The following is a 57,671-nucleotide window of genomic DNA, read 5'->3' on the forward strand; positions in this document are numbered from 1 at the left end:
CGGGCGACATCGGAACTGCTGGACCTACAGGCGCTACCGGCGACATCGGACCTGCTGGACCTACAGGCGCGACAGGCGACGTCGGACCTGCTGGACCTACGGGCGCGACGGGCGACATCGGACCTGCTGGACCTACGGGCGCGACGGGCGACATCGGACCTGCTGGACCTTCGGGCGCAACGGGCGACATCGGACCTGCTGGACCTACGGGCGCGACGGGCGACATCGGACCTGCTGGACCTACGGGCGCAACGGGCGACATCGGACCTGCTGGACCTACGGGTGCGACGGGCGACATCGGACCTGCTGGACCTACAGGTGCAACGGGCGACATCGGACCTGCTGGACCTACAGGCGCGACGGGCGACATCGGACCTGCTGGACCTACGGGCGCGACAGGCGACATCGGACCTGCTGGACCTACGGGCGCGACGGGCGACATCGGACCTGCTGGACCTTCGGGTGCGACAGGCGACATCGGACCTGCTGGAGCTACAGGCGCGACTGGAGCAACGGGTGTAGCCGGATCTGGTGCTATCATTCCATTTGCATCGGGCATTCCTTCTGTACTCACTTCTATACTTGGCGGTTTAGTTGGTACGACAAGTCTTGTAGGGTTTGGAAGTTCAGCAAGCACCGTTACCACTCTTGGAGGAAATATCGATCTTACAGGTGCTGGGGGCACTCTACTGAACTTTGCCTTTTCAGTTCCACGTGCCGGGACCATTACATCAATCGCAGCCTACTTCAGCACTACACTGGCACTATCACTTATAGGATCATCTGTAACGATTAATGCTCAATTATATAGATCATCCACTCCAAATAACATTTTTAGTCCAATTCCTGGAGCTACTGTAACATTAGCACCATCTCTCACAGGTTTAGTTTCAGTTGGGTCGATTAGCAATGGTCTTACTACTGGATTATCCATTCCAGTTGCACCTCAAGATCGTTTATTACTAGTGTTCTCTATCACAGCAACTGGTTTGTCATTAGCAAACACTGTAATAGGTTACGCAAGCGCAGGTGTTGCAATTAGTTAATTCAACTTTAGATAAAAAGCATCACGCTAATTATAAGGAAGATTTACCTCAGTCTGGTAATCTTCCTTTTTTTATTATCTAAATGTAGCACCTAATTTTCTGCATTGAATACAATGTTATAGAGTTGGGTGTAAATCACGTCTTGGTTCTTAAATGACTACTAAATTTTGTTAGTACTTTATGAAGAGTTTAAACTTCTAAAAAATTAATTGGAAGGGACATGATAGTTTAACCTAGCTACTCCCGTACGATAAAAAATGAAAGTGGTGAGTTTTATGTCTATGCCTAACATCCCCAATATTACTCCTTTAATTTCTCTAAATCGTTGTGACACAATTAATCTTCTTCTATCTTCAATAGCCTTGGAGGAGATTAGCTTGTCACACATTCTAAATGCAGAAGGTGAAAAGCTTCAACTATTCCTAAAATCCAATCATAGATGTTTAGAGGATTTTTTGGACATCAATGAAAGCATAAATAAGACACTTCGCACAGTAGTAAAATCTCAAATTTTGCTTGAACTTAAATTAGAAGATGTTGTTGAGTTGGATAGAAAAACACATTGTAAAGATAAATGCTGCAATAATTGCCGTAAGAGTCGTTGTAAAGATGAATGTTGCACTATTTGCCGTAAGAGTCGCTGTAAGGATGAATGTTGCACTAATTGCTGTAAGAATCGTTGTCAGCATCACAGCAAGAATCCTTGTAAGGATTGTCTGGATAAAAAGCTTGGATGAAATGTTTAAGGTTAGATATACGCATATATAGAAATGCCTAGTTGCATAGGGGAAGGAGGACGCGTAAAAATGAAAATGGATTATATCACCGCTTATAAAAAAGTAGAACCAGAGTATATAATTTTCTTTCGTTCTTTTTTACTTTTTCTTACGAAAATATTCGACTCCCTTTCAACTCATGAATCCTTACCTATAGAAACATCCAATAAAATAGAACGGAATTTTATGACTTCCCTTTCTTTACTATGGACTATGCATGTATCCATTTTTTCAAAGAAAGTATTGTGCCCCAAAATCTTCCACAATAGTTTTTCTCAACAAACTTGTGACGATTATCAATCAAGAGGGATTTTGCCTCTTTTACAACAACTAATGAGAGAAGTCGAACAATATCCCTTCCTTAATGAAGACTACAAAGCACATTGCGTAAATACTTTGGAACAAATTTCACGATATTATTATTCTTCAACTCCTATCATTGTTGAATCAAATCTTCATGTTCCTCCTCCATGGTTATCAAGTATATAATTTTGAACGCCTAGTATGGTCATCCCAATTTAGGAAGTGAGTATATGAACGCTATTCCCACGATTACTCTATGTATGATTGTGAAAGATGAAGCTAATTTCATTAATGCTTGTTTAGAAAGTGTGAAGGGACTAGTCAGTGAGATTATCATCGTAGATACAGGTTCTTCTGATCAAACAATTGAAATATGTAAGAACCATGGTGCGAAAGTATATTCTTATCAGTGGAAAAATGATTTTGCAGATGCACGGAATTATGGACTATCATTTTCAACAGGAGACTGGATTTTATGGTTAGATGCAGATGAAGAATTAGACGGCATTAATAAATCTATAATTCCAGAGATTCTCGAAAATACGAATGCCCAAATACTCTCTTTACCCGTCCATAATTACTATGGGAAAACAACCACAGTTGATAAAAACAATGTTTATTTATTATACCAACTGCGTATATTTCGAAATCATAAAAACATTATATTTCAAAACCGTATTCACGAGATACCACTTCTACCAGCAGAAATAACGGAAAAAGACATTGAAAGTCTTCCAGTGGCTATTCATCATTATGGTTATTTACAGGATGTAACGGAAACGAAACAAAAGAGCACACGAAATATTAAAATTCTACAACAAGAGTTGTCTGATCCCGCACATAGTCCTTGGATAGAATACCATTTGGCTAGTGAATTTTATAGACTAGAAAAATATCAATTGGCATTTCAGTTAGCAAATCAATCCATTTTACTTTTCTTGCAAAAAAGTCAGAAACCGCCTTCCCTACTTTACAAATTAAAATATGCGATTTTAATAGAAACAGATAGTCTAGAAGGTGCTTTGCCGGGTATTGAGAAAGCAATTCTTCTTTATCCAGATTATGTAGATTTACATTTTTATATGGGCTTCATTCTATATAGATTGGAAAACTATAAGGAGGCTTTACAAGCATTTGAAAAATGCCTTGAATTAGGGGATCATCACACTGAACATCTTGTTCTAAAGGGAATGGGGAGCTTTAAAGCGTGGCGATACAAAGGATTGTGTCTTGAACAATTAGGCAAGATGGATGAGGCGCAAGCTGCATTTCGATACGAAAAGAAAACACAGATGGATTAGGGTTGTAAATCATCGCCAGTATTTATAACTATAACTTAGACAATGAAAAGATGACTCTGGTATCGTTCCAGAGTCATCTTTTCATTGTACAAAATAATCATTTTTTACTGGGTTCAAATCATATGTGACTTGGTCTGTTTAGCAATGGATCTCCAACATCTAATCAAGGGCGACGGGTCCTCCCTCACTTCTGGTGGTAAGGGTGTTCTCGTCTATTCTTTTAATAATTAGTTTTTTCTCTGCCTTATTAACAACACTAGAGACATTTAGCTTATCCCCTTTTTCCTTACCTGCATAGATTATATAGGACAACTCTTATTTGTCATTTGTGACATAAAGTGTTGTTAAAAAAAATTAGAAAGGAGTGATCAAATGTCACAACCAAATATCCCCAATATTTCGCCTGACATTTCGATAACCAGAGATGATGCGATTAACCTACTCTTAGCCTCCATTGCGATGGAAGAGTTAGGACTAGCACATATCATTAATGCAGAGGGGGAAAAGATTCAATATGCACTCGGCACGTTACCCGGCTTGACTCCGTCAGCTTCGTTAGAGGATATCTTACAAGTAAATACAAGCGTTCAAGATACGCTCGAGTTAGCGATGAAAAAGGAGTTGTTATTGGATAGCAAATTGAAACAAGTTACTCAAATCACTACGGGAAGTGGGGTTACGGGCGCTACTGGAGCTACAGGTGCTACTGGTTCTACCGGGGATCCTGGACCTACTGGTGCAACTGGAGCTACTGGAGACACTGGCGCGACAGGCGACATCGGAACTGCTGGACCTACGGGCCCAACGGGCGACATCGGACCTGCTGGACCTACAGGCGCAACGGGCGACATCGGACCTGCCGGACCTACGGGCGCGACGGGCGACATCGGACCTGCTGGACCTACGGGCCCAACGGGCGACATCGGACCTGCTGGACCTACAGGCGCAACGGGCGACATCGGACCTGCTGGACCTACCGGCGCGACGGGCGACATCGGAACTGCTGGACCTACAGGCGCAACGGGCGACATCGGACCTGTTGGACCTACAGGCACAACGGGCGACATCGGACCTGCCGGACCTACGGGCGCGACGGGCGACATCGGAACTGCTGGACCTACAGGCGCTACCGGCGACATCGGACCTGCTGGACCTACAGGCGCGACAGGCGACGTCGGACCTGCTGGACCTACGGGCGCGACGGGCGATATCGGACCTGCTGGACCTACGGGCGCGACGGGCGACATCGGACCTGCTGGACCTACGGGCGCGACAGGCGACATCGGACCTGCTGGACCTACAGGCGCAACGGGCGACATCGGACCTGCTGGACCTACGGGCGCGACGGGCGACATCGGACCTGCTGGACCTACGGGCGCAACAGGCGACATCGGAACTGCTGGACCTACAGGCGCAACGGGCGACATCGGACCTGCTGGACCTACGGGCGCGACGGGCGACATCGGACCTGCTGGACCTACAGGCGCAACGGGCGACATCGGACCTGCTGGACCTACGGGCGCAACCGGCGCTAATGGAACAAATGGAGCAACAGGACCTACTGGCGCAACCGGCACTAATGGAACAAATGGTGCAACAGGACCTACTGGCGCAACCGGCACTAATGGAACAAATGGTGCAACAGGACCTACTGGAGCAACCGGCACTAATGGAACAAATGGAGCAACAGGGCCTACTGGCGCAACCGGCGCTACTGGTTCAGCTGGAACGGGGTCAGCATTTGTCGAAACCCTAAAAATCGGTGACTTAAATCTACAGATTCCCTTTAACGTAAACGGAGGGAACAACCAAGCCATTGGGGCTCTCGCATTTTCAGGATCAACAACAACCCTTAATAGACTTTCAACCTATGTTACACAAGTAGGATCGAGTGGCAACTTCCAAATGGCGGTTTTATCACCGTTAACTGCAACGACATCCCAAGTCATTGCTGTTACTCCTGTAGTAACTTCATTGACTGCAGGCTTGTTCACCTTACCACTAACTACTCCCGTAGTACTTTCAAGTAATACTGTTTATCATTTAGCAGTATACAACCAAGTTAACGGAGCGAATTTAGGTGGTAGAAGTACCGGCGTATCCGGAATTGCACCTGCACCGATCAACTTTAGGGTACAAAACCTAGCTGGATTCACAGTTGGCCAGATTATCAACACGAGTGATGTACAACTTATTTCACCATGGATTGCAGGTTTATCGTAACATCTTAAATAAATCGCTGAACTGCATTTGACTTTAGACTTCTAATTATTCAAGAATTGTAAAGGTATCGCGGAATAGGCATGTCACTTTTAAACACAAACTAACACAAGAGTAAGTCAAGAGTAAGTCAACCTAGGTAACCCGGTTGACTTACTCTTATTTTGATATGCTTCATGCTGAAGAATCTCCACTATATTTTTTAAACTATTCTATACAATAACAGTAAAATTCTAATCTAGGATGATCTGAAAAGATCGTAAATCGGACTCTAATTCTGTCTAAAAGTTCCTAAAGCAAAAAAACAATCCGCTAGTCTACCGCAAGCTGAAATGTTATCCTCTATTCCTCCTTTTTCTGTTTGTTTCTTCTTCATTTTTAACAATCATGCATAAACTGATTGTGACCATCTGCCCCCCCACATTGTCAACCTATATGTATGTTTAATTAACTTGTCCAATGATTTAATCATTGGACATTTATAAACATCCTGCGTTTCTATAAAACGCAGGATGTTTCATGGAGAGCAAATTGATTTAGGCCACTTCCCAACATCTTAGTCAGTGCAAATTATTCATTTTTATTTTCTTTATATTTTTCAAAAAAATCCTCATTATATTTTACTTTAGGGTCATTCGGTCGATATTTTTTAGCTTTATTATTATGTTCTTCAGAAAGTTTGGCGTCCCCTATCTCCCAATAACACAAGCATAACTGAAGATGTGGATACCAGGTTGAGTAAGCTTCTTGCTTAAATCCTTGATGGTCATCTTCCACTATTTCAAGGGCTAATCGATACCATATGATAGCCTTTTTATAATTCCTTTTACTTTTATAAAGATCTCCTAGTCGACAAGAAACCTCTGGCCGTGGAACATCATAACAAATAGACATTACTAGTGATTCATTTTCTTTTTCTACATTGCCAAGATTTCTATAACACTCTGCCATGTATATACAAGCTCGGATTTCATCCTCAACCCACCCTTTTTTTGTCGCTAAAAACATTTGATAAAACATGGTCGATTTTTGAAACTGAGCATGATCTTTTAATTCATTTGCATAATAATATAAATCCCTTGGTGAAAATTCTTCTCCTTTTTCCAAGCGTTCTTCATAAATTTTAAGGTTTCGATCACTTTGACTAGATTTCTTTGTTTTATCATTTTTGCGATGAGTAATAGCTATATCAGCATTAAAAACATTCCCACCAACTTCTAAATATTCATGGACAGGACCAATCCACTTAAAGTTATTCTCTCTCTTTACCAAACGGTTTCTCCTATAACTAAAGGTTGGATTGCCATATTCGTCAAAAGCAATATGATAAATCATTGAAACTGCATCAATTGATACATCTAGACTGTTTTTCAGGGTTTTAAATTTATTTAATTCCTCTATTGGCAAGTTATCATCCGCATCTAACCATAAGATATAATCCATTGTTGCATGACTAAATGCAAAGTTTCTTGCAGCTGAGAAATCATTAATCCATGTAAAGTCGAAAACCTTTTCAGTGAACTCCTTTGCTATTTCTTTTGTCTTATCTTTCGAACCTGTATCCACAATAATTATTTCATCACAAATCTCCCTTACACTATTTAAACATTGATGTAATACCTCTTCTTCATCTTTCACGATCACACAAAGAGTTATTGTACACATAATCTATCACCACCAAATTAGAAAATTATAATATCATATGGTGTTATTAGATATTTGGGAACCATGTTGATATGAATGTGGGCTTAATATGTATTGTTCGCTTTGTAAAATGTTATATCCAAGGTAGATCTAAGAGGAACGCAAATGTACAAACCCTTTCTTCGTACCTTGAATAGACTACAGATAGAACAACCCTTACACTTCCTATAGCACTTGTTAGCTATTAGAAATACTGGGTTATTCAATAAAAAGAAGAAAGGAAGATGTCGTATGTCGCAAGCAAATATTCCTAATATCACGCCAATAATTTCAATTACAAGGAGTGAAGTGATTAACCTCCTCTTGGCTTCCATTGCTTTGGAAGAATTAGGACTTGCTCACATCATTAATGCTGAAGCGGAAAAAATTCAATATGTTCTAGGTACATTACCTGGATTGTCTCCAGCAGCTACATTAGCGGAAATATTAGCGGTAAATGAAAGCGTTCAAGATGTGCTTGATTTGGTAATAAAGAAAGAATTGCTGTTAGAAAGTAAATTAAAACAAGTAATCAGAACAATACCTAATACGTGAACAGAAGACTCCAGTATCGTTCTCTGGAGTCTTTATTTATGTTCCTCAAAACATAATAATCTTCTTGTAAAATCCATTATTCAGGGCATCATCCATAACCGATTCATCGTCTACTTTTTATACATAAGGGACGCATGGCTTATCCACTTTCATCTCACCTGAATAGATTAGAAATAGAACAAGCCTTATTCTATCTTTTACGATAAAGGACTGTTCAAAAAAGAAAAGGAGAGATTATATGTCTCAACCAAACATCCCTAATATCACCCCTGATATTTCGCTTACGAGGGATGATGTCATCAACCTACTCTTAGCCTCCATTGCAATGGAAGAGTTGGGACTAGCACATATCATTAATGCAGAAGGGGAAAAGATTCAATATGCACTCGGCACGATACCTGGCTTGACTCCGTCGGCTTCGTTAGAGGATATCTTACAAGTAAATACAAGCGTCCAAGATATGCTCGAGTTAGCGATGAAAAAGGAGTTGTTATTGGATAGCAAATTGAAACAAGTTACTCAAATCACTACAGGAAGTGGGATTACAGGCGCTACTGGACCTACGGGCGCGACAGGCGATATTGGACCTGCTGGACCTACGGGCGCGACGGGCGACATTGGACCTGCTGGACCTACCGGCGCTACAGGCGACATTGGACCTGCTGGACCTACCGGCGCGACAGGCGATATTGGACCTGCTGGACCTACCGGCGCTACAGGCGATATTGGACCTGCTGGACCTACGGGCGCGACGGGCGACATTGGACCTGCTGGACCTACCGGCGCTACAGGCGACATTGGACCTGCTGGACCTACCGGCGCTACAGGCGATATTGGACCTGCTGGACCTACCGGCGCTACCGGCGATATTGGACCTGCTGGTCCTACGGGCGCGACGGGCGACATTGGACCTGCTGGACCTACCGGCGCTACAGGCGACATTGGACCTGCTGGACCTACCGGCGCTACAGGCGACATTGGACCTGCTGGACCTACCGGCGCTACAGGCGACATTGGACCTGCTGGACCTACCGGCGCTACAGGCGATATTGGACCTGCTGGACCTACGGGCGCTATCGGCGATATTGGACCTGCTGGTCCTACGGGCGCGATGGGCGACATTGGACCTGCTGGACCTACGGGCGCTACCGGCGACATTGGACCTGCTGGACCTACCGGCGCTACCGGCGATATTGGACCTGCTGGACCTACCGGCGCGACGGGCGACATTGGACCTGCTGGACCTACCGGCGCTACCGGCGACATTGGACCTGCTGGACCTACGGGCGCGACGGGCAACATCGGACCTGCTGGACCTACGGGAGCTACCGGGAATACTGGCGCTACCGGAACTACCGGTGCTACTGGTGCAAGTGCTCTAATACAAAACGGATTATTTAGTGTTAATGTAACATCTGTAGCAAATGGCACAGCCATTTCGTATTCAACCACGTTTATTAATGGCACTGACATTTCTCACCCTTCAAACACAACCTTTGCTCTAGCAGCTGGGCACATTTATTTGGTTTCGTATACTTTCAGAGCAACTAGTTCTATAAATGGAAATATTACTGTTACACCAAGATTTAATGCGGTATTTCAGAGTCGTTTTTCAGGTAAATCAGTTACCGGGATTGTAGATCCAAATGTTAGCGTGTCAGGAACGTTCTTAGCCAATTCTACTGCAGGTGCCATTACATTAGATTTTATTTATAATGGATCTGCAACTACCACTTTGTCTGATGGTTCTGTTTCGATTATTGAAGTTCAGTAAAATACAAGGGGTTGGCACCTGCCTTGCCTTCCCCAATAATTAGGACTGGTGTGATTAACCTCCTCTTCGCTTCCATTGCTTCGAAGGAATTAGGACTCGCTCACGTCATCAATGCGTAGGTTAAAAAAATTCAACATGTTCTATGTACATTACCTCGATTGTCTCCAGCAGCGTCATTAGCGGAAATATTAGCGGTAAATGAAAACAAGTAATCAGAACAATACCTAATTCGCGAACAGAAGACTCCAGTATCGTTCACTGGAGTCTTTATTTATGTTCATTTAAATATAATAATCCTCTTGTAAAATGTCCTTTATTCAGGACGCCATCCATAAGAATTTCGTTTTTCAGCAATAGGTTATCCATTTCGTTGTCAGAAAACCATCGCGGCCCATAGTGAATCCATATCCCTAAACGATTCATCGTATATTTTTTTATACATAAGGGGCGCATGGCTTATCCACTTTCTTCTCACCTGAATAGAATATAAATAGAGCACCCTCATTGTGAAGGAATGTTCAAAAAAAAAGAAAAAGAAAAAGGAGAGATTATATGTCTCAACCAAATATCCCTGATATTACCCCAAATATTTCACTTACGAGGGATGATGCCATTAACCTACTTTTAGCCTCCATCGCGATGGAAGAGTTAGGACTAGCACATATCATTAATGCAGAAGGGGAAAAGATTCAATATGCACTTGGCACGTTACCCGGCTTGACTCCGTCAGCTTCGTTAGAGGATATCTTACGAGTAAATACAAGCGTCCAAGATACGCTCGAGTTAGCGATGAAAAAGGAGTTGTTATTGGATAGCAAATTGAAACAAGTTACTCAAATCACTACAGGAGGTGGGACTACGGGACCCACTGGACCTGCCGGACCGGCTGGAGCCACTGGCGCGACTGGCAACATCGGACCGGCTGGACCTACAGGCGCGACGGGCGACGCCGGACCTGCCGGAGCTACAGGCGCGACTGGAGACATCGGACCGGCTGGAGCTACGGGCGCTACGGGTGACATAGGACCGGCTGGAGCTACGGGCGCTACCGGAGACATAGGACCGGCTGGACCTACGGGCGCTACGGGTGACATCGGACCGGCTGGAGCTACGGGCGCTACCGGAGACATAGGACCGGCTGGGCCTACGGGCGCTACTGGTGACATCGGACCCGCTGGACCTACGGGCAATACCGGCGCTACGGGTGACATAGGACCTGCTGGACCTACGGGCAATACCGGCGCTACAGGCGACATCGGATCCGCTGGACCTACAGGAGCTACGGGTGACATAGGACCCGCTGGACCTACAGGAGCTACGGGTGACATCGGACCCGCTGGACCTGCAGGCGCGACAGGCGACATCGGACCCGCTGGACCTGCAGGCGCGACAGGCGACATCGGATCCGCTGGACCTACAGGAGCTACGGGTGACATAGGACCCACTGGACCTGCAGGCGCTACAGGCGACATCGGATCCGCTGGACCTACAGGACCTACGGGTGACATAGGACCCGCTGGACTTGCAGGCGCGACAGGCGACATCGGATCCGCTGGACCTACAGGACCTACGGGTGACATAGGACCCGCTGGACCTGCAGGCGCGACAGGCGACATCGGATCCGCTGGACCTACAGGACCTACGGGTGACATAGGACCCGCTGGACCTGCAGGCGCGACAGGCGACATCGGATCCGCTGGGCCTACAGGAGCTACGGGTGACATAGGACCCGTTGGACCTGCAGGCGCGACAGGCGACATCGGATCTGCTGGACCTACAGGACCTACGGGTGACATAGGACCCGCTGGACCTGCAGGCGCGACAGGCGACATCGGATCTGCTGGACCTACAGGAGCTACGGGTGACATAGGACCCGCTGGACCTGCAGGCGCGACAGGCGACATCGGATCTGCTGGACCTACAGGAGCTACGGGTGACATAGGACCCGCTGGACCTGCAGGCGCGACAGGCGACATCGGACCCGCTGGACCTGCAGGAGCTACGGGTGACATCGGACCCGCAGGACCTGCAGGCGCGACAGGCGACATCGGATCCGCTGGACCTACAGGACCTACGGGTGACATAGGACCCGCTGGACCTGCAGGCGCGACAGGCGACATCGGACCCGCTGGACCTGCAGGCGCTACGGGGGCTACCGGTACAGGGTTATCCGAATTCGCTTACATTTATAACTTACTTGCTCAAAGTATTGCGATAGAAGCGGATGTTCCCTTTGATACTAATGGTGTTCTTACAGCTGGAATTACACATGCTCCCGGAACCCCTTCGATTTTATTTTCCATACCGGGTATTTACGAAGTTACTTTCTCCGTGTCTGGTACAGAACCGAATCAATTTGCGCTATTTTTAAATGGCACAGTAGTTCCGGGAACTGTCTACGGTGCAGGTGCTGGAACGCAGCAGAACAACGGGCAAGCAATATTCACTATAGCAGCTGGTGATACTCTCACTCTCCGTAATCATTCTTCCGCCGCAGCGGTTGGACTTGCGAGTGTAATCGGAGGAACACAAGCTAACGTAAACGCTTCTGTTGTTATTAAGAAATTGAATTAGTTTAAATGGGTATAGAACTTACAAATTCACTGTTTAGCTGCAATACAGCTTTCAAAAATTCACAACCAGTATAAACAATGTCTTGTATTTTTCACCATACCCGTCAGGTTCTAACAAAAAAAGGGAACAGGTCCTTTGAACTGCTCCCTATCAAGTAAACTGTAGAAATGATAAAAACACGTTAAGCGGCTTGAGCCCTGTATTCTAGGGGGGGATTAAGCCGTTTAGTCGTTTTTGGTAGCGACTAGTGTTGTAGAAATGAATATACAATGCAATGGATTTTTCCAATTCGTGAGGAATTTGCTCAAATAACATATTTCACATTTCAAAGAGCCCCAAAACTCTTCGATTGGTGTATTGATAGCCACGATCGGCTATGAATGAGCGGATGACACCAGTGTCAGGTACGCTGGTAATAAAAATTTGAATCATGTGCAGGTACCTTTAACGAAACGATTTATCATCTTTACTTTTCTTTATAAAATTCGTCTTCTAATTCCTTCTCAATTTCTTCATCACTAACCGGACCAACTTCCTCTTCTATGCCATACTTCGTTTTTATTAATTGACCCACAACTGACTTATCAATGCCATCCTTGACTGCCGCAAAGATTACTACGTACAAAATGAATAAACCAGCTATCGATAGTAAAATAGATCCCCATCCCATTTATTTATCCCCCCATTCAGAGCTCACTCTTCTGACAAATTCAAACGCAACCATTTTCTATAAGCAATCACTTCAAGAATCACTAACATACTGACTACACCCGCATGGAGTGATAAATACTCAAAAGTGAAACTAAAAATCTTATTAAAAAAGAATGCACATATAAATATAAAGAAGTTAATTAGGATTGCATCCATAATTATTTTTCTTGAACTTAATGTTAAATACTTTTTCAACATTAACCCACCTTCCTGTTATCAGATACTTAGTTTTTTCTATATTTCGGCAGAAATCACCCGTTTATATGATTCTTATTCGTTTTATGAAAACCACTTCTAATTTCTTGATTTGTTTTTAAAGTAGGAATGAAGAATGCGCAAGCTATGAATACACCAAAAAAGTTAAACGACAATGTACCGATATATATAAAACCCTCCAATATATAAAGGATAGATATACCAATTACAAAAGTGATATTGTCTCTAAAACTAATTTTCTTTCGGCGCTTATTATCCTTATAGTACAGACCAAGTTTTCTTTCTGTTAAATAAAAATAAATTATCAGAAGCAGATATGCTGCCAGAAATATAATCCATCTTTTTTGTTCCCCCCAAAAACCAAACGCGAAGATGCCTCCACCTACTAACAAAGCGAGTAGGACATATGAATAACCCATATAAACGACTGCATGAAAACTTTCATTGATTTCATCCTTTTCAGCAGGCGTTTTATTTTTCAACATCGTTTTGTCATGTACATAGTCTTCAATCAAATCATCTATTTCCTCATTGGTTAGCACATCATCATCTTCATTTTGACTAAGTTGTAGTCGTTTATGCATTGTCCATTCGATATAAATATTTAATACCATAAAAATGATTCCTAATACGATTAGATACGCAAACGGAATACGGATGAATTCACTGAGTGCGAGATAATTAATGATTAAAATGATACATCTTACTATAAAATCTACCATCCCCATTAGTTTTTCTCTTCGACTTTCAATCATCGATGTCGTAAACAATATTAAAATAAATGGCGTGAAAAACCATATCGCTGCAATCCCCTTTAACCCAAAGGTGTTTGTTAGAAGGATCAAGATAAAATTATTTATATGAAATAGTACGTTACCTAACATTAAGGTTTTTAGCTTCTGGTCCATTTTATTCTGTCTCTCCTATATTAACTTCATCGTTCTTCTGTTAATGGTATTCTACTTGACCTTAATTTAACTGTCTAACTTAGTGTAGCCCGTCTACCCTACCTTCTACGTCCCTATGGGTAGTATTCGCCAACGGTACATTTTCCACCTTTAAGAGTTTTAAAAGGTACCTGTGCAAGGTGCAATTATGACAATTCGCAAACCCGGATAATAACTCAAGAGGACACCGACAAAGTGTTATACAGTCGGTGTCCTCTTTTCACTTTATGCAATTGTAGTGTATTGTCTGAATCTTGTCTTGCACAGGTACCTCAAAAGGGTACCTTAAAGATGGTGCCTCGAAAATGCCTCAAAAACGCGGTTGTTAGATGGTTAATGAAAAATTAAACTTAAAAACGGTAGCTGACTTTCATCTCCGGTGGATATTTTTTCCGGTATTAACTTAATTGGTGAAAACTATTTACAGTTATCAGAATTAATGTTATTGTCTGTATGTAAGCGAAATCAATGTGCGGAGGAGATAGCGAAAATGACGTTAAGTAAATATAAAGGAATCATTCCTGCATTCTATGCTTGTTATGATGAAGCTGGAGAAATATCAGAAGAAAGAATAAAAGATTTTTCTACTTATCTTTATGAAAAAGGTGTCAAGGGGCTTTATGTTGGTGGCAGTTCAGGAGAATGTGTCTATCAAAACCTGGAAGAAAGAAAGGCAACGTTAAAATATGTTGCAGAAAATGTTGGCGGTAAACTTACCCTCATTGCACATGTTGGTGCACCTTCAACGAAGGAAAGTATTGAGCTCGCACAGTATGCGGAAGAATTAGGTTATGATGCATTGTCTGCAATCCCGCCGATTTATTTTCTACTACCAGAAACGGCGATTGAAAAGTATTGGACAGAGATTATGGATTCAACGGATCTTCCTTTTATTATTTATAACATCCCGCAAACGACAGGGTATAATCTTTCAACGAATTTACTAGAAAAGCTACTAGAAAATGAGAAACTGATCGGGGTCAAAAATTCATCCATGCCAGTGATGGATATTGAAAGATTCAAGGCCGCAGCACATGAAGACTTCATTGTATTCAACGGTCCAGACGAACAGTACGTCGCAGGTAGGTTGATCGGGGCGGATAGCGGTATTGGCGGTACATACGGCGTAATGCCAGAGCTTTTCTTGAAAGCCGAAGAGTTTGTGGCTGAAGGCAAGTTTGCAGAAGCGAGAAGCATTCAAAAAGTGATTAACGATATCATTATTGAATTATGTTCCTTGAATGGTTCCATGTACTCGGTGATTAAAGAAGTTTATAAATTACGAGGATTAAACATCGGTTCTGTTAGAGGACCATTAGAGCCGGTACACGGAGAAGATCTTCATAAAATTGAAGTCATCAAGAACAGAATTGATGAAGCAATAGAAAGTTACCTGTAATTTTCGGAATAGCAGCAAGTCTAATAGGAAGAGGAAATCTTTCTTAGGGAGGGTACATAGTGGTGGTTTTGAAGGATAACGCTAATAAACAGCAAAGGAAACAGAAAAAGTGGTTGGAAATAAAGAAAATGAGATCGTTCTATCTAATGCTATTGATTCCTATGCTCATGTTGTTTTTATTTAGTTATGGTCCTATGTATGGAATTCTTATTGCATTTAAAGACTTTTCGCCAGGTTTAGGTATATGGCAGAGTCCCTGGAATAACTTTGAACATTTCAAAAGATTATTCGACGATTACTTATTTATCAGAGCACTGAAAAATACGATCATTATTAGTTTGTTAAAGATCATTATTTCATTTCCTGCTCCAATCATATTTGCTTTATTACTGAATGAGATTACCCATGATAAATTTAAACGAATCACACAATCTATCTCCTATTTACCACATTTTATGTCATGGGTAATACTCTCAACAATGATTGTTGAAGTACTTTCTCCTGAAAGGGGAATCATTAACTTTTTCATCGGTTTGTTTGGCGGAGATCCTGTTCATTTCCTTGCCAGTAAAACTGCATTTATTCCGATGTTAATCATTACAGATATATGGAAGGAAATTGGGTATGCATCAATCATTTATCTTGCATCCATGGCATCCATAGACACCGCCTTGTATGAAGCAGCCGAAATTGATGGTGCGAATAGATTCCACAAAATGATATACGTTACGATTCCATCCATTATGCCAATGATTATCATATTATTCATCTTAAGATTAGGTAGTATCTTGAATGCTGGATTTGACCAAATCTTAAACTTATATAACCCATTGGTATATGAAGTCGCAGATATTATCGATACGTATGTTTATCGAGCCGGATTAGAGCAATTTCAATTTGACTATGCGACCGCAGTCGGGTTATTTAAAAACGTTGTAGGGATCACACTCATATTGGTCGCAAATACCATTATTAGAAGAAGAAGCGAACACGGAATTTGGTAGAAAGGAGACGTGACTCATGAAATCAAATGGTCAGAAAAAAATATCGTGGTTTAACATAGTAAATATGACATTCATCGTCCTGTTTTCAATAGCTGTCCTTTATCCTTTCTGGCAGACATTGGTCTTGTCTTTTACCGATGCGAACCAAGCATCAAGCCTTGGATTAAATATTTGGCCAGAAAGATGGATAACTGATGCCTATAAGTTTATTTTTTCTTATGAACAGATTGGTATAGCTTATATTAATACAATACTTCGAACTGTTACGGGTACGCTTTTAATTGTTGGCCTAACCATTTTGGCTGCATATCCATTGTCTAAGAGAAATCTACCTTATAGGAATACAATTACTATTTTATTTTTAATAGCTATGTTTTTTTCAGGTGGAATGATTCCCGATTACTTATTAATCAAGAACCTTGGTTTACTAGATAATCGTTTGGCATTAATCTTACCATCCGCGCTGAACGTGTTCTATGTCATCATTATGCGGAACTATTTCATGACAATTGATAAAGGGATTGAAGAATCAGCGGTCATGGACGGTGCGAATCACTTTACCATCCTATGGAAAATCATTATGCCCTTGTCTAAGCCTGTTATTGTTACAATCGCGCTTTGGGCAGCAATTGGTCACTGGAATGAATGGTTCCATGCATTAATTTATATTCAAGACGACGCGAAAACAGTATTACAAATGGTCGTTCGAGAGATGTTGGTTGATGTCAACTTGTCAGACGCAACACAGGTATCTGGTGCAGGTGGTGCAAGTTCAGAGTTACTGTTAAGTAACGTAAGGGCCGCAACTGTTATGGTGTCAATCGGACCGATTATTCTACTTTATCCATTTGCGCAAAAGTATTTTATACGCGGAATAATGATTGGATCCCTAAAAGGATAAATATGTAATGCAAATTAAAGGAGGATATCAAACAATGAGAAGGTATAAAAAATTACTAGGCTTACATTTTATTATCGGTTTGCTCATTATCGGCATTGTGGGTTGTAGCCCGAGCGAGTCTAAAGAAGAGGTAAACATGGAAGATTTACCTGAAATGGGTGACTTCTCGAAAGAGCTTACATTACATTTATCAGGTTCCTTTACTCAAGGTAAAATAGAGGATGATAACTGGGTACAAAAAAAGCTTGAGGAAATGTTTAATATCAAAATTGTAAATACAAAAAGCAATACATGGAATACAGATGAAGTTTCATTGATGGTCGCATCGGGAGACGTTCCAGATACTTTCTCTTTCACTGCGGGTAATCAGACGTCTAAACAATTATATGACGGCGGGGTAACAAGAACGATCCCAAGAGAGATGATTGAAAAATATGCACCGCTGTATTCAGAATTGATTGATGAAAATGTTCCAGGATGGGAAATGAACTTAGCGCCTGATACAGAAGATCAGTATCTCAACTTAACAGGATATCAAGGCCATACGGCGGGTATATTATGGGCCCCTACCTTCCGATTAGACTGGTTAGAGAACCTTGGCATCGATCCTCCAGGAGAGATTACACCTGTTGGAACAGAGGGCGGATTAGAAAGAATGTACTTTACAGATGGCGCGTATACGTTGGAAGAAGTGGAAAAAATTCTCCACGCATTTACTTATGATGATCCAGATGGTAACGGGAAAGATGATACTTATGGGATGTTACCTTACAATAATCAACTCCACTGGATGAATACGTTGATGGGTGCGCATGGCGTTGCAGCTGGATATAATCTAATGGAAAACGATAAATTGATAAGTGCTGAGATATCTGAGAAATATAAAGACGGACTTAAATTACTTGCTAAGTGGCAAGACATGGGCGTTGTTGACCCAGAGTGGACGACGATTGATGTAGAGACTAGCTGGGAAAAATATAAACAAGGAAAAACAGGTTACTTCACTGCACAGCGATCTTATATCGCTATGGAGGAATGGACAAAAACGAGAGCACCTCAGAATCTAATCGCATCAAATCCAGACGCGAAAATATTAGTGACTGCACCGGAGATTGGCCCGAATGGTCAGCAAGGTCAAGGGGCTTGGATGCCTGTTACCCTTTTAGGCGATGCTTTCCATATTTCTAGCAAGGTTACAGATGAAGAATTAGCTAGAATACTACAAGTTTTTGACTACATTAATCATGATGAAGATTCAAGATGGACGATATACGGAGAAGTTGGAACACATTCAGAATGGCAAGGTACACCTGAAGAGTCATCACTAATCGTGAAGGATGAGTTCCCATTTGAAGAAGGAAACATGGGGTTCAATGCTTATAACTTCAGAACTTATCCAGGTGAAAGACTGAAATGGTTAACTTCAGAAAAAACATTGGAGTTAATGGATAAATTCTTCGCTAAACCTGAGGTCGTAGAAAAAATGGCTATACGTCCATATAGATATGACTTGTTTAATGAAACAAAAGGAGAAGAACTCACAAAAAGATATAGTGGACAGTTAAATACCATTGTTGAGGAGTTCCGAATGAGAGCGATTGTTGGAGAAATAGATGTTGATAAAGAATGGGATGCTTACGTTGAAAAGTGGTTGAAAAATGGTGGAGAGCAAGTACTCGAAGAATTAGAGAAGGCACCTAAAGTATCTGATCTACTAGGCGAGTAATCCAATATTTTATCACACAGGAAAGATTTTAGTCGCTAACGTACTGTTACTATGCAGTACGTTAGCCATTACATTATAGAGAAATAGTAAATTTTCGACTTTTAGAACGAATTTCTACATAATTGATAATGTGAGGAGTTTTATGAATGAGTAATGTTAAAAAGCAAGCTGTTTTTTATCCAGACTATGCAGGTTCAAAAGCCTATCGAATACCTTCTATGATTACAACGCGAAAAGGAACTGTTATCGCGGGAATTGATGCAAGAATAGTGGATCAGCGAGATAATCCTAACCAAATCGAGATTGCGATTCGGCGCAGTGAGGATAATGGGGCGACATGGAACCCGATTCAAAAGTTAGTCGCATTTGCTGGAGAAGGATTGGACGGCGCAGCCGCGATTGACTCGGCACTTCTTGAAGATGAAATCACTGGAACACTTTTCATGCTTTATATGCATACGCCAGGTGGAATTGGGTTATGGGCAAGTGAAGCTGGAATTGGGTTTAATGCGGATGGGCAGCGTAAGCTCTTTGACAATGAAGGAAATACATATTTGTTATCTGAAGATGGACAAGTACAAGATAGCAAAGGAAATATTGTAAATTATACGGTAGACGCTGAAGGTTATGTGTTTGAATCTGGTGAACCGAGAGGGAATATTTATTATAAAAAAGGCGTGGATGCAAATGAGCGTTTACTAGAAGCTAGAACGTCATTCTTACAAGTGATTCAAAGTGAAGACGATGGGCTGACATGGTCAGAGCCAAAAGAATTGAATTTAATGGTTAAGGAAGAATGGATGCGTTTTATCGGATCGGGGCCTGGAACAGGTATTCAACTGAAGCACGGTGAAAAAGCTGGAAGACTACTGTTCCCAATTTACTATTCCAATCTATCGGGTCATATGTCATGCGCATTGATCTATAGTGATGATGCTGGAGTCACGTGGAAACGCGGCGAATCACCGAATGATGGCAGAGTAATCGATGGAGAAACGCTAGCTGCAGAAACAATTTCGGAAGAGAAGCATATGCTGACGGAATCACAAGTCATTGAATTATCGACTGGCGAACTATGCTATTACTTGAGAAATCACTTCGGACTTCAAAGAACCGCGATTGCGAAGAGTTCTGATGGTGGAGAGACTTGGGGAGAAGTAACGTTCGATGAGACTTTACTTGATCCAATCTGTCAGTCTAGTGTTGTCCTCTACCCTGATCAAGGCGATGGTAAAGATAGAGTCCTATTTTCGAATCCAGCTGATGAAAAAGTAAGGATAAAAGGAACGGTTCGTTTAAGTGAAGATGGTGGAAAAACGTGGCCGTACAGCAAGGTAATTGAAGAGGAACACTTTGGTTATTCTTGTTTAACTGTGCTTGAAAATGGTGACATAGGTGTTCTATATGAGCGTGTTTATGACTATTCAGATTGGAATAACATGGATATCCAATTCGGTACATTTACACTGGATTGGCTTAAGTCATAAAATCCTGAGTTCATATAAAGATTATGATCTAAAACATGAGACTCGTTGATAAGATTCGTGAGAGAGTGTACTTTCTCTCTCCTTCTTACGCCCAATTTTGTTTTTTTGCAGGAATTTAATGGCTATGCTTTATGTAATATAAATGAATAAAACGAGGTGTAGCAATTGTTTAAACCCGGAAGTAAGTTTATGAGATTCGGAGAATGGCTTGCGAAGCTTTTGCATGTTCAAGTTATTTGGATCTTATTTTGTTTAATTGGTCTGTTTATTGGCGGGATTTTCCCGGCAACTTTTACGATGTTCAGTATTATTAGGAAATGGATTATGAAACAAGATGATTTCCCCGTTTTTAAAACCTTTTTAAAGACTTATAAAGAGAGCTTTTTTAAGACGAACCTATTAGGTTACGGAATGATACTACTGGGCTCTAGTATTTATTATTATATTAAACTTTTTAGTTCAATTTCAATTGTATTGGTCGTCGTATCGTTACTATTTGGTCTGGTATTTTTAATGACAAGCCTATTTATAATTCCGGTTTACGTTCATTTTGATATCAGTCTTCCTGAAGTTATTAAACATGCGGGTGTTATCGCGGTATCTCATCCATTACACATACTGTTAATGGTAGTATCCCTAATAGGCTTTTGGTATTTTCTGTTTTTAGTACCAGCCATCGTACCCTTTGTCGGTTTTAGTTTCATATCTTATATATTAATGTTTATCGCAAACTCAGCCTTTACGAGTATAGAGCGAAAAGTAGCAGCGTAAAGATTTAATTTCAATGAAAATATTGGTCTATGAAGAAGAGTATAAAACACGGAGATGTATTCATATGAAAAAGACAGAAGTGATTTTCGCATCTATTAAAGGAAAGCTTATTGTCTCTTGCCAAGCTTTACCCGAAGAGCCTCTGCATAGTCCCTTTATTATGGGGAAGATGGCTTTTTCTGCAATGATGGGCGGCGCAGCAGGGATTAGAGCCAATAGCGTCGAAGATATAAGAGAGATTAAAAAGACTGTAGACTTGCCGATTATCGGCATTATAAAAGAAGTATATGAAGGTTCGGATGTCTTCATCACGCCGACCATGACAGAAATCGATCTTTTATGTGAGGAAGGCGTAGATATTATTGCGCTAGATGCGACAAAAAGGGTCAGGCCGGATGGTAAAACGATTCGTGAAGTTTTTCCTATCATTAGAGAAAAGTATCCAGATCAGCTATTTATGGCGGATTGCTCTACTTATGAGGAAGCAAAAGAAGCCTATGAACTAGGATTTGACTGCTTAGGGACGACGCTTAGCGGTTATACAGATTACACGGAAGGTACGAAGTTGCCAGATACCGCTATGTTAGCCAGGTTAGTCAAAGACTTTCCTATCCCGATTATTGCAGAGGGCGGTATTTGGACGCCAGAGGACCTCAAAACTGTCTTTGAACTAGGGGTTGATTCCGCAGTGGTTGGAACAGCCATTACAAGACCTATGGAGATTACAAAGCGATTTATCGCGGCAGTTCAGTGAAACTGTATGTAGATGGATATAAAAGTTCTAGGTGTGAAATCTCTTCAATTGCCTAGGAAAAGACTAGGAGGAGCACCCATGACAAAAGTAGATATCCTGGCATTAATACATTCGAAATATAATAACTTTACAAATACAGAAAAAAAAGTTGCGGATTACATCCTGCAAAACACAAGCAATGTAATTTATATGTCAATTACAGACCTAGCTGAAGCTTGCGGCGTTGGCGAATCCAGTGTATTCCGGTTTTGTAAGACACTAAAACTTAGAGGGTACCAAGAGTTCAAAATTGCTTTAGCTCATAATACAACTCTTGGAAATGAAATGCCGCAACTTTCTAGTCAAGTGACAATGGACGACACAGTTGACGAGTTGTCTTCTAAAATATTAGCTACCAATATAAATTCACTTACCGAAACACATAATTTAATCAACATTAAAGACGTCGAAAAAGCAGTTGACTTCATCATTAAAGCGGAACGAGTTCACTTTTTCGGTGTCGGTTCTTCTTTGATGACAGCGTTAGAAGCAAAGAATAAATTTATGCGAATTACCAACAAAACAGAATGTTCGATTGACTCCCACCTGCAAATCATGTCCGCTTCTTTAATGACAGAAGCCGAAGTCGCTGTATTAATTTCTTATTCGGGTTCCACTAAAGATACGATTGAAGTGGCGAAAATTGCTAAGGAAAGAGGCGCGAAAATCATTGCCATCACGAGGTTTTCCAAATCACCACTAACGAGCTTTGCGGATATTACGCTGCTTTGTGGAGCCAACGAGGGCCCCTTACAAGGCGGTAGCTTAACAGCAAAAATATCACAATTATACTTACTGGATCTTCTTTACACAGAGTACTTCAAACGAACAAGCGAAGTATCCAGCATTAACAAAGAACACACAGCCAACGCCGTAATTGAAAAAATGATGTGAAGTGCCTTTTTAGAAGGTACCTGTGCAAGGTGCAATTATGACAATTCACAGCGTTGGATAACAATACAAGGGGATGCCGACAAAGCTTTATGCAGTCGGTATCCCCTTTTCGTTTTATGCAATTGTAGTGAATTTACTGAGTAGTGTCTTGCACAGGTACCTAAAAAACGAAAAGCGGTACCAAAAAACTATATGGCTTTTCCGTTGAAGTCTTCAATGGTTTCGATAAACTTTTCGATGGTTGAGGTTAGGTAGGCGTTGGATCTTCTGATGAAGATTGTGTTGATTTTGCTGTATTTTTGAGGGAGGGTGTGGCATTGGATGAGTCCTTTTTCCTCCAAATGGGTAACTGCTGATCTAGGAACAAAGGTGACGCCTAGGCCAACTGTGACGCTGCTCAAAATAGTTTCTAAGGTGCCGAATTCCATTACTTTTTGTGGTTTGACGTTTTGATCTTTGTACCATCTCTCTAACCTCGCCCGGTAGCCACACCCTTCGCTAAAGCAGAGGAATGGCTCGTTTTTTAGTTGTTCCAGCGAGGTTTCTTTCGTATCGGATATTAAGACAAGCTCTTCTTTAAAAACGTCGTGTGCAACGAGGTCTGGATGCAGTTCTGTTGCCGTTACGAAAGCGCCGTCCAATTTATGATTCAAAACATCTGCTTGCAACTTTTCAGTAACTCCCGAGAACAGCGATAGATCTACGTCTTGATACTTTTTATTGTAGGCGGATAGAATATACGGCAATTGAATGACGGTTTCTACGGTGCCGATTTCTAATTTACCCGCCGGTTCTTCCCTGCTTTGAATGACTTTCTTCATTTCATTGGTCAAAGATAAGATCTTTTCGCTATAGACCAATAGCTTTTTACCTTCGGGTGTGAGTGTCATCCCCCGGTTATGTCGGTTAAACAAAGGGGTATTCAGCTCGACTTCAAGTTTTTGGATTCTGGCGGTGACGTTTGATTGGACATAGCTTAACTCCCTTGCGGCACCTGAAATCGTCCCTTTTTCCGCAACCATTTGAAAAATCTCCAAGTCTTTAAATTCCATCTCTTTCGACCCCCTTTACGCGTTATCTTTATGGTATCACAAATAACGATAGCCAGCATCATTATTGTTCGTTTTACATGATGTCTATTTTGGTGTCTAATTGAATACAGAGATAGAGATGAAGGAGACTTGGGATCCATTGAAAAACAAAGTATTGCTGGGCGCTTTCTTGTGCTTCATAGCGAGCGTGTCTTGGGGCGCGATGTTTCCGGTTGCGAATCACGCGTTCAATTATATCGACCCGTTTTATTTTACGATTTTCCGTTACATATCAGTTACAGTGATATTAGTTGTGCTTCTCCTATGGAAAGAAGGTAAACAAGCTTTTCGCTTTGAAGGGAAAGGGCTATCCTTGTTCTTCTTTGGAACGATGGCGTTTGCCGTATATAATTTACTTATTTTCTGGGGGCAAGATCTACTGGGTGATCCAGGCGTCATGATTGCATCGATCAACGAATCATTAATGCCGATGATTTCCATTGTTATCGTTTGGCTACTGAGTAGAAATCGACCACATGGCCTTACGCTATTCTTTGTATTCACCGCGTTTGTTGGTGTATCACTCGTCATTACCAATGGCGATTTCGGATCATTCCTGACTGCCACGAGTGACATTATTCCTTCGTTACTTATCTTTATAGCGGTTGTTGGCTGGGTTGTTTACACGATGGGCGGGAGTAAGTTTAGCCAGGACGGCTGGTCTGCACTACGCTTTTCAACATTAAGTTGTCTACTTGGGACAGCTGTGGCAACAGTGGTTACGATTATTTGTACATTTACCGGTTATGTAACCGTGCCGACACTGGAAACCATCAAAATTGTTAGCCCGCATATCGCATTTATGGCGATTTTCCCGGGACTCATTGCATTGCTTGGATGGAATATTGGCGTGGGGATTCTGTCGCCGTTAAACGCGCTGCTGTTCATTAACTTTGTACCTGTAACAACACTTGCAATCTCATTTATCCAAGGGAGTCCATTGACGCCTTATGATTATATTGGAACTGCATTTATTGTTTTTTCGTTGATTGCGAATAATATTTTCGTAAGAATGCGTCAGAACAATACGGCACCTCAAGTATGGAGAAGAAGATTGCGCGAAGTTCTTTCTTTATTGCAAATTAACTTAACAAAATGATAAAAGCATCTTCATCCGCGAATGAAATCTCGTGGGGAAGATGCTTTTTTAATCTATCTACCTTTATCTTCTTTGTATAGCCTGTCTGCTCTAGCTATACTAAAAGCTAGAACTATTGAAGATACAACGACGAAGAAGACCCAGTAACTATTATCATTCATCGCAAGTCCTATCCCAATAACACTCAATACGATAGCTGAAATCAATCCCGACATCGCCTTTACATCTTTCAACAATGTATAATTCATTAGTACCCCTTTCGTCCGGTGAGATTTAATTTACCAGTGCGGTTAACGCAACACGTCATTCAAACGAAGCGCTTCAATTTGCGCTTTCGTATAACCCTGCGCCAATAAAACTTCCTCAGTATGCGCCCCAAGCTGAGGGCCAACATGACTGTAAACTGGTTTTGCCGATGAAAACTTAAGCGGCGTAGCTATTTGTTTTTGTGCTCCACCGTCTGAATCCGGCACTTCAGTTATCATTCCTCGTGCACGCAGTTGCGGATGTTCGCATGCTTCAGCGAACGTTAATACCGGTTCCACGCATCCTTCGAACGTATCATCGAAAACCTCTAACCATTCTTCAAAGTCTTTGCCTAGGAATAACGCTTTTATTTCTTCTTTAAACCGATGCTGATCTTCCAGTTTTTCGCTCATCGCAAACCTGAGTAAATCCGGTTTTTGCACCGCCTTGCATAGCAAGCGCCTAAATTGCGGTTCCAGGCTTCCAACCGAAAAGTATCGACCGTCTTTTGTTTCATAATAATCATAGAAGGTGCCGCCGTTTAGGAGTAATCCCTCCGGTTTCGGTTCCACGCCGTTGACCAGATAATCTGGTCCGAACATCGCGTTCAATGCGAAAGAAGCGTCGGTCATGCTGATATCGATATGCTGCCCTTCCCCCGTTTTTTCCCGGTGAAGCGCCGCGGCTAATATGCCAATGACAGCATGCAACGATCCACCTGCAAGGTCTGCAATTTGTATGCCCATTGTTGTTGGTTTTTCACCTTTTCTTCTTGAGTAATCAAGCATGCCCGACAACGCTAAATAATTATTGTCATGACCCGGTCGATTCCGATAAGGTCCCGTTTTACCGAATCCCGTTAATGAACAATATATCAGTCGCGGATTTACTTGTTTCATTGCTTCGTAATCAAGACCGAAACGCTCCATCACCCCTGGACGAAATTGTTCGATGACGATATCGTAGTCGAGCACCAACTTCTTGACGATTTCGACCGATTCTTCCTTTTTCAGATCCAAGGCGATGGCGCTTTTGGAGCGATTTAAATGATGATGCGTTGCTGGCATACCGCTAAGTAAATCAGGTCTTGTCGATGATTCTACTTTCAAGACATCAGCGCCCATATCTGCGAACATCATCGTTGCGTAAGGTCCGGGTAATAACGTTGAAAAGTCTAGAATTTTCATACCTGATAAAATGCCGATTGCAAGTCACTCCCCCTTCACCGATTAAATCCGCTCGATTATCGTCGCGTTTGCCATGCCCATACCTTCACAAATGGCGAGTAATCCGTAGCGGGCGCCCGTGCGCTCTAGACGGTTCATAAGCGTAACTAATAGTTTGGTCCCCGTTGCACCGAGCGGGTGGCCTAACGCAATCGCACCGCCGTCTGGATTGAGTTTCTCTGGATCTGCACCGATGTCTTTTAACCAAGCAAGCGGTACTTGAGCAAATGCTTCATTGACTTCGTACGTGTCCATATCGTCGATTGTCAGCCCGGCTTTTTCGAGTACTTTTCGCGTAGCTTCAATCGGGCCTGTCAACATAAGCGTCGGATCGGATCCAACAACGCTTCTTGCTACAATTCGCGCTTTCGGTTTCAAACCGAGTTCGTCGGCTTTTTCACGTGACATGAGCAGGACTGCTGACGCACCGTCACTCATTTGGCTCGCGTTCCCCGCAGTGATGACGCCGTTTTCGTCGAAGACAGGATGTAATCCGCCGAGCACTTCCACTGTTGTGCCTTCTCGCGGCCCTTCGTCGATTGAAACGGTTGTGCTGGATCCGTCTTCTTGCTCAACGTCGACCGGCAGAATTTCATTTTCGAAATGGCCTTGTTCAATCGCATGAAATGCTTTTGTGTGGCTGTCCGCCGAGTAACGATCCAAGTCTTTCCGTGAAAACCCCCATTTTTCCACCATACGCTCTGAGGACAGGCCTTGATTAATAATCTCGTATTTTTCCGTCAGCTTCAGGCTCGGCTTAATGTCTTTCATCATTACTAGCATCGGCACGCGCGTCATATTTTCAACGCCGCCCGCGATGACGATATCCATATCTCCCGACGCAATCGCTTGAGATGCGAAATGGACGGCTTGTTGACTTGATCCGCATTGTCGGTCAATCGTGACGCCCGGGACATGTATCGGGAACCCAGCAATTAGCGCTGCAGTTCTCGCGATATTATTTCCTTGTTCGCCCATTTGTGTCACACATCCTAAAATGACATCTTCCACATCGCCCTTATCGATTCCGGCGCGCGCCACTAGCCCATCAAGCACGACAGCCGCCAGTTCATCTGGCCTGTATCCCGCGAACATGCCTTTTCTCCGTCCAACTGCTGTGCGAATCCCTTCTACAATAACAACTTCAGTCATTTTACGTACCACCCCTTTTTATCAATTAAACCCTTTACCGCGGCTGCATCCGAATTCCGCCGTCCAACCGAATAACTTCCCCGTTTACATAGCCGTTTTCAATTAAAAACAAGGCGGTCGATGCATATTCTGCTGGTGTTCCCAATCGTTTTGGAAATTCGACCATTCCTTCGAGCTTCTCAACAACGTTTTCCGGCAATCCTTCAGCCATCGGCGTTCTGAATAAACCCGGCGCAATCGTATTAATGCGGATGCCATAGGATGAAAGATCTCGCGCAATCGGCAACGTCATGCCCGCCACGCCCGCTTTACTCGCGCCATAAGCCGCCTGCCCCATTTGCCCGTCAAAGGCCGCAACAGATGCCGTATTAATAATGACGCCCCGTTCTCCATCTTCTGTCAGCGGTTCGTTTTTCGTCATCGCTTCCGCTGCCAGTCTCAATGTATTAAACGTCCCGATTAAGTTCACATCGATGACTTTTTTAAAGTTTTCTAACGGCATCGCACCCGCTCGCCCCACTGTTTTTTGCGGAGGTGCGATGCCTGCACAATTGACGCATATATGAACAGCGCCAAAAGTATCCATTGCTGTTTGGATGCCCGCTTCGACTGACGTTTCACTCGTGACATCTACGTTTGCGTACGCGACATATTCCCCTAATTCTTCGCACACTTCATTTGCTTTGGTTTCATTCAAATCGAAGATGACCACTTTAGCCCCTTTTTCAACTAAACTTCTGACGGTTCCCAGACCTAATCCAGAAGCTCCCCCAGTAACAACGGCCACTTTATCTTGAATATCCAATTTCCCACTCCCCTTTGACGGTACTTTCTGAAAATTCTATCTCGCTATAATTCTAGCAACTAATTTACTGAATTGCAATTCATTATCTGAAGAGAGCTGACTTTTATTGCGCGGAATTGGGCGGGTCTGGTGAGGACTTCGAGTGCACTAGAGAGGAATTCATGGAGTGCGCGGAATTCGCGGGGGCGAGCGAGGACTTCAGAAACGATTGGAAGGAGTTCAATCTGGCGGGCGAGGAGTTCGCCGATTGCGCGGAATTCACGCGGCCAGGAGAGGACTTCCGAACTGATTCCGCGGAATTGAGAAATTGCGCGTAGATCATAAGTGATTGGGCGGACATAAATACCAATTTTAACCGATTGGGAGGACATCATGAGCGATTGCGCGGACATCCTTCATTTGAGCGGACATAATACAGAATTGAGCGGACATAATTGTTCGTTTTATCCAATTCAGTGGACATTATCAAAGATTGCGCGGACAACATCAGATTAAATAGAAAAAAGCCCAATTCCATAAAGAATTTGGGCTCCAATATTCTATCTTTTTTCAGCATTTTCATAAGCTTCTACCAGCAAATCAACGATATGAACCGCGTCCATTTGATCCGCCAATCCTTCGCGTTCAATGCCCAGCTTCATTTGCAATAAACAACCGGGGTTGGTCGTCACAATGGTTTTTGCGTTGGTCTTTTTCGTTTGTTCCATTTTATAATCTAAGATTTGCATCGACATCTCTGACTCTACAATATTGTAAATACCCGCCGACCCACAACAATGTCCTGCGTCACGCATTTCAACATATGTAACACCTTCAATCGACTGCAGTAATTTACGCGGTTCGATAAATGTTTTCTGGCCATTTTTCAAGTGACAAGAGTCTTGATACGTGACGATTTGATTATCGAGTCGAAGTGGTAGTTTATCGAATTCAAGTTCGACTAGAATACTCGTAATGTCTTTGATTTTATCCGAAAAGGCTTGTGCGCGCTCACGCCACTCAGGATCGTCATTTAGAAGATGTCCGTAGTCCACTAGAAATGCGCCGCAACCACCGGCATTCGTAATAATATAGTCGACTTTCGCCGTTTCAAACGCTTCGATATTGCGCTTGGCCATTTCTCTCGCTCGGTCCTGCTCACCGCTATGCCCGTGCAATGCACCGCAACAGCCCTGCGTTTCCGGTACGACGATTTCGCAACCTGCAAATTGCAATAGCTTTGTCGTTGAATCATTGGTGGACATGAAAATCGTATCCATTAAACAACCTGAGAAAAAAGCGACATTTTTCTTTTGTTCTCGAAGTGGCGCAAAATGACGTTGTCTTTGTTTCATATCCTTTTTCTTAGGAACGGCAGGCAACACTTTTTCCATCGTGCGCATCGTTTCCGGGAATAAGTTTAAAATACCGACTGACCTTGTCACTTTTTGAAGACCCGAGCGTTGGTAAAATCCAAGCAAGCCGACTGCACCAATCATTCGGTTATGATATGGAAATAGATTATTAAAGAAGATACTTCGCATCGCTTTTTCTGGAAGTGATTGGTTGTTCGTTTGGTAAATGGCATCCCGCGCTTGCTCGAGTAAATGACCAAAGTTTACGCCTGATGGACAAACAGGTTCGCATGCCCGGCATCCTAGACACAAATCGATCGACCGTTTAACATCTTCATCCGGCTCAATGAGTCCATCCACGACACCTTTCATCAAGGCGATTCTTCCGCGCGGCGAATTAATCTCTTTCTTTCCAGATTCAATATAAGTCGGACAGCTGGGTAGGCAAAAACCGCAGCGCGTACAATTCATCAGTTCATTGTAATCCATTTTCTCTTTAAAACTTTGCTGAATTCGTTCTTTCTCCTTCGTGCTCATCATCTCAAATCACCACCCGATTGCGTTCGGACTCCGAGAATACCTTACCCGGGTTCATAATGTGGTTCGGGTCAATTGCGTTTTTTATACCACGCAACACATCGACCCCAGCCTCCCCTATTTTCAAATGCAAATAAGGTAATTTCATCGCACCGACACCATGTTCCCCGGTAATTGTTCCCCCGAGTTCGATTGCTTTATGAAAGATTTCTTCAAATGCTTTTTCCACAAGCGCCATCTCTTCTTCATTTCGCGCATCCGTCAAACAGGTTGGGTGAAGATTCCCGTCCCCTGCATGTCCAAATGTGCAAATCGTAAGCTGATACTTTTCGGCGATCGCTTCGATTTCACGTACCATTTCTGCGATTCTAGAACGTGGGACCGTTGCATCTTCAAGAATCGTTGTTGGCTTCACTCTGGATAGCGCAGATAACGCCGTCCGTCTCGCGCTTGTTAATGCTTCGGCTTCTGCATCTGTTTGCGCCACTTGCACATCAACGGCATTGGTCAACCTACAAATTTCTTCGATTCTTGCCATATCTCGCTCGACTACTTCCGGTGGTCCATCTTGCTCGATTAACAATACCGCACCTACATCCGTCGGGAGACCGATTTGCGCGAAGTCTTCAACGACTCTCACTGTTTGTTGATCTAAAAATTCTAGCGTTGCCGGGATAATACGATTTGCGATAATCGCTGAAACGGCTTCAGCCGACGTTTCCAAGTCATCAAAGAGCGCAAGCATCGTCCGCTTCGTTTCCGGCTTTGGAATTAATTTCAACGTCGCGGCCGTCACGACACCGAGCGTTCCCTCCGAACCAACAAATAATCTCGTCAAATCATAGCCTGCAACGTCTTTGGCCAACTTACCGCCTGTTTGAATGATTTCACCATTCGGCAATACAATTTCTAGCCCCATGACATAATCTCTTGTCACACCGTATTTTAACCCGCGCAACCCGCCGGCATTTTCGCTAATATTGCCGCCGATTGTTGATATATGCATGGACCCTGGATCTGGAGGATAAAACAAGCCTTTTTCTTCAGCGGCAGCGATAATATGAGAAGTGATGACCCCCGGTTGAACCGTCATCGTTAAATTCTCTTCATCTATTTCTATGATTCTATCCATATGTTTAAATAGCAGAACAACCCCGCCTTGCAATGGCGTTGTGCCTGCGCTTAAATTCGTACCGGATCCTCTTGGAACAATGGGTATTTTATGTTCGTTGCAAAGCTTGACCACTGCGGCGACTTCATGCGCATTTCTAGGCGAAATAATGCAATGAGGCATCGCCTGAAATCCGGGCGTCGCGTCGTATGAGTAGGCAAGCAACGTCGCCTGATCGTCCTCGACATTTTCTTTGCCAACAAATTCTTCAAACTGTGATTTTATAGTTTCAGAGATCATTGTCATTCTCCTTCTATTTGTCGTCCACAACAATATATGTAGCTTCTACAGGTCCATGTACACCGACAATGAGGTTCATCTCTATGTCCGCGCTATTACTCGGCCCTGAGATAAAACTAACACATGACGCAACTTCACGCCCTCTTTTATTCGCTTCATGGATTTGTTTCACCGCTTGCGTCATCCGCGGAACGAGTGTGCTTTTCGGAATGACAACAACATGAACTCTCGGAAGCAAACTAATCGAACGCCCATTGTCCTTGTCGTTAAACAACGTAATCGTGCCGGATTCCGCGAGCGTGATTTCACTAAACGTAATTCCGATATCGGCTTGCTCAGCGAACACTTGGTTTTCTGTTCCGATTGCCGAATCCCACAGGCGAACGTCGACGCCTTCTTGTTTAAGGTCGTCAAAAACAACGTCCAAACCGTATTCTTTATTCCGGCGGTCATTCGCCGCGAGCACTTTGTTTCCATCATGCGCTTTTATCGTCGATTTGAGCACGTCCGATAATCCAGCAAAATCCGTCCGTTTGAAATTCGTATGAATGACTTTGCATTGTTCCGCCAACACATCGACCAATTCATCTTGCGAAAACCCGGCGTAAACGTCCCACTGTGCACTGAGACTCCATTTCGGTCTCTCCACGCCTGTCGTTCTGCGGGGTCTTCCAAGCGTATTGGCCAAGTTATCTAAAAAACGATCACGATTTTGAATGGTCATTTCGATTTGCCTCCTTTTTCACGTTCTTTAAACCACGAACGAAACGTTTGTTGACTAGGAGCAGGAAAATCGCGCTGCGCTGTCCAATTTTTCAATGGACCAGGACCATTTGTAATCGTTTCATCCTTCGTCCACGGTTTTAATGCCGTACGCGCCAACTTCGAACTTAGTTTATAAGCAGCTGGGTGGGTTGACCACTTCACAAAACCATTCATCGCAATCTTTTCAGACGTCGGTGCCATATTTTTCTCAACCATAATCTCCCGATGGCGAATTAACTGCTCATGGAGCGGGATTTTCACAGGACATACATCCGTACATGCAGCACACAACGTAGACGCATGCGGAAGCTCTTTATGATTTTCATAGCCATCCAATAAAGGCGTTAAAACCGCGCCAATCGGACCCGGATAAATCGAACCGTATGCATGACCACCGATATGTCGATACACCGGGCACACGTTAATGCAAGCCGCACAACGAATACAGTGTAGCGCCGATTGGAATTCAGTGCCTAAAATTTTAGATCTACCGTTATCAACGATGACTAAATGGAACTCTTCAGGTCCATCAATTTCGCCTGCCAAACGCGTACCAGTAATTCCTGTAATGTAGCTCGTAAGTTTTTGACCAACCGCAGACCTTGTTAACAAACTCACTAACACATCTAACTCTTCCCATGTTGGTACGATTCGTTCAAGCCCCATAACGGAAATTTGCGTATCAGGTAACGTCGTCGCCAGACGCGCGTTTCCTTCATTCGTCACGAACGTGACCGCACCTGATTCAGCTACTGCAAAGTTACAACCCGTAATCCCGATATCAGCCGACAAAAAGTCTTTTCTTAATTCTTCACGTGCAAATAAACCAAGTTCCTCAGGCGTATTCGATTTATCATAGCCTCTTTTATTGGTAAAGGTATCTTTTATTTGGTCTCTATTCAAATGGATTGCTGGTGCTACAATATGGGACGGTACATCACCTTCTAATTGTAAAATCCATTCACCCAAGTCCGTTTCAATGACTTCCGAACCGGCTTCTTCCAACGCTTTGTTTAAACCAATTTCTTCTGTCACCATCGATTTGGACTTCACGACTTTTTTGCCGTTCTTCTTTTTTATCACTTCTTTAATATATTCATTGGCCTCATCCGCAGTTTCAGCGAAAAACACATGCCCGCCGCGCTTTGAAACATTATCGCTCAATTGTTGCAAGTAGTAATCAATGTTTTCCAACGTATGCGAACGTATTTCTTCTCCTAGACTGCGCCAATCTTCCCAGTTTCCTAATTCATCCGCCGCAATCCCTCGTCGACCTCTGAATCGACCTTGGGCAGTAGCAACTGAATTCAACATAAAATCATTTTCGATTCCTTCTTGAACTCTCGTTTCAAAGGAAGGATTTCCGATACGTATACCCATCTAAATCACCCCTTCACTTCACCGTATTTAATATTTCAGCAAGATGAACGACTTTCACATTTCGTCCTTCTCTTGATAAGCGTCCTCCGATATTCATCAAACAAGCCATATCTCCGCCGACCAAATACTCCGCTTCTGTTTCCATGACATGATCCGCTTTTTCCTGAACCATTTGCCCGGAAATCACCGAATTTTTAACAGCAAACGTCCCACCAAATCCACAACAATCTTCACCATGCGGCAGTTCAACGAGGTCGACGCCTTCGACATGTTGTAGCAATTGAACAGGCGCTTCTTTCACACCTAAAATACGCGTCATATGACAAGATGGATGATACGTCACTCTTCCTTTGAACGTGGAACCGACATCGACTATTCCCAACACATCCACTAAAAACTGTGTCAGTTCAAATGTTTTTGCAGCAAGCTTTCTCGCTTCTTCTTCCCATTCAGGATCACCACGGAAGATTGCCTCATAGCCTCGTAACATCGCGACACAAGAACCAGACGGCCCGACAACATATTCTGAATCCCGGAAAACCTTCATCATATGTTTCATGGTTTTTTTCGTGTTTTCCAAATACCCGCTATTATAAGCTGGTTGACCGCAACAGGTTTGCGTATCTGGAAAATCGACTTCGCATCCAAACCGTTCCAACACTTCGACCGTGTCTTTTCCAACATTCGACGTCATAATATCCGCCATACATGTTATAAACAAAGAAACTTTCATCTCGTTCACCCCTACTATTCTCTAAACTTCATATACTTTTCCAATGACTTTTCAACATTCGTTAAATGGACCAACATACATTGGTAAGCCTCTTCTGGCTCTCTCGCTTTAATCGCGTCATAAATCATTTGGTGTTCGTTAATGAGCGAAACCGTTTTTTGCTCCGTATAAATTAACACTTCTCGCGTCTCTTTTAATACACTGACCATCACTTCAGAGACTGACCGCATTAAATGAATGAGAATATCATTATGTGTGGCATTCGCAATCGCCATGTGAAAGCGCATATCCGCGTCTTCACCAATTTCACCATTTAATTGTGCTTGTTTCATCGCTTCAATCGCTTCTTTAAGCGGGATTAAATCTTCCTCATTATGATAGCGTGCTGCTGATCTCGCGGCCCCTGCTTCAAGAATTTTACGTACCTCATATAATTCTTTGATGTCATCTCTTTTCATTAATAAGCCTGCATTCACAGGCAAAGCAAAGTTCGAAGCATCAAATTGCGTGATATATGTCCCTTCGCCTTGCCGCATAACCACTAATCCCATCGCCCGCAAACCACTCAACGCTTCTCTAACCGCTGAACGACTCACATCAAAACTTTTAGCTAATTGCTCTACGGAATCTATTTTATCGCCAGGCTTTAACTCGCCATTTTTTATCATGTTTATCAGTGCGTCTGCAACTTCTTCATATATTTTCTTTATTTGGATACGTCTGTTTCCCATAATTTTCTCTCCCAATCTAGCAAACTATTCCTACTTTAAACTTTACTGGATAGAAACGCATATTGAAAGAGACGATTGGATTCATCACATGAACCAAAGAATGACAAACCCGCCTACTCCCGCCAATATACAATAAAGTAAGGAAGGGATAATTGTCTTTCGTATAATATCCCCTTCTTTCCCCGACAACCCAACGACAGCCGAAGCAGCTACAACGTTATGGACACAAATCATATTCCCCGCAGCAGCCCCGATTATTTGACCTGCTAAGATCACATTTGTACTCAGTCCGGTTTGCTGAGCGATACTAAACTGAACCGGTGAAAAGGTCAAAGTCGATACGGTTGCACTTCCTGTGATGAACGCACCCAATGCCCCAAGGAACGGTGCCACAAAAACCCATACAGGACCGAAAGTACTCGCCAATGCTTCTGCAATATATTGCGGCATACTGATTAGATCGTTCACGTTCATCCCAGAATTCGTAAAGACTTGCACTAAAGCAAGTGTGAATAATAACGCGAAACTTGCAGTCTTAATCGAGATTAATGAATCTTTACTCGCTTTTGTAAAGCTGCTAAACGATTTTCGTTGGATAAGAACCGCTAGAATTGCTGCTAATACAAGAATCGTCCCCGGCGAATATAAAACTTCCCATCCCGATGTCACACCCTCGACACCAATGACATTGCGCCAAGTTAAATCGACTGCAGATTGAGCAAAGTCTTTAATTGCCGGAACAATTCGCGTCAACAACAATAATCCGACGACAACAAGGTACGGAGACCAGGCTGTCAGTAAACTCATTTTCGACTTTTCCGTTTTTAATTCAAACCCGTCGCGTAGCGCATCCTTCCATTCTGTCTTCGGCATTAGAAAACCAGCTTTTGCCGTTCCCGCCGCAAGAATTAACCCTGTTAACGAGGCTAAAATAGACACAAACTCCGGACCGAAAAGTGTTGCGTATAAAAACGCAGATGATGTATAACCAATTCCGATAAGGAGTGCCCATGGCAATAACGCGATTGCATCCGACAAACCTTTCTTTTTACCGAATAAAACAGTTAAAATAACTATTAGAATGAACGGGATAAATGTTCCGGCGAAAAAGTCTAGCATCGTTATTTTCTTCGCCACTTCATGATAAAGCGCCAAGTCAGCCCCCGGAAGATTACTCAATCCCACAACGACCGGGGTCCCAACTGCACCAAACGGGACAGCAGAACTATCTGCAATCAAAGCTAAAACCGCCGCCGCCATCGGATGAAACCCTAACGCGAACATCAATGGACCCACAACTGCAGCAGGCGTTCCAAATCCCGCAGCACCTTCTATCAAAGCGCCAAATAAAAATGCAACAATCACGACCTGCACACGCATATCACCTGAAATACTTTGAAACCCTTGGTTAATACGCGCGACCGCGCCTGTATTCGTAAGCGTGTTTAATAATACAACCGCTCCAAATAATATTAATAGAATGGTTAACGCCTTATGTCCACCTTGCAATATCGACGCTAAAATGATTTTACCTTCCATGCCCCAAACCGTGAACCCTAATATAATGACGATAATCGAACTGAAAAACATACCTTTTAACGCTGACATTCTTAAGATGACTAAAAAAAATAACGGTCCAATAATTGCTGTAAGTGCAACAAGTAATAACAAACCAATTCCCCCTTTTACAAATCCCTGTCGTAAGGTCATCTGATGACTTAGAATAAAACTCTCTCTCTTTGGAGGATTATTCAAGTAATCCATGTAATCGCTTTCACATTTGACTGTTAGTGTACCGCAATTTAGGAACGCTGACAATGTTTTTTGTTATTTTCGTGAATTCTAACATCCATGGTCGGAAATTATTTCAGGCGAAAAAAACCCCACTTCTCAGTGAGGTTGTCATTCTTTATTCTCTCTCGACTGGCATCGAGCAACACCTAAAGGATCCGCCTGACTTGATAATTTCGGAAAAGTCGACTTCGATGACATTGAAACCGAAGTCTCTAATTTTCTTATTCACATCCGTATTTTGAGGCAAGCTGAACACTTTTTTATCCCCTATTGAAAGGACATTCGTGCCCAACGAAAATTGTTCTTCTTCGGAAACTTCGATCAGCGTATATCTGTCAGCAAGCATATGAATTGTTTCTTCGTCCAATGCCTTCGGGAAAATGAGCGCGACACTTGGTGAAAGAATGTTAAATACACAATCCAAGTGCAAGTACTTTTCGTTAAATGGAATTGGCATCACTTCATGATCAGGAAGTTTTTCTGACAACTTGCGAACCGCATCCATACTCGTTCGGCTACTAATTCCAACAAATACAGTTTGACGGTCAATAATGACGTCGCCGCCTTCTATTTTGTTCGTGCGCAGTTTATTATATAATGTATTCGTAGATTGCAACCACTTTTCAAGCGTTTTTTCTTCACCCTCGCGAATCTCGCTTCCCATTTCAGCAATGAAGATATCATCGCCTAACGTAAAACCGATATCGCGTGTAAAAACTTGTTCCGGAAATTGTTCCGATGCCGGTAATCGAATGACTTCGATATCGTGCTCTTCCAGTTTTTCGATAAATGCCTGATGTTGTTTTTTAGCAATGTTTTTATTTATATTCTCATCTTTATATTGTTCCTGAACCTCATTGATTACTTCTTGAATTTCCATATACTTCGGCTCGCAAACAATCACGCGTTGTAACGTGTCATATTCGCTACGACAGCCTGTAGATGTATTCGGTTCAGCTTCTTGTGGGGGTTTCATTTTGAGTTTCCTCCGATTAATTTATATTTGTCCATTTATAGGAATTCCCTATTCTTTAATTTCCAAACACATTACGCCGAAATCGTTTCATTTTCGGCTCCATGGGTACTAATAAAATAACAGCGAAGTATACTTATGTATTGGAGGCAGATTATGATTAATAGAGGTAAGGAGTTACTCGAAAAAAAGGACTTCGAAACGAGAGATGATTTACCCGATTGGCTGATCAATGAATATCAAACGTTTCATAATATCGTGACCGATAAAACGTTTCCTTGCTACTTTGGCATGGCTGGAGAATTAGGCGGCGAATTGCGATACGGCTATGTGACACAAGACGATTGGTCAAATTTACCGAATATCTTAACATCATTCTTAGCCCTTTTTGATAATCCGAAGCATAAAAGGCATGGGCTTTTCGTTTTTGTCGAACCATTCGAGGCCGAGGGATCTATTGAAGACTACCGGAAACAATTTTGGGACATCTTGCAATATTTGCATGATTCTGATGAAGTCGAGTGGCCGGCGGATAGCCCGCGCGACCCGGAACATTATTTATGGGATTTCCGATTCCACGGTGAGCCGATATTCGCATTCGGCAATGCGCCGGCTTACAAACAGCGAAAAACCCGGCATTTGGGAAATTCTATGGTCATCGGTTTCCAACCACGAAAAATCTTCGAAGGCTTAAAAGGCACGGAAAAAGGCGGGATCATGTCACGGGAAAAAGTGCGCGCACGCGTCGAAGTGTGGGATCAATTACCGAAACACCCAGACATCAGTCATTTTGGCGACCCTACGCATAATGAATGGAAGCAATTTTTTATCGGAGATGATAGTGAACCTATCATTGGAATATGTCCGTTTTTGCATAAGGAAATGAAGTGAAAGCCGTCTGAGATGGGCGGCTTTTTTGTTGGGGGTGATTTGCTTGCAGTTGGGGACGGTTTGCTTGCACTCCGCTGGGTTTTGCTTGCAGTTGACCATGGTTTGCTTGCACAGTTGCGGCATTTGCTTGCACTTAAACAGATTTGCTTGCAAGTCGGTACTTTGTACCTGCGGAGTAGGAAGTTTTTCATTTAAATCTGTGAGCATCTAACGTAAAAAAAGACTAAAACCGTTGATTGGTTTTAGCCCATTTTATTTCAAGCTTTTAATACCCCTAAAATGAATTGCTCTTTATAATTCGTATAATCATCCATATTCCCGGATTCATGCTGAATAAAACTTGACTTTACTTTCTCATATTCTTCTCTCAACGCCTGTGAAGCATTAAGTTTATCTCGGAATGAAATTAAATCATTCCACTTTCCACCTTGATAATCCACCATGTGAATAATATGCGTTTTGACATCAAACGTCTCATTATTATCGAATTTGGCTAAGACGATTTCATTTTCTAGCACGACACGAAGTCGATAAAAACTAATTTCTTGTAGACTTTTAAAAATGTGGGAAGGAATATTATTTATATCATCGACACCTATCGCAACATCTATCATTGGTTTTGCTTTAATCCCTTTGATTGACGTGCTGCCTATATGTTCAATGCGATTAACGTCTATACTAGTAGCTTTATGGATTTCCTGTTGCGTTTTTAAGAATTCATCTTCCCAGCCAACTTGCGGTTCAACTAATTTTATTTCCCCTTTTCCCAATCCTAAAATCACTTTGGAACTCCCCCAATTCCTTTGTCTATTTTTGTCGATTTCCCGGGAAATGCGCTAAATTATTTTCCGCCCATCTTATAATACAGATCCATTTCGGCTTGCGGCACCATGCCGCCACCCGTTGCCCAGACGATATGCGTCGCATTTGGTGAATTAGCATCCTCACTATTTCCCCGAATCGCATTTACAGGTCCAATCATTCCCGCCAATGCAGAAGGTTCGAGTTGAATGCCTTCTGAATCTACGAGCGTTTTTAAAAGCTTGAAAAGTTCTTCATCTTGAACAGTATATATCCCGGACAATAACGGCTCCATCGTTTTACCCGCGTGGTGTGAAGGTCTGCCTACCGCAAGGCCATCTGCCGCCGTCAAATTACTGAGGCCGAAGTCTTGAACAGAAACTTTTTCGTGCAGTCTTGTCATCATTCCCAACAGGACAGACGGTGAGTGCGTTGGTTCCGCGAAAAAACATTGCACATTGTCGCCGAATATAAGCTTCAACCCGAATGCTACACCGCCGGGACTCCCGCCGACTCCACAAGGCAAGTAAACAAATAACGGATTCTCATCATCGACGATAGTTCCGCTTTCTTTCAATTGGGAGGCAATACGCTCACCCGCAACCGCGTAACCGAAAAATAAATCATAGGAGTTTTCATCATCGATAAAATAACATGTCGGATCCGCTTCTGCCAGTCGACGCCCTTCATTAATCGCAACACTGAAATCATCAGGATACTCGACAACAATGACGCCTTTTTCGCGTAGCAGATTCTTCTTCCACTGCTTTGCGTCCGCGGACATATGAACCGTCACGTTGAATCCGAGTTTCGCGCTCATAATTCCGATGCTCAGGCCAAGATTTCCCGTAGAACCAACAGCGATTTTATGTTTTGCAAATAAGTCTTTGAATTCCTGTCCTGCCATTATCGCGTAGTCATCTTCTTTTGTTAGCAGTCCGTTTTCTAATGCAAGGGTTTCTGCATGTTTAAGCACTTCATATATCCCGCCGCGCGATTTAATGGAACCTGATATCGGCATTGCGTTATCTTGTTTTAACAGCAGTTCGCCTGGAATCTTCACCCCGTACTTCTGTTCAAGTTCTTTTTTCATGTTTGGTATCGCAGTCAACGGCGATTCAAGAATCCCGTTCGATACTTTAGTTTCAGGAAAAACAAGTTGAATATATGGGGCAAAACGTTTTAATCGTTCGGAAGCATCTTTCACATCCGCTGCCGTCACAGTCACCTTGTTAAGTCCTTTTTCAGTTGTTTCCAGCAAGGGATTTTCCCAAAAGACTTCTTCCTCGTTCATGATGTTCCCGATTAGCGGCAACTTTTCTTTCCACTTATTCGTATCGATTGCGCTCATGGTCTCGCTCCCTTTTCAGAATGATCTATGATTAGTATACCATTCTGAGCGATTTGCAATCTTGTTCCGGCTATTTATTGATTCAAAACAAATTGAGCAATCAGCTCTTCAGTCAGTTGAAACTTGGGATTTGTCTTATCATTTCCGCTTGCCTCAACATCCATCACGACAGAAATAATGCGCCGCCCGTCGAAAACGCCCGTGCTTGCAAAACAAGGTCCGGCCATTTCCGTATAACCTGTCTTCAAGCCGTCTATTCCCTGCACCGCCATCGGCATGCCAGGCAACATTGAATTCGTACTCCAAAGCTGAGTGCCATCAGTCGTTGTGAAATTCGTTATGTACGTGAAATCAAGTACTTCTGGATGGTTGGCAATCAATTTCTGAGCAATCATTGAAACGTCTTTCGCAGAAGAAAGGTTTGTTTCGTCCTTACTTTTTCCAACATAATCTCCATCAAGGCCACTCGCGTTATAAAAGGTTGTCTTCTTAAGCTTAAAAGCCTTTGCTTGCTCATTCATGAGCGTAACAAAAGCCTCTTCAGATCCGCTCACCATTTCAGCAAGCGCAATTGCTGCGTCATTTGCGGAACTCACGGTCATCGCAGTAAAAAGCTCTTTCACGGTATATGTACGGTTATTTGCCATCCCCAATCTCACAACAACCGATTCGCTGGTCATTTCACGAACATACTCACTCGGACTGTAGTCGCTATCCCAATACAATGAACCATTTTGAATCGCATTCAACACCAAATATTGTGTCATCATTTTCGACATACTCGCGATTGGCAGCGATGCAGTACTATTTTCCTCGTACAAAACCTTCCCCGTTTCCGCGTCGATTAAAATAATCGCTTCAGCACCCACACCAAATTCATGGGCTTCAGTCGTCGAGTTATTATTTTTGAAAACAAATGTCAGGCTAATGATTAATAAGAGCGCAATAAATAAAAACCTTTTCATATTCAACACACCTCTTCAATTATTCGTTACCCCTACCATAACCGATGAAACTGAAGAAACTCCCAGTTAATTCATGAAGAATTTCTTAAGAAATAAGAAAAGCCCCTTTCAGTTGAACGAAAAGGAACTTTTCATGATTTGCTCTTATCATATAATTCATTATAATGACTACGAATTAGAACTAAAATAAATATAGGGATTAAAAAAGCTTTTTCAGAGAGCAGGCCATTCGCCGATGAATCATCGATTATAAGACTTACGATCGAAGCAATAATCATAACCACAGTTAAAGTATTAAACATCCGTTTCTTTTTCGAAAAATATGCTTTATTAAATTCAATCACTAAATATACGACTCCAAAAACAAGTGTAATAATACGAGTGATAAATAAATTTTCATATTGAAGAAAAAAAGTTGCCAATAATAATAGAAGAGTTAATACACTTAGTGTTACAGAAAATATAGAAACACGATATTCTTTCATGACAAACTCTCCTAAGAATAGATTGATTAATTTCCATAATCCATTACATTCAACTTTACCAGTTTCTTCAACCAATGGATATACATTAATCAATTAATTCAAACCTCTCTACTGTTCCTATTGAAGCTAGTTGATTGGAGTGGAACTCAACGGCCATAGTCTCTTACTATCTCATAACAAACCAAATCAAAATTAGGATGACCCCAAAACCCACCCATAAAAGAGATAACATCTTCTCACGTTTCCTCTTATCTTTCATCCCCCGCGTCAAATATCGAATAATTAATTCAGCCACTATCGCAAATACAATGATCAATAACCAAGTCACGTCTAACTCCCCCTATTCATAACTAATTTTAGCATAACTCTTTTCACACACCCCCGTCATCCAATCCGAATACACTACTGTAATAAGTTAAAATTGGTGGTGAATTCGATGGAATTAGCAACAATTCTAGCTGGCCCAATATTACGAAGAGTAGACACGAAATCGGTCACAATTTGGATTGCGACCAGTCGCCCCTTCGAGATTGATGCAGCCATTTATATGATTAACGAACGGCTTACATTACCCGTACTAACAAATACAACCTCAATTCGCGCAGGGAAAAACCTAATCATTCACCTCGTAGAAATTGCCGGGTCTTTCCCCAAGGACACTTTACTCGGCTATAACCTTCATTTCAAAGACGAGGATGACATCCACGACTTAACGAGCCTTGGTTTAATTTCCGACAATGAAAAACTGTCCATCGCCTATGACGATATTCCTTACCCATCCTTTTTCATTCCCGCGAATACCACTTCCAACTTCCTTTATGCATCATGTAGAAAATTACACGGTAAGGGTGGTGATTCACTTGTAGCCGGGGATAAAACGATTTGGAACGCACCCAGAAACTTGGGAAATCGACCGAGTTCGCTATTTTTACTTGGCGATCAAATCTATGCGGATGATGTGGCGGATCCACTTTTCCCGGTGATTCAATCAGTTGTGGAAGGCCTCGCAATTGAAGATGAAAATTTAGTGCAAGTAGAAGCCCGTCTGGCCGACTATCCTTTTAATGAATTAATGCAGAAAGTGAACGGTCGTCAATTCGGCATGGAACAGTTTTGTCAGTTTACATCAGCTAGTATGAGCAATCATTTAATGACATTTGGTGAGTATGCCGCAATGTATCTATTGTCATGGGGGCCTGGTTTATGGGAAACGGCTTATATTCCAACATTTGAGGAAGTCGTGGAAAAAGGAAATTATCACTTTTTCTTCCCCAATGATGATACCGAAATGGCAAAATGCGAGAAAAGATATAATCGGCAAACGGAGGACCTACTTCAAACCATCGGAAATCTGCACCAGGTTCGCAGACTACTAGCGAACGTGCCAACGTATATGATTTTCGATGACCACGATGTCACGGATGATTGGAATTTATCTCGCAAATGGAATGATCGTGTTTCGCGGTCACCTTTAGGCAAACACGTAATTGCAAACGGATTATGTGCCTACTGGGCTTTTCAAGGCTGGGGCAATGAACCACAACGGTTCGAGGAGGCGTTCCTACAGTCGATGGAAAATCATTTAGACAGGTTCGTTGCCGGCACACCCGCTTATGAAGAGTGGTTCCGACAGCTTTGGACATTTAGGCATTGGCATTTTGTCGCGCCGACCAAACCCGCTGCGCTATTTCTCGATACACGGACAATGCGGTCCTTTGATGACGCGCCGCAACCTGTGAAAGTCGGTTGGATGTTCAAGGAAAATGTTCAAGCACCAAGATTGATTGGTCCGAAAGGTTGGCGATTGATAGCTAGAACGCTTTCTTTGTCGGGTTGGAAAAGGAGAGACCCTTTAATTATTATTTCGCCAACGCCGTTGTACGGCATGGGCTTGATTGAATCAGTGCTTCACGCCTATGTCTATCCCCTACGAGCCATTGGCATACCTGTTCATGAAATGCTCGATTTTGAAGCTTGGAAATATAACGGAAGAGGGTTCAGCGATTTTATCCGCTATATTTTTAAATGGCGACCTTCCCAATGCATCATTTTGTCTGGGGACGTTCATTACGCTTCTGCGGTAAAGTCTCAAGTCAAATCCAAAAACGGGCGGACTATGGAAATAATCCAGTTTACGAGCAGCCCATCAAATAATATGAGTTTTACCGGAGCCTGGGGTTTTCTGATGAAGTCCGCACTTTGGTGGAATACGCAAAAACGCAAAAGGAAAAAGATTTTACGGCACTGCGATGATTCATTCACCATCGTGAACGAAGGGTGCAATGGAAATAGTTGCCCGGAATGGCAAGAAGAACTCCGTTATTTATCGACAAACAAAGGCTCCATTGTTGAGACGAAAAACAATATCGGGCTTTTATCAATCATAAACGGAACGATTGAAAATTCCTTGCTTCAAATAAAAGACGAAAAAATACAGACTAAAAAGTATAAAGATTAAACAAAACTCCGCCATATAATCGGCGGAGTTTTTCACTTATAAATTTGTCCTTACACCCCATAGTTCGGGAAAAAACTGATGATCGAGGACCGATTTCAAATAGCTCACGCCCGCTGAACCACCAGTCCCTTTTTTAAATCCAATAATTCGTTCCACCGTTTTCATATGACGAAAACGCCATTGTTGATGGCTATCTTCAATGTCGACCAACTTCTCGGCGAGTTGATATAAATCCCAATATCCTTCTACATTTTGGTAAACTTCCAACCAAGCAGCCGCGACAGATGAATCTCCTTTGTACGTGATTGAAAAGTCTCGATTTAATAACTCCGGGTTAATAGAAAATCCAGCTTTCGCGAGTGCCTGAATCGATACATCGTAAATACTCGGCGCTTTAAAGGCCGCTTCAAGTTCTTCGGCAAGTTTTGGGTCTTTCTCATAGATTTTCAAGATATGCGGTTGCTTAAAGCCTAGCGCGAATTCAATCAGTCTATTTTGGTAGGATTGGAAACCAGATGCGCGGCCTAAACTATCTCGAAACTCCATGTATTCCGCCGGCGTTAACGTCGCCAAAACGTCCCAAGCTTGAATGATTTGCGTTTGAATGCGCGAAACCCGCGCAAGCATTTTAAACGCTTCAGGCAACTCATCCTTTTCAATGGACTCGATTGCAGCATGAAGTTCGTGCAAAATGAGTTTCATCCATAGTTCACTCACTTGGTGAATGACAATAAATAACATCTCATCGTGATGCCCGGAAAGTCGTGTCTGACTGGATAACACTTTGTCGAGATTCAAATACTCGCCGTACGTCATCTGTTCTTTAAAATCCATGTAAATTCCTTTGTCATCCATTTTCACGCACTCCTTCAATCGGTTTTAAGACTGCACGGACTGGACTACCGTCAGCATCCGCTAACGGAAGTGGCAGCGCAATTAATTGGTAATCGCCTGGCTCGACAGTTTCTAGTACGATATTTTCCAAAATCATCACACCATGATTGTTTAACGAATGATGGGCATCCAATACTTTGCTCGTTTCCGGATCGACCGACGGCGTATCCACACCAATAAGACGAACGCCGCGTGCTTTTAACAATGGGCCAATATCCGCACGTAAATAAGGGAAGACTTCCGGAAAAACAGAAAAACTTGAGCGACGCCCCGTTTTCAATAAAATCCGTTTCGCACCGCCGAAATCGATGTTTTCCAATTCCGCCTGGCCAATACTTTCGTGTCCTGTAACGTCAATGACTCTTGCTCGGCCGATATACACATCTAGTGGCAGATCAAGCACTTTCAAGCCATCGTTGTCAAAATGAAAGGGTGCGTCGATATGCGTCCCCATATGCATGCTTGTCGTCATTTTCCCGATATTCACCGACCCCGTGTCAGCCTTCTTAAACGCTACTTCGTAAGTAAACGGCGTGTCTCCTGGCCATTCGGCAATGCCATTTTGAAGCGGTTGAGAAATATCAATCCATTCCTTCGTCATGCAACAACGCCCCTTTTGTTCTCGAATTTCTCATAGCGTTTTTCATCCATTATATTTTTCAGTTTCTGGACTGTATGCCAAACATCTTCAAATGAATTATAAAGCGCAACAGGTGCCAGCCGAACGCCATTTGGCGCTCGAAAATCCGGAATTACGCCGACTTCTTTTAATGCACTGCAAATTCGGGCTGCTTCCTTATGTTCAAGCAAAATATGACCGCCGCGCGTTTCATCAACTGGACTTCCAATTGTAAACCCCTCACCATCAAGTTCTATACGTATTAATTCCATCAGGTAGTTCGTCAATTGAAGCGATTTTTCACGCACACGCTTGATCCCGACTTCTTCAAACAGTTCGAGCGCGCCAATAATAGGCGCCAAACTGAGGACATGCGGTGTGCCGATTTGAAAAGCACCCGCATCTAGTGCTGGATCCATCTGGTGATCCATGTCAAACTGCGATTCTTTTTTAGAACCGAACCAGCCGGAAAGTCCCGGCACGTTTCCAAAGTTTTTCTCGTGAACGAACAATCCGCCAACAGAACCCGGTCCACCGTTCAAATGTTTATACGTGCACCAGAACGCAAAGTCTGCGCCCCAATCATGAAGGGAATGTTCAATTGCGCCGACTGAATGGCATAAATCGAACCCGATTGGAATTCCTCGTTCATTCGCTGCAGCCGTTAATCGTTTCATATCGAGAATTTGTCCGCTTCGGTACAACACTGACGGCAAGACGATTAGCGCAATGTCGTCTGTCATCGCTTCGATGATATCGTCTTCCGCTAAAAAACGTCCCTCTCGACTTTTCACACGCACAAGATGTTCTTCAGGATCGTACCCTTTTAACGCCAACTGACTTTTTAAGGCATATATATCTGAAGGGAAATTCAGTTCATCTGCGAGGATTTTGGTTTTATGTCCAGATGGCTTATAAAAAGTCGCGGCGAGTTGGTGCAAATTCGTCGTGGTGGATCCCGTCGCAATCACTTCGTTTTTCAAACCTCCAACAAGCGGCGCCATTTTTTCACCAACCGATTCTGATAAATAGAACCACGGATGATCCCCTTCTGTCCAACCGTCAATCCCAAACGTTTTCCACGAATGAAGCAAATCTAGCAACTTACCTTCTGCTCGTTTCGATAAAAGCCCCAATGAATTTCCATCCATATATATGATGTCTTCTTGTAAATAGAACTCTTCTTGAAGATTGGACAGCTCATCTTTCTGATCAAGACTTCGTGCGTAGTCAAGCGATGTCAGTTTCAATTTACATACCCCCGTATAATTATCTCTCTTATTGAAATCATATCACTAATCATATAAATTGCGCACAAAAAAATACAGACAGAAGTGTGCGTTCCACCTCCACCTGCATTGACTAACTAGAATACCCACTTTTTCGTTCTTTAAACATTCCCAAAACTGTGACAATGAGACCAATTAATGCGCCTAGGATAACGACGACTTTTAAAACAGGATGCCACTCTCTTACAATCCCGTGTAAAAGTACTCCGATCAATATCGCTAACTGTGCTGGCGTATTGTATTCTTTCTTTTTCTTGAATTCGCTCAGATAAAAGAAAATCAGAAATACACCCAAAGCCACCCAACGAATAATTTCTAGCACCACCATTAGCACTCTTCCTCTCTATTTGAACCAACCTTTTTCTTTAAATCGAGAAATTGCTTCAATTCGATTGCCGACGCCTAGTTTTTCCAAAATCGTAGAGATATAATTTCGAACTGTCCCCGGCGTTAAATACAATTCTCCCGCGATTTCCTTCGTCGTCTTTCCTTTTGAAACAAGCTCGAGCACTTGGCTTTCGCGATCCGTCAAAGGGTTTTCATTTTCATCGTCAAAAGCAATATCGACTAATTCAGGCGCATAAATCCGACGCCCATCCATAATGGTTCGAATCGAGCTCACCAGTTCTTCAATCGGACTATCTTTCAATAAATAACCGCGCACACCCGCTTTTCGAGCACGTTCAAAATAACCAGAGCGCGCGAACGTCGTCAAAATGACAATTTTGCAAGACGAACCTTGTAGTGATTCTGCTGCATCTAACCCAGTCATGACAGGCATTTCAATATCCATTATGCAAATATCGGGTTCGTGCTTGTTAACTAACTGAACAGCCTCTTCCCCGTTTTTCGCCATGCCCACGACTTCCATATCATCTTCCATATTCAGTAAAGAGCCCAATGCGCCCAACAGCATCCCCTGATCTTCCGCTAAAACAATACGTATCACGTCAATCCCCCTTCTGCACTTTTCTTAATAATATCCGGAACACGAATCGTTAACCTTGTCCCTGGATTTCCATCAATTTCTAAACGTCCATTTACAAAATCAAGCCGTTCTCGAATGCCTTTTAAGCCGTTTCCAGGGAGATTAAACCCTTTACCCGGAATCCCAATTCCATCATCTTCCACGCGAATCAAAAACTCATCGACTGAATGCTCGAATTCAATATGGCATTCCGCGCCGTAACTATGTTTCACAACATTTGTCACAGCCTCTTTCAAACACATGCTTAACACATTTTCGACTAACGGCGGAATGTCCATCTTCTCAGGATCCCCTTTTACCGTTAACACCATTTCCGCAGCTTTTACAATTTGCCTAATGCGAATCAATTCATCTTTTAGCTTTGTCATTCGTATATCATCCACAAGATCCCGCACTTCTTTCAACGCCGTACTTGCGGTTTGTCGAATATCTAACAGTTCTTTTTCGGCAGCTGTCGGGTTTCTCGTAACTAGTCTCGCAGCGAGGTCACTTTTCAAGCCGATAAGCGATAACTTCTGTCCAAGCGTGTCGTGCAAGTCCCGCGCAATTCGTTCTCGTTCCTCCAGAATGATTAACTCTGAAATACGCTCATGCGCATGTTCCAATTGACCTTCCAACTTTTCGCGTTTGCTTCGATTGTACAAGTTGAATGGCAACAATACCGTTCCTAGAACAGAGATCAGGATAAAATGAATTTGCGGTAAAAACAAGTCGATTTCAATGAAGAAACCAAACACAATCGCCACAATCGTAAAGGCAATATGGAGACCATACATGATGAAAAAACCGACTGGATTTCGTATATTTCCAATGAAAAATGCCGTGAATATGGATAAGTACAAATAACCGAACAACAAAGTCATGACAACATTAATGAGGATTTCGAAGCTAATCCACATATAGACAAGTCCACTTTTCGACTTGTATGAAAAACGATAAGATAAGAAAAATAATAGCAATAAAGATATGCCAATCGCGATTTCAAGCCGCGATGATGACCTAAATATAAAAAAGAACGGTAATAAACAAAATACAGCCCAAGCATAAATGCTAAGCCACGGACTTTTCGGAAAAATACTGTACCAACTATTCATGTCTCCACTCACCGTCCTAATTGTTATTCCAATTGTACCAAATATTCCTACAAAATTAACCAATTTATGATAATTAAGTTTATGTTTTGCTACAGACGGAGATTGAAATTTTACTTTTTATTGATATCCGTACATATTTGACCGATATCTGCGACTTTGAGAAGTATATCAGCGGAAATCAACACGATATCCGCACCTTTACCACATATATCAGCAAAACAGGCCTTAAGCCCCTCACAGAAAGTGCGAAGTCATCAAAAAAACAGCCACCTCAATTCAAAGGTGGCTGCCTAGCAATTTTATTTCCCTTCGAAACTTGTGCGTTTCGGTTTTAAATCAATGGAGCGACTCGCTTTTCGCACCATGCTTTTCACTTCACCAAATGTAACGAATCCTTTTTTCTTCGGATCATAAAGTTTGTATTTTAGCGATTCTAAACTTGTTTTAATAGTGATGGTCGTTGCGTTATGAAGTGGTGGTACAGATTCATGCGCGACTTCTAAGTTGTAATTCGGTACGCGTGGCGATAAGTGATGAACGTGGTGGAAACCAATGTTTCCAGTCGCCCACTGCAATACTTTCGGGAGTTTATAGTACGAACTTCCGTCGACAGCAGCTTTCACATAATCCCATTCCGACTCTTCTTCAAAGTAAGAGTCCTCAAACGTATGTTGAATATAAAACAACCAAATGCCTAGAGCTCCTGCTACAAACATGATTGTTCCTTGAACGATGACAAACGCTTGCCATCCGATTAATAAAATCAACAGCGTATATAGTACAACGAGAATTGCGTTGGTCAGATACGTATTGTTACGTTCTTTTTGTCTCGCGTCTTTTCGGTTGAAACGGCTTGAAATCAGGACAAGAAATAACGGTCCAATTCCAAACATGACGAGTGGATTACGATACAAACGATACGTAAAACGCGTCCATTTCGATGCTGCTACGTATTCATCAACAGTCATAACCCAAATATCACCTACACCGCGCTTATCAAGATTTGAACTTGAAGCGTGATGGATTGCATGCTCGCGTTTCCATTTTGAATAGGCGAATAGTGTTAAAACACCTGTAATGGTTCCGACGATATCATTTGCTTTTCGATTTCTGAAAAATGATCCATGCGTACAGTCATGGAATATGATGAATGTTCGAATGACGAATCCTGCCGCGATAATCGCAAACGGGAGCATCAACCAGAATGACACCGACAAACTTTGATACGCTAAAAACCAAAAGATCAATAGCGGTGGAATCGTGTTTATTAATTGAATGATACTTTTCTTTTTATCAGACTTTGCAAAAGGGGCAACATTTTTGTGTAATTTCATTGTTTTTTCTTTACTCATTTTTTGTTCCTCCTTGGGAATCATACTTATTCGCTCTTTCATATCTTACTTACCATATTAAAGTGTTTCTCGAGTAAATATCAGACCTAAATGTCATCACTTTAATATGACAACTGTCATGTATGATGTGATTTACTGCTATCATTTATTCGAATTAATCGCAGGAAACATTTAAACTATTTCGGCAATTAGGTATTTTAAGTTATACTAGCATGGGGAGGAATGACAATGGTATACATAAAAAATGCAAAGATTTACACGGGAACAGGCAAAGTGATTGAGGGAACTATTTTTATTAAAAATGGAAAGTTTGCTGATATTGGATCGACAATCAATATTCCCGAGGGAGCAAGGGTTGTGGATGTCAATAGTAAAATCATTACACCTGGACTGATAGACGTTCATTCGCATCTTGGGTTAACTGAGCAAGGGATCGGTCAAGATGGTCAAGATGTAAATGAAACCAGTTCAGCATCCACGCCACAAGTAAACGCGATTGACGGGATTAACCCGGCCGATACCGGATTTGAAGACGCGAGACGTTTCGGCGTAACGACCGTACAAGTCATGCCTGGCAGCGCGAACGTCATCGGTGGTGAAATGGTTGTCGTAAAAACAGTTGGAAAAGTTGTCGATGAAATGATTGTGAAAAATCCTTCAGGGTTGAAAGCGGCTACGGGGGAAAATCCAAAACGTGTTTATGGCAGTAAAGGCAAAATGCCGACAACCCGAATGGGATTGGCAGCACGCCTTCGTGAAAACCTAATTGAAGCGCAAAATTACATCGAAGATCGAAAAACGAATACATGTGGTCGTGATCTTGGTCTAGAAAATATTGCGAAAGTATTACGTAAAGAAATCCCGCTACGCGTTCATGCGCATCGTGCGGACGATATCGCAACCGTTTTGCGTATTAAAAAAGAATTTGGTATAAATTTAACGATTGAGCATTGCACGGAAGGCCATCAAATTGCTGATTTCATCGCGCAACACGATGTCAGAGTTTCTGTTGGACCGACAATGTCCCCTCGTTCGAAAACGGAGTTGTCCGATAAAGGATGGAACACAATCCTTACACTTTCTGAAGCAGGCATTCCAGTTTCCATCACGACCGATCATCCGGTTATTGCAATTGAGCATTTAATGACGAGCGCTATTCTTGCGGTGAAAAATGGATTTTCAGAGGGGAAAGCATTGGAAGCAATTACCCTGAATGCGGCGAAACATATCGGTGTTGAAGATCGTGTCGGTTCGATTGAAAAAGGAAAAGATGCTGATTTCGTTATTTGGAATGGCGATCCTTTTGATCTGCGCTCAACAATCGAAACGACTTATATAGAAGGAAAAGTTGTTTACCAAAAATAAATGCACAAATAGAAAAGAGCCTTCCAGTAAAAATTGGACGGCTCTTTCCACATTGTGAATAGATTAGATTGCATATTAAGTTGCCCACATGTGGACAAGTTTTATTTAATCGATGCTATTTTCTTTCAAACCTCTATTGATTTCATTGTCTGTAATGACAGTATGAGATGCGTTCCAAACCGCTTCCCCTTTATTCAAAATGAATAGTTGCGGAGACTGGTGTTCAACACCTAAAGTGCTTTCGATTTCATTGGAAACCGGGCGCGTTTCACGAACTTTCAACCAAAATTTCGGAAGATCCGTTTCAAAATTCTCGACCCGATTAAATGCCGTTGTACTGATCGGACAGGTTGTACTATGTTTCAGAAGCAGGATAGGCTCGTCCTTCGATTTTGCCAAAACGTCTTCCCATTCCTCAATTGTATGTAGCTCTTTCATCACAATCATCTCCCTAACTCTTTTTTACTCGTAATCAATATATATAATACTTTGCACGCGTTGTCTAGTTCCCTGTTTGGCGCATCATTCGTAAGTCCTCGCGATGAGCGATTAGAATAATTCCGCTGAGTAAACATGCGAACAGAATAAATGGGGTATGATAAGAAAATGCGAGCAAAATAATTGGTAATGAAATTATTGCGCTAATTCCGGCTGCAGTGAAATTCTTCATGAACAGGTATAAGACAGCGAAAACACCTACAAACACAGCAAATACGAGTGGGCTGAATACGAGAAGACCGCCAATCAAGGTCGATACGCCTTTTCCACCACGGAACTTGAACAGGATTGGATAGACATGTCCTGCTACGACAGCAAGTAGTACAAGAAGTTCAATGAGCTGATCAAAGCCAAAAAGTCGAGCGGCTAAGACAACGAGGACACCTTTCAGTGCATCGCCGATGAATATCGCTACAAACGCTTTCTTACCATAAAGCCGGCCTGCATTACGGGCTCCAGGATTTCCGCTACCTTTAATGCGGATGTCTTCTTTGTAATAATACCTGCTCAGCAAGGAAGCCGATAATAGGTTTCCCAGTAAATACGAGCTGATTAGCAAACTAAACAACACCATACAGACCGCCCCTTATCTATGCGAATAAAAGGAGAATACTATGAAACAACTTTCACTCAGATTTTTAATTGCTTTTATATTATGTATTGGGTTCGGAATATTATTTGGCTATTTTTCAACGACCATTGGAGTTGATTCCCTATCAAGTTTCGATTCCATCATAATCAATGCGATTCAAGGACTTGAAACACCTTGGCTTACGACCATTATGACTATTTTCACGTGGATTGGTTCAGGATATGTTGTAGCCCCGATTACAGTAATTGCTGCTATATTATTGTATTTTGTTTTTAAAAAGCGTCATCAAGCATTTCTACTCGTTGTCGTGATTGCAGGAACCGTTACTTTTAATCATCTTTTAAAATTGTATTTCAAACGGGAACGTCCGGTAATTCATCGAATCATGGACGCCAATGGCTATAGCTTTCCTAGCGGACATACGATGATGGCATTCAGTCTTTATGTCATTATCGCTTATATTGCATGGCGAAATATAGAGACGAGATTGGGAAAGGTTCTGCTGATTGTATTTGCCGCGTTTATGATAATCATGATTGGGACAAGCCGAATCTATCTGGGTGTTCATTTCCCAAGTGATGTTGCTGGCGGGCTGATGGCGAGTGGGTTTTGGGTGACGATTGCTGTTACGGTTTACGCGCTATATCAAAGGCGATAGGTGTTTGACAATTTTGGGAAACCAAATGAAAAGATACACCCGAATAACGACTCGAGATCGTTATGCGACTTTATAGGTCGGATGATATTATTTATAAGTTATTTATCTTTGCTAAAATATGCTTCATAAAAGGAAATAAATGCACCTGAAATAAACATTAAACAAAATAAAACAAAAGCCCACAATGTTTGAGAACCAAGTAAAAAACCATAAATTCCAGTAATGCCATTATAATCCCATGGGTTGTTAACTGAAAGTGCCAAGATTACAATCAATCCTATTGTTCCACATAAAAGAATGATTGACCCAAACAACATTTTTTTCATAGAATTTCAACCACCTTCTTAGATTTTACCTTGATTACTTATTTACCATTTCACCCAGTAAATTAACTTGGTGGCTTTCTTATTGGGTTTCAAGGTTTAATTGCCATGAAACGCCGTACTGATCTTCTACCCAAGCGAATTTCACGCTAAATGGAGACGGGGCTAAATCTATTAGAATCTTCCCGTCTTCAGCTAATTTTTTGAAGATGGTATCGATTTCTTGTTCAGTTGCGCACGTCACAAATAAAGATAACGCGGATGTGGAAGGAATGTCATTTTCGTTCCCGTTATCAATTGCCATGAATGTTTGACCGTTCATTGTAAAAATTGCGTGCATGACCAGACCGTTTTCTTGATGAAGAATACTTCGTATTTCCGCATCTTCAAAAATCGTCGTGTAAAAGGTCATCGCTTCTTCCGCATTGCCATTGAACATTAATAACGGCGTGATTTTTTGATTTTGATAAGTCATGGTAATGCCCCTTTTTAGTTCAGTTTTTCTACTTCTTCTTCTGAAAGCACTTTTGGTTTAAACCCAGTGAGTTCAACGTATTCGGTTTTTCCGTCTACCTCAACTGAAAAGATGTCACTTTTATTTGTTAGTTGGATTGCGCCAATTTCAATCTTCTTTTCTTTATAATAGTCTTTGATTTCCGATTCGGCGTAAAATGGAACACTTGGAACTACAACAGAGTGCTCTTCTTCTTTCGGCTTCCCTTTATCAACTAGTTGTTGTAATAAATCGATGACTTCACCGAAACCGTAAATTAGAAGTCCACTGACCATTGGCGCAAAAATTGTTGTTAATCCCATCATCCCAAAATCCCTCACGTATTCGGGAAGATAAGCAACTCCTTGCATGAACCCCCATACAATAACAATGACTCCGACAACTTTTATGATAACCCCTGTCTTAAATAGCTTTTGATCCATCCTCAATCCCCTTCCCCTCTTTCGTAATTTTCAGTATACTATACGTATCAGGATTATTAATAGTTTCATTTCAAATTAAGGAGTTTTATTTTATGAATTTATTTACAAAGCGCGTCGTTCATATTATTCAAGCGATTCCTCCGGGATATGTCATGTCGTATGGACAAGTCGCGGCGGCTGCCGGAAATCCACGGGGCGCACGGCAAGTTGTTCGGATCCTTCATTCGATGAGTGAAAAACACGAACTTCCTTGGCATCGAATTATTAATGCAAAAGGAGAAATTTCTTTCTCTGGAAAAGACCAACGGGGATTACTTGAGGCAGAAGGTGTGGAATTTAGTCTCAACGGGAAAATTGACTTGGCTCGTTATCGTTGGTTTCCGCTTGATGCAGAGGACGGATAATCTAACTGGGGGGATTCGATGAAAAGAACGATAAGCGTCATCGTATTTTTTAGCGTCAGCCTATTATTCGGTTGCGGGAAGGCGACGATGACATCGGAAGATTTGATTGAAAAGACTTCGGTTATCGTGATGGTCGACCACGAAACCATTCTTGCTGATGAAACGCTGTGGAGAATTACGGATAAAACGAAAATCCGAACACAAACAGGAAAGCGGTTAACAAACGAAGACTTAAAAGCAGGCGATTTAATCAGCTATGTAAACGATGGCCACATTGGAGAATCATACCCTAGTCAAGGTACACTGAAAAAAGTCACTTTATTTAAGGATGAAAATAGTATAAAATTGAGTTCGGCAATTTTATCGTTCCTCGAAAACCAACCTCTCGGGGATTTAGTCAAGTTTGAGATGCTATCAATAGACGGGAATGAGCTAACCGCTCGCATAAAAATCTGGGATTTAGAAGTTGACGACCAACTTCTAGTCCAATTAAATCTTGAAACTAACAAATTTACGATTGTCCAAGAATAACCAGTTTACATTTTGTCAATATGGGTATTAAGAATAAGCACTACTTACAAGGAGGTGAAAGACTATGTGGAAAGACTTTAAAGAGTTCGCATTTCAAGGAAACGTATTTGATCTAGCTGTTGCGGTTGTAATTGGTGCAGCATTCGGAAAGATTGTGTCTTCATTAGTAGAAAATATTATTACGCCTCTTATCGGCATGGTATCAGGTGGCATTGATGTCTCGGGCATGCATAAAAAATATTTCAATGCAGATTTTACATACGGTGAATTCTTACAATCTGTCATTGACTTCTTGATAGTTGCCTTCGTTATTTTCTTGGTGATCCGTTTGCTTTCGAAATTCAAGAAGAAAGAGGAAGCCGTGGAAGAAGTCGAAGAAATCGATGCACAAGAAGCGCTTCTAATAGAAATTCGTGACTTGTTGAAAGAGCAAAAAATGCAATAAAGCAGAGTAGGACAACCTACACCAAAAAAACGCTCAGTCTGAGCGTTTTTTTTGATCCTATTAAGTCATTTCATTCATAAAACTTTTCTTCCAACTCAGTGCCTGCATTTTTTATCAAGTTTCTAATCATGTATTTGTATTCTTGTAAATAATCATTTTCAGGTAATTTAACTGAATTACCATCAGTAAAAACAAATTCATAGGTTGGTGCCACTTTCTCGTGCTCATCTTCGTAATAGATACCTCTTTCGATTTCATTCCAGTGGTAGGTATGTTCTTCTGTAGAAAATAACATACGGTATGATAATTTATCAGAACCTATTGAGATATAGTGTTGAGCCGCAATGAAAAAAGAAAATCCACTCAAGATTAAA

Annotated in this window: 61 protein-coding genes and 1 pseudogene (1 of these 62 running past the window's edge); 26 read left to right on the forward strand and 36 right to left on the reverse strand. The window is 42.2% G+C overall.

Features of this window, described 5'->3' with window-relative positions; genetic code table 11:
* Both J4G36_RS15515 and J4G36_RS18950 read left to right on the forward strand, forming a co-directional pair.
* The coding region (locus J4G36_RS15515) for an exosporium glycoprotein BclB-related protein (protein ID WP_305792231.1) at nt 1-1,046 on the forward strand (1,046 nt) is incomplete at its 5' end.
* Nucleotides 1,047-1,327: 281 nt separating this feature from the next.
* Nucleotides 1,328-1,534 (forward strand): annotated as a pseudogene (locus tag J4G36_RS18950) (alpha-helical endospore appendage domain-containing protein); the annotation flags it as partial.
* Between the two features lie 39 nt (nt 1,535-1,573).
* Here the strand turns inward: J4G36_RS18950 and J4G36_RS15520 are convergent.
* Nucleotides 1,574-1,735, reverse strand: a complete 162-nt coding sequence (locus tag J4G36_RS15520) for a hypothetical protein (protein ID WP_210471312.1) — start codon at nt 1,733-1,735, stop codon at nt 1,574-1,576.
* A 117-nt stretch (nt 1,736-1,852) separates the two neighbouring features.
* Here J4G36_RS15520 and J4G36_RS15525 point away from each other — a divergent pair, with 117 nt between their 5' ends.
* The 3 genes from J4G36_RS15525 (at nt 1,853) to J4G36_RS18770 (ending at nt 5,649) form a co-directional block, all read left to right on the forward strand.
* Nucleotides 1,853-2,311, forward strand: coding sequence for a hypothetical protein (locus J4G36_RS15525; RefSeq protein WP_210471313.1), 459 nt, complete (start codon nt 1,853-1,855; stop codon nt 2,309-2,311).
* 44 nt (nt 2,312-2,355) lie between these two features.
* Nucleotides 2,356-3,426, forward strand: a complete 1,071-nt coding sequence (locus J4G36_RS15530) for a glycosyltransferase (RefSeq protein ID WP_246880666.1) — start codon at nt 2,356-2,358, stop codon at nt 3,424-3,426.
* A gap of 372 nt (nt 3,427-3,798) precedes the next feature.
* On the forward strand, nt 3,799-5,649 hold the full coding sequence (locus tag J4G36_RS18770) for an alpha-helical endospore appendage domain-containing protein (RefSeq protein ID WP_210471314.1): 1,851 nt from the start codon (nt 3,799-3,801) through the stop codon (nt 5,647-5,649).
* A 567-nt stretch (nt 5,650-6,216) separates the two neighbouring features.
* Here J4G36_RS18770 and J4G36_RS15540 read toward each other — a convergent pair.
* Entirely contained in the window at nt 6,217-7,311 is a 1,095-nt protein-coding gene (locus tag J4G36_RS15540; protein WP_210471315.1) for a glycosyltransferase, read from the reverse strand.
* 270 nt (nt 7,312-7,581) lie between these two features.
* On the opposite strand from J4G36_RS15540, the gene J4G36_RS15545 reads away from it, so the two are divergent.
* From J4G36_RS15545 to J4G36_RS15555, 4 genes are all read left to right on the forward strand, one after another.
* Nucleotides 7,582-7,884 (forward strand): alpha-helical endospore appendage domain-containing protein, encoded by a 303-nt coding sequence (locus tag J4G36_RS15545; protein ID WP_210471316.1) that lies wholly within the window; start codon nt 7,582-7,584, stop codon nt 7,882-7,884.
* 238 nt (nt 7,885-8,122) lie between these two features.
* Nucleotides 8,123-9,658: an alpha-helical endospore appendage domain-containing protein gene (locus J4G36_RS15550; RefSeq protein WP_210471317.1), complete on the forward strand. Its 1,536-nt coding sequence runs from the start codon at nt 8,123-8,125 to the stop codon at nt 9,656-9,658.
* Between the two features lie 50 nt (nt 9,659-9,708).
* Nucleotides 9,709-9,777: a hypothetical protein gene (locus J4G36_RS18955; protein ID WP_483315909.1), complete on the forward strand. Its 69-nt coding sequence runs from the start codon at nt 9,709-9,711 to the stop codon at nt 9,775-9,777.
* Nucleotides 9,778-10,210: 433 nt separating this feature from the next.
* On the forward strand, nt 10,211-12,232 hold the full coding sequence (locus J4G36_RS15555) for an alpha-helical endospore appendage domain-containing protein (RefSeq protein WP_210471318.1): 2,022 nt from the start codon (nt 10,211-10,213) through the stop codon (nt 12,230-12,232).
* A gap of 466 nt (nt 12,233-12,698) precedes the next feature.
* On the opposite strand, the gene J4G36_RS15560 is transcribed toward J4G36_RS15555, so the two are convergent.
* From J4G36_RS15560 to J4G36_RS15570, 3 genes are read right to left on the reverse strand one after another with little or no spacing between them, the layout of a single operon-like run.
* Nucleotides 12,699-12,902, reverse strand: a complete 204-nt coding sequence (locus J4G36_RS15560; protein ID WP_210471319.1) for a hypothetical protein — start codon at nt 12,900-12,902, stop codon at nt 12,699-12,701.
* Nucleotides 12,903-12,925: 23 nt separating this feature from the next.
* Nucleotides 12,926-13,141 carry a hypothetical protein gene (locus J4G36_RS15565; protein ID WP_210471320.1) on the reverse strand — a complete coding sequence of 72 codons (216 nt, stop codon included), beginning with the start codon at nt 13,139-13,141 and terminating at the stop codon, nt 12,926-12,928.
* A gap of 53 nt (nt 13,142-13,194) precedes the next feature.
* Nucleotides 13,195-14,067 (reverse strand): hypothetical protein, encoded by an 873-nt coding sequence (locus J4G36_RS15570; protein WP_210471321.1) that lies wholly within the window; start codon nt 14,065-14,067, stop codon nt 13,195-13,197.
* 529 nt (nt 14,068-14,596) lie between these two features.
* On the opposite strand from J4G36_RS15570, the gene J4G36_RS15575 reads away from it, so the two are divergent.
* The 8 genes from J4G36_RS15575 to J4G36_RS15610 all read left to right on the forward strand — a co-directional run bounded on the left by J4G36_RS15575 (nt 14,597) and on the right by J4G36_RS15610 (nt 23,081).
* Nucleotides 14,597-15,505, forward strand: a complete 909-nt coding sequence (locus J4G36_RS15575) for a dihydrodipicolinate synthase family protein (RefSeq protein WP_210471322.1) — start codon at nt 14,597-14,599, stop codon at nt 15,503-15,505.
* Nucleotides 15,506-15,564: 59 nt separating this feature from the next.
* On the forward strand, nt 15,565-16,509 hold the full coding sequence (locus tag J4G36_RS15580) for an ABC transporter permease (RefSeq protein WP_368668796.1): 945 nt from the start codon (nt 15,565-15,567) through the stop codon (nt 16,507-16,509).
* A gap of 16 nt (nt 16,510-16,525) precedes the next feature.
* Complete coding sequence (locus J4G36_RS15585) at nt 16,526-17,410, forward strand: carbohydrate ABC transporter permease (protein WP_210471323.1); 885 nt, start codon at nt 16,526-16,528, stop codon at nt 17,408-17,410.
* Between the two features lie 34 nt (nt 17,411-17,444).
* Nucleotides 17,445-19,136, forward strand: coding sequence for a type 2 periplasmic-binding domain-containing protein (locus tag J4G36_RS15590; RefSeq protein WP_210471324.1), 1,692 nt, complete (start codon nt 17,445-17,447; stop codon nt 19,134-19,136).
* Between the two features lie 146 nt (nt 19,137-19,282).
* The gene (locus tag J4G36_RS15595; RefSeq protein WP_210471325.1) at nt 19,283-20,623 is read left to right on the forward strand and encodes a sialidase family protein; all 1,341 of its coding nucleotides are present in this window, start codon (nt 19,283-19,285) and stop codon (nt 20,621-20,623) included.
* 189 nt (nt 20,624-20,812) lie between these two features.
* Nucleotides 20,813-21,394, forward strand: a complete 582-nt coding sequence (locus tag J4G36_RS15600) for a YesL family protein (protein ID WP_210471326.1) — start codon at nt 20,813-20,815, stop codon at nt 21,392-21,394.
* Nucleotides 21,395-21,458: 64 nt separating this feature from the next.
* A complete protein-coding gene (locus J4G36_RS15605) occupies nt 21,459-22,148 on the forward strand; it encodes an N-acetylmannosamine-6-phosphate 2-epimerase (protein WP_210471455.1) in 690 nt (229 codons plus the stop codon).
* Between the two features lie 78 nt (nt 22,149-22,226).
* Nucleotides 22,227-23,081, forward strand: a complete 855-nt coding sequence (locus tag J4G36_RS15610) for a MurR/RpiR family transcriptional regulator (protein WP_210471327.1) — start codon at nt 22,227-22,229, stop codon at nt 23,079-23,081.
* A gap of 188 nt (nt 23,082-23,269) precedes the next feature.
* On the opposite strand, the gene J4G36_RS15615 is transcribed toward J4G36_RS15610, so the two are convergent.
* A complete protein-coding gene (locus tag J4G36_RS15615) occupies nt 23,270-24,133 on the reverse strand; it encodes a LysR family transcriptional regulator (protein WP_210471328.1) in 864 nt (287 codons plus the stop codon).
* A gap of 139 nt (nt 24,134-24,272) precedes the next feature.
* Here J4G36_RS15615 and J4G36_RS15620 point away from each other — a divergent pair, with 139 nt between their 5' ends.
* Complete coding sequence (locus J4G36_RS15620; RefSeq protein WP_210471329.1) at nt 24,273-25,271, forward strand: DMT family transporter; 999 nt, start codon at nt 24,273-24,275, stop codon at nt 25,269-25,271.
* Between the two features lie 53 nt (nt 25,272-25,324).
* Here J4G36_RS15620 and J4G36_RS15625 read toward each other — a convergent pair whose 3' ends face one another.
* From J4G36_RS15625 to J4G36_RS15640, 4 genes are read right to left on the reverse strand one after another with little or no spacing between them, the layout of a single operon-like run.
* Nucleotides 25,325-25,519 (reverse strand): hypothetical protein, encoded by a 195-nt coding sequence (locus tag J4G36_RS15625; protein WP_210471330.1) that lies wholly within the window; start codon nt 25,517-25,519, stop codon nt 25,325-25,327.
* A gap of 42 nt (nt 25,520-25,561) precedes the next feature.
* Complete coding sequence (locus tag J4G36_RS15630) at nt 25,562-26,722, reverse strand: CaiB/BaiF CoA transferase family protein (protein WP_210471456.1); 1,161 nt, start codon at nt 26,720-26,722, stop codon at nt 25,562-25,564.
* A 24-nt stretch (nt 26,723-26,746) separates the two neighbouring features.
* Nucleotides 26,747-27,895 (reverse strand): thiolase family protein, encoded by a 1,149-nt coding sequence (locus J4G36_RS15635; protein WP_210471331.1) that lies wholly within the window; start codon nt 27,893-27,895, stop codon nt 26,747-26,749.
* Nucleotides 27,896-27,929: 34 nt separating this feature from the next.
* Complete coding sequence (locus J4G36_RS15640; RefSeq protein ID WP_210471332.1) at nt 27,930-28,700, reverse strand: 3-hydroxyacyl-CoA dehydrogenase; 771 nt, start codon at nt 28,698-28,700, stop codon at nt 27,930-27,932.
* Nucleotides 28,701-29,072: 372 nt separating this feature from the next.
* Here J4G36_RS15640 and J4G36_RS18720 point away from each other — a divergent pair, with 372 nt between their 5' ends.
* Nucleotides 29,073-29,195 (forward strand): hypothetical protein, encoded by a 123-nt coding sequence (locus tag J4G36_RS18720; protein WP_256439607.1) that lies wholly within the window; start codon nt 29,073-29,075, stop codon nt 29,193-29,195.
* A 44-nt stretch (nt 29,196-29,239) separates the two neighbouring features.
* Here the strand turns inward: J4G36_RS18720 and J4G36_RS15645 are convergent, their stop codons facing one another.
* The 8 genes from J4G36_RS15645 to J4G36_RS15680 all read right to left on the reverse strand — a co-directional run bounded on the left by J4G36_RS15645 (nt 29,240) and on the right by J4G36_RS15680 (nt 38,361).
* Nucleotides 29,240-30,574: a (Fe-S)-binding protein gene (locus J4G36_RS15645; RefSeq protein ID WP_210471333.1), complete on the reverse strand. Its 1,335-nt coding sequence runs from the start codon at nt 30,572-30,574 to the stop codon at nt 29,240-29,242.
* Nucleotide 30,575: 1 nt separating this feature from the next.
* A complete protein-coding gene (gene glcD / locus J4G36_RS15650) occupies nt 30,576-31,982 on the reverse strand; it encodes a glycolate oxidase subunit GlcD (protein ID WP_210471334.1) in 1,407 nt (468 codons plus the stop codon).
* A gap of 13 nt (nt 31,983-31,995) precedes the next feature.
* Nucleotides 31,996-32,706, reverse strand: a complete 711-nt coding sequence (locus tag J4G36_RS15655) for a LutC/YkgG family protein (protein WP_210471335.1) — start codon at nt 32,704-32,706, stop codon at nt 31,996-31,998.
* The gene (locus tag J4G36_RS15660; protein WP_210471336.1) at nt 32,703-34,127 is read right to left on the reverse strand and encodes a LutB/LldF family L-lactate oxidation iron-sulfur protein; all 1,425 of its coding nucleotides are present in this window, start codon (nt 34,125-34,127) and stop codon (nt 32,703-32,705) included. Before J4G36_RS15660 ends, J4G36_RS15655 begins: the two co-directional genes overlap by 4 nt.
* 13 nt (nt 34,128-34,140) lie before the next feature.
* On the reverse strand, nt 34,141-34,860 hold the full coding sequence (locus J4G36_RS15665) for a (Fe-S)-binding protein (RefSeq protein WP_210471337.1): 720 nt from the start codon (nt 34,858-34,860) through the stop codon (nt 34,141-34,143).
* 14 nt (nt 34,861-34,874) lie between these two features.
* Nucleotides 34,875-35,591: a FadR/GntR family transcriptional regulator gene (locus tag J4G36_RS15670; RefSeq protein WP_210471338.1), complete on the reverse strand. Its 717-nt coding sequence runs from the start codon at nt 35,589-35,591 to the stop codon at nt 34,875-34,877.
* 84 nt (nt 35,592-35,675) lie between these two features.
* Nucleotides 35,676-37,262: an L-lactate permease gene (locus tag J4G36_RS15675; protein WP_210471457.1), complete on the reverse strand. Its 1,587-nt coding sequence runs from the start codon at nt 37,260-37,262 to the stop codon at nt 35,676-35,678.
* A 238-nt stretch (nt 37,263-37,500) separates the two neighbouring features.
* Nucleotides 37,501-38,361, reverse strand: coding sequence for a dimethylarginine dimethylaminohydrolase family protein (locus J4G36_RS15680; RefSeq protein WP_210471339.1), 861 nt, complete (start codon nt 38,359-38,361; stop codon nt 37,501-37,503).
* 153 nt (nt 38,362-38,514) lie between these two features.
* On the opposite strand from J4G36_RS15680, the gene J4G36_RS15685 reads away from it, so the two are divergent.
* Complete coding sequence (locus tag J4G36_RS15685; protein ID WP_210471340.1) at nt 38,515-39,249, forward strand: YqcI/YcgG family protein; 735 nt, start codon at nt 38,515-38,517, stop codon at nt 39,247-39,249.
* Nucleotides 39,250-39,506: 257 nt separating this feature from the next.
* Here the strand turns inward: J4G36_RS15685 and J4G36_RS15690 are convergent, their stop codons facing one another.
* The 5 genes from J4G36_RS15690 to J4G36_RS15710 all read right to left on the reverse strand — a co-directional run bounded on the left by J4G36_RS15690 (nt 39,507) and on the right by J4G36_RS15710 (nt 43,179).
* A complete protein-coding gene (locus J4G36_RS15690; protein WP_210471341.1) occupies nt 39,507-40,031 on the reverse strand; it encodes a GrpB family protein in 525 nt (174 codons plus the stop codon).
* A gap of 59 nt (nt 40,032-40,090) precedes the next feature.
* Nucleotides 40,091-41,401 (reverse strand): D-serine ammonia-lyase, encoded by a 1,311-nt coding sequence (locus J4G36_RS15695; protein WP_210471342.1) that lies wholly within the window; start codon nt 41,399-41,401, stop codon nt 40,091-40,093.
* Nucleotides 41,402-41,475: 74 nt separating this feature from the next.
* A complete protein-coding gene (locus J4G36_RS15700; protein ID WP_210471343.1) occupies nt 41,476-42,366 on the reverse strand; it encodes a D-alanyl-D-alanine carboxypeptidase family protein in 891 nt (296 codons plus the stop codon).
* A 131-nt stretch (nt 42,367-42,497) separates the two neighbouring features.
* Nucleotides 42,498-42,944 carry a hypothetical protein gene (locus J4G36_RS15705; protein ID WP_210471344.1) on the reverse strand — a complete coding sequence of 149 codons (447 nt, stop codon included), beginning with the start codon at nt 42,942-42,944 and terminating at the stop codon, nt 42,498-42,500.
* A 73-nt stretch (nt 42,945-43,017) separates the two neighbouring features.
* On the reverse strand, nt 43,018-43,179 hold the full coding sequence (locus J4G36_RS15710) for a hypothetical protein (protein ID WP_210471345.1): 162 nt from the start codon (nt 43,177-43,179) through the stop codon (nt 43,018-43,020).
* Between the two features lie 108 nt (nt 43,180-43,287).
* Here J4G36_RS15710 and J4G36_RS15715 point away from each other — a divergent pair, with 108 nt between their 5' ends.
* Nucleotides 43,288-45,309 carry a metallophosphoesterase family protein gene (locus J4G36_RS15715; RefSeq protein WP_210471346.1) on the forward strand — a complete coding sequence of 674 codons (2,022 nt, stop codon included), beginning with the start codon at nt 43,288-43,290 and terminating at the stop codon, nt 45,307-45,309.
* A gap of 36 nt (nt 45,310-45,345) precedes the next feature.
* Here the strand turns inward: J4G36_RS15715 and kynA are convergent, their stop codons facing one another.
* From kynA to desA, 7 genes are all read right to left on the reverse strand, one after another.
* On the reverse strand, nt 45,346-46,164 hold the full coding sequence (gene kynA / locus J4G36_RS15720) for a tryptophan 2,3-dioxygenase (protein ID WP_210471347.1): 819 nt from the start codon (nt 46,162-46,164) through the stop codon (nt 45,346-45,348).
* The gene (gene kynB, locus J4G36_RS15725; RefSeq protein ID WP_210471348.1) at nt 46,157-46,804 is read right to left on the reverse strand and encodes an arylformamidase; all 648 of its coding nucleotides are present in this window, start codon (nt 46,802-46,804) and stop codon (nt 46,157-46,159) included. Before kynB ends, kynA begins: the two co-directional genes overlap by 8 nt.
* Nucleotides 46,801-48,072 (reverse strand): kynureninase, encoded by a 1,272-nt coding sequence (kynU, locus tag J4G36_RS15730; protein WP_210471349.1) that lies wholly within the window; start codon nt 48,070-48,072, stop codon nt 46,801-46,803. Before kynU ends, kynB begins: the two co-directional genes overlap by 4 nt.
* Nucleotides 48,073-48,184: 112 nt before the next feature.
* The gene (locus J4G36_RS15735) at nt 48,185-48,439 is read right to left on the reverse strand and encodes a hypothetical protein (protein WP_210471350.1); all 255 of its coding nucleotides are present in this window, start codon (nt 48,437-48,439) and stop codon (nt 48,185-48,187) included.
* A 15-nt stretch (nt 48,440-48,454) separates the two neighbouring features.
* Nucleotides 48,455-49,060 (reverse strand): response regulator, encoded by a 606-nt coding sequence (locus J4G36_RS15740; protein ID WP_210471351.1) that lies wholly within the window; start codon nt 49,058-49,060, stop codon nt 48,455-48,457.
* Entirely contained in the window at nt 49,057-50,193 is a 1,137-nt protein-coding gene (locus J4G36_RS15745; RefSeq protein ID WP_210471352.1) for a sensor histidine kinase, read from the reverse strand. The genes J4G36_RS15740 and J4G36_RS15745 overlap by 4 nt, the downstream gene beginning before the upstream one ends.
* Nucleotides 50,194-50,492: 299 nt before the next feature.
* Nucleotides 50,493-51,545 (reverse strand): Delta(5) desaturase DesA, encoded by a 1,053-nt coding sequence (gene desA / locus J4G36_RS15750; protein ID WP_210471353.1) that lies wholly within the window; start codon nt 51,543-51,545, stop codon nt 50,493-50,495.
* Nucleotides 51,546-51,773: 228 nt separating this feature from the next.
* Here desA and J4G36_RS15755 point away from each other — a divergent pair, with 228 nt between their 5' ends.
* On the forward strand, nt 51,774-52,910 hold the full coding sequence (locus tag J4G36_RS15755) for an amidohydrolase (protein ID WP_210471354.1): 1,137 nt from the start codon (nt 51,774-51,776) through the stop codon (nt 52,908-52,910).
* A 105-nt stretch (nt 52,911-53,015) separates the two neighbouring features.
* On the opposite strand, the gene ytxJ is transcribed toward J4G36_RS15755, so the two are convergent.
* Together ytxJ and J4G36_RS15765 are read right to left on the reverse strand one after the other, a co-directional pair.
* Nucleotides 53,016-53,348, reverse strand: coding sequence for a bacillithiol system redox-active protein YtxJ (gene ytxJ, locus J4G36_RS15760; protein WP_210471355.1), 333 nt, complete (start codon nt 53,346-53,348; stop codon nt 53,016-53,018).
* Nucleotides 53,349-53,412: 64 nt separating this feature from the next.
* A complete protein-coding gene (locus tag J4G36_RS15765) occupies nt 53,413-53,982 on the reverse strand; it encodes a glycerol-3-phosphate acyltransferase (RefSeq protein WP_210471356.1) in 570 nt (189 codons plus the stop codon).
* A gap of 40 nt (nt 53,983-54,022) precedes the next feature.
* Here J4G36_RS15765 and J4G36_RS15770 point away from each other — a divergent pair, with 40 nt between their 5' ends.
* A complete protein-coding gene (locus tag J4G36_RS15770; protein ID WP_210471357.1) occupies nt 54,023-54,658 on the forward strand; it encodes a phosphatase PAP2 family protein in 636 nt (211 codons plus the stop codon).
* A gap of 98 nt (nt 54,659-54,756) precedes the next feature.
* Here the strand turns inward: J4G36_RS15770 and J4G36_RS15775 are convergent, their stop codons facing one another.
* The 3 genes from J4G36_RS15775 to J4G36_RS15785 form a co-directional block, all read right to left on the reverse strand.
* The gene (locus J4G36_RS15775; RefSeq protein WP_210471358.1) at nt 54,757-54,984 is read right to left on the reverse strand and encodes a hypothetical protein; all 228 of its coding nucleotides are present in this window, start codon (nt 54,982-54,984) and stop codon (nt 54,757-54,759) included.
* Nucleotides 54,985-55,063: 79 nt separating this feature from the next.
* The gene (locus J4G36_RS15780; RefSeq protein WP_210471359.1) at nt 55,064-55,456 is read right to left on the reverse strand and encodes a VOC family protein; all 393 of its coding nucleotides are present in this window, start codon (nt 55,454-55,456) and stop codon (nt 55,064-55,066) included.
* Between the two features lie 14 nt (nt 55,457-55,470).
* Complete coding sequence (locus J4G36_RS15785; RefSeq protein ID WP_210471360.1) at nt 55,471-55,917, reverse strand: hypothetical protein; 447 nt, start codon at nt 55,915-55,917, stop codon at nt 55,471-55,473.
* Nucleotides 55,918-56,009: 92 nt separating this feature from the next.
* Here J4G36_RS15785 and J4G36_RS15790 point away from each other — a divergent pair, with 92 nt between their 5' ends.
* From J4G36_RS15790 to mscL, 3 genes are all read left to right on the forward strand, one after another.
* A complete protein-coding gene (locus tag J4G36_RS15790; protein ID WP_210471361.1) occupies nt 56,010-56,321 on the forward strand; it encodes an MGMT family protein in 312 nt (103 codons plus the stop codon).
* A gap of 18 nt (nt 56,322-56,339) precedes the next feature.
* The gene (locus J4G36_RS15795; RefSeq protein WP_210471362.1) at nt 56,340-56,852 is read left to right on the forward strand and encodes a hypothetical protein; all 513 of its coding nucleotides are present in this window, start codon (nt 56,340-56,342) and stop codon (nt 56,850-56,852) included.
* 64 nt (nt 56,853-56,916) lie between these two features.
* Complete coding sequence (mscL, locus tag J4G36_RS15800) at nt 56,917-57,297, forward strand: large conductance mechanosensitive channel protein MscL (RefSeq protein WP_210471363.1); 381 nt, start codon at nt 56,917-56,919, stop codon at nt 57,295-57,297.
* A gap of 70 nt (nt 57,298-57,367) precedes the next feature.
* Here the strand turns inward: mscL and J4G36_RS15805 are convergent, their stop codons facing one another.
* Nucleotides 57,368-57,671, reverse strand: the 3' portion of a protein-coding gene (locus J4G36_RS15805; protein ID WP_210471364.1) for a hypothetical protein. The gene runs 254 nt beyond the window's last position; 304 of the gene's 558 nt are visible here — the last part of the coding sequence; its start codon lies beyond the right edge, outside the window; it ends in the stop codon at nt 57,368-57,370.

It is taken from the genome of Sporosarcina sp. 6E9 (genome assembly GCF_017921835.1).
GTDB lineage: Bacteria > Bacillota > Bacilli > Bacillales_A > Planococcaceae > Sporosarcina.

Coding starts and splice junctions, on each gene's coding strand:
- kynA (WP_210471347.1), bottom strand. CDS start 46,164: ATGGATGACAAAGGAATTTACATGGATTTTAAAGAACAGATGACGTAC.
- J4G36_RS15545 (WP_210471316.1), top strand. CDS start 7,582: ATGTCGCAAGCAAATATTCCTAATATCACGCCAATAATTTCAATTACA.
- J4G36_RS15755 (WP_210471354.1), top strand. CDS start 51,774: ATGGTATACATAAAAAATGCAAAGATTTACACGGGAACAGGCAAAGTG.
- J4G36_RS15770 (WP_210471357.1), top strand. CDS start 54,023: ATGAAACAACTTTCACTCAGATTTTTAATTGCTTTTATATTATGTATT.
- desA (WP_210471353.1), bottom strand. CDS start 51,545: ATGAGTAAAGAAAAAACAATGAAATTACACAAAAATGTTGCCCCTTTT.
- J4G36_RS15735 (WP_210471350.1), bottom strand. CDS start 48,439: ATGGTGGTGCTAGAAATTATTCGTTGGGTGGCTTTGGGTGTATTTCTG.
- J4G36_RS15715 (WP_210471346.1), top strand. CDS start 43,288: ATGGAATTAGCAACAATTCTAGCTGGCCCAATATTACGAAGAGTAGAC.
- J4G36_RS15655 (WP_210471335.1), bottom strand. CDS start 32,706: ATGACCATTCAAAATCGTGATCGTTTTTTAGATAACTTGGCCAATACG.
- J4G36_RS15525 (WP_210471313.1), top strand. CDS start 1,853: ATGAAAATGGATTATATCACCGCTTATAAAAAAGTAGAACCAGAGTAT.
- J4G36_RS15745 (WP_210471352.1), bottom strand. CDS start 50,193: ATGAATAGTTGGTACAGTATTTTTCCGAAAAGTCCGTGGCTTAGCATT.
- J4G36_RS15665 (WP_210471337.1), bottom strand. CDS start 34,860: ATGAAAGTTTCTTTGTTTATAACATGTATGGCGGATATTATGACGTCG.
- J4G36_RS15670 (WP_210471338.1), bottom strand. CDS start 35,591: ATGGGAAACAGACGTATCCAAATAAAGAAAATATATGAAGAAGTTGCA.
- J4G36_RS15700 (WP_210471343.1), bottom strand. CDS start 42,366: ATGAAAAGGTTTTTATTTATTGCGCTCTTATTAATCATTAGCCTGACA.
- J4G36_RS15570 (WP_210471321.1), bottom strand. CDS start 14,067: ATGGACCAGAAGCTAAAAACCTTAATGTTAGGTAACGTACTATTTCAT.
- J4G36_RS15795 (WP_210471362.1), top strand. CDS start 56,340: ATGAAAAGAACGATAAGCGTCATCGTATTTTTTAGCGTCAGCCTATTA.
- J4G36_RS15585 (WP_210471323.1), top strand. CDS start 16,526: ATGAAATCAAATGGTCAGAAAAAAATATCGTGGTTTAACATAGTAAAT.
- J4G36_RS15685 (WP_210471340.1), top strand. CDS start 38,515: ATGATTAATAGAGGTAAGGAGTTACTCGAAAAAAAGGACTTCGAAACG.
- J4G36_RS15590 (WP_210471324.1), top strand. CDS start 17,445: ATGAGAAGGTATAAAAAATTACTAGGCTTACATTTTATTATCGGTTTG.
- J4G36_RS15780 (WP_210471359.1), bottom strand. CDS start 55,456: ATGACTTATCAAAATCAAAAAATCACGCCGTTATTAATGTTCAATGGC.
- J4G36_RS15605 (WP_210471455.1), top strand. CDS start 21,459: ATGAAAAAGACAGAAGTGATTTTCGCATCTATTAAAGGAAAGCTTATT.
- J4G36_RS15645 (WP_210471333.1), bottom strand. CDS start 30,574: ATGATGAGCACGAAGGAGAAAGAACGAATTCAGCAAAGTTTTAAAGAG.
- kynB (WP_210471348.1), bottom strand. CDS start 46,804: ATGACGAAGGAATGGATTGATATTTCTCAACCGCTTCAAAATGGCATT.
- J4G36_RS18720 (WP_256439607.1), top strand. CDS start 29,073: ATGAGCGATTGCGCGGACATCCTTCATTTGAGCGGACATAATACAGAA.
- J4G36_RS15595 (WP_210471325.1), top strand. CDS start 19,283: ATGAGTAATGTTAAAAAGCAAGCTGTTTTTTATCCAGACTATGCAGGT.
- J4G36_RS15550 (WP_210471317.1), top strand. CDS start 8,123: ATGTCTCAACCAAACATCCCTAATATCACCCCTGATATTTCGCTTACG.
- ytxJ (WP_210471355.1), bottom strand. CDS start 53,348: ATGAAAGAGCTACATACAATTGAGGAATGGGAAGACGTTTTGGCAAAA.
- J4G36_RS15625 (WP_210471330.1), bottom strand. CDS start 25,519: ATGAATTATACATTGTTGAAAGATGTAAAGGCGATGTCGGGATTGATT.
- J4G36_RS15635 (WP_210471331.1), bottom strand. CDS start 27,895: ATGACTGAAGTTGTTATTGTAGAAGGGATTCGCACAGCAGTTGGACGG.
- J4G36_RS15680 (WP_210471339.1), bottom strand. CDS start 38,361: ATGAAACCCCCACAAGAAGCTGAACCGAATACATCTACAGGCTGTCGT.
- J4G36_RS15520 (WP_210471312.1), bottom strand. CDS start 1,735: ATGCTGACAACGATTCTTACAGCAATTAGTGCAACATTCATCCTTACA.
- J4G36_RS18770 (WP_210471314.1), top strand. CDS start 3,799: ATGTCACAACCAAATATCCCCAATATTTCGCCTGACATTTCGATAACC.
- J4G36_RS15565 (WP_210471320.1), bottom strand. CDS start 13,141: ATGTTGAAAAAGTATTTAACATTAAGTTCAAGAAAAATAATTATGGAT.
- J4G36_RS15765 (WP_210471356.1), bottom strand. CDS start 53,982: ATGGTGTTGTTTAGTTTGCTAATCAGCTCGTATTTACTGGGAAACCTA.
- J4G36_RS15610 (WP_210471327.1), top strand. CDS start 22,227: ATGACAAAAGTAGATATCCTGGCATTAATACATTCGAAATATAATAAC.
- J4G36_RS15575 (WP_210471322.1), top strand. CDS start 14,597: ATGACGTTAAGTAAATATAAAGGAATCATTCCTGCATTCTATGCTTGT.
- J4G36_RS15555 (WP_210471318.1), top strand. CDS start 10,211: ATGTCTCAACCAAATATCCCTGATATTACCCCAAATATTTCACTTACG.
- J4G36_RS15785 (WP_210471360.1), bottom strand. CDS start 55,917: ATGGATCAAAAGCTATTTAAGACAGGGGTTATCATAAAAGTTGTCGGA.
- J4G36_RS15660 (WP_210471336.1), bottom strand. CDS start 34,127: ATGGGTATACGTATCGGAAATCCTTCCTTTGAAACGAGAGTTCAAGAA.
- glcD (WP_210471334.1), bottom strand. CDS start 31,982: ATGATCTCTGAAACTATAAAATCACAGTTTGAAGAATTTGTTGGCAAA.
- J4G36_RS15790 (WP_210471361.1), top strand. CDS start 56,010: ATGAATTTATTTACAAAGCGCGTCGTTCATATTATTCAAGCGATTCCT.
- J4G36_RS15540 (WP_210471315.1), bottom strand. CDS start 7,311: ATGTGTACAATAACTCTTTGTGTGATCGTGAAAGATGAAGAAGAGGTA.
- J4G36_RS15530 (WP_246880666.1), top strand. CDS start 2,356: ATGAACGCTATTCCCACGATTACTCTATGTATGATTGTGAAAGATGAA.
- J4G36_RS15695 (WP_210471342.1), bottom strand. CDS start 41,401: ATGAGCGCAATCGATACGAATAAGTGGAAAGAAAAGTTGCCGCTAATC.
- J4G36_RS15560 (WP_210471319.1), bottom strand. CDS start 12,902: ATGGGATGGGGATCTATTTTACTATCGATAGCTGGTTTATTCATTTTG.
- J4G36_RS15615 (WP_210471328.1), bottom strand. CDS start 24,133: ATGGAATTTAAAGACTTGGAGATTTTTCAAATGGTTGCGGAAAAAGGG.
- mscL (WP_210471363.1), top strand. CDS start 56,917: ATGTGGAAAGACTTTAAAGAGTTCGCATTTCAAGGAAACGTATTTGAT.
- J4G36_RS15775 (WP_210471358.1), bottom strand. CDS start 54,984: ATGAAAAAAATGTTGTTTGGGTCAATCATTCTTTTATGTGGAACAATA.
- J4G36_RS15600 (WP_210471326.1), top strand. CDS start 20,813: ATGAGATTCGGAGAATGGCTTGCGAAGCTTTTGCATGTTCAAGTTATT.